The sequence below is a fragment of the Halomonas dongshanensis genome (genome assembly GCF_024790395.1).
Lineage (GTDB): Bacteria > Pseudomonadota > Gammaproteobacteria > Pseudomonadales > Halomonadaceae > Vreelandella > Vreelandella dongshanensis.
Genome location: NZ_JAJISC010000001.1, coordinates 1 through 56383 on the forward strand (window position 1 = coordinate 1; position 56383 = coordinate 56383).

Annotated in this window: 51 protein-coding genes, 1 rRNA gene, 1 other RNA gene and 1 riboswitch (1 of these 54 cut by a window edge); of the genes, 27 read left to right on the top strand and 26 right to left on the bottom strand. The window is 61.9% G+C overall.

The genetic code is table 11. The features are described from left to right. A 16S ribosomal RNA gene (locus LLY24_RS00005) occupies positions 1-227 on the bottom strand; the annotation flags it as partial. Positions 228-759: 532 nt separating this feature from the next. On the opposite strand from LLY24_RS00005, the gene pyrB reads away from it, so the two are divergent. Further along, a complete protein-coding gene (gene pyrB, locus LLY24_RS00010) occupies positions 760-1788 on the top strand; it encodes an aspartate carbamoyltransferase (RefSeq protein WP_259034218.1) in 1029 nt (342 codons plus the stop codon). A 71-nt stretch (positions 1789-1859) separates the two neighbouring features. Here the strand turns inward: pyrB and ruvX are convergent, their stop codons facing one another. Genes ruvX through LLY24_RS00030 form a run of 4 tightly spaced genes read right to left on the bottom strand, consistent with a single transcriptional unit; the run spans position 1860 to position 4669 of the window. After that, on the bottom strand, positions 1860-2330 hold the full coding sequence (ruvX, locus tag LLY24_RS00015) for a Holliday junction resolvase RuvX (protein WP_259034219.1): 471 nt from the start codon (positions 2328-2330) through the stop codon (positions 1860-1862). Continuing rightward, entirely contained in the window at positions 2323-2880 is a 558-nt protein-coding gene (locus LLY24_RS00020; RefSeq protein ID WP_259034220.1) for a YqgE/AlgH family protein, read from the bottom strand. Before LLY24_RS00020 ends, ruvX begins: the two co-directional genes overlap by 8 nt. 58 nt (positions 2881-2938) lie before the next feature. Further along, on the bottom strand, positions 2939-3898 hold the full coding sequence (gene gshB / locus LLY24_RS00025; RefSeq protein WP_259034221.1) for a glutathione synthase: 960 nt from the start codon (positions 3896-3898) through the stop codon (positions 2939-2941). A gap of 51 nt (positions 3899-3949) precedes the next feature. Beyond that, positions 3950-4669 carry a CvfB family protein gene (locus LLY24_RS00030; RefSeq protein WP_259034222.1) on the bottom strand — a complete coding sequence of 240 codons (720 nt, stop codon included), beginning with the start codon at positions 4667-4669 and terminating at the stop codon, positions 3950-3952. 131 nt (positions 4670-4800) lie between these two features. On the opposite strand from LLY24_RS00030, the gene LLY24_RS00035 reads away from it, so the two are divergent. Together LLY24_RS00035 and LLY24_RS00040 are read left to right on the top strand one after the other, a co-directional pair. Continuing rightward, entirely contained in the window at positions 4801-6429 is a 1629-nt protein-coding gene (locus LLY24_RS00035; protein WP_259034223.1) for a sodium:solute symporter family protein, read from the top strand. Continuing rightward, positions 6422-6991: a hypothetical protein gene (locus LLY24_RS00040; RefSeq protein WP_259034224.1), complete on the top strand. Its 570-nt coding sequence runs from the start codon at positions 6422-6424 to the stop codon at positions 6989-6991. The genes LLY24_RS00035 and LLY24_RS00040 overlap by 8 nt, the downstream gene beginning before the upstream one ends. Before the next feature lie 62 nt (positions 6992-7053). Here LLY24_RS00040 and LLY24_RS00045 read toward each other — a convergent pair whose 3' ends face one another. From LLY24_RS00045 to LLY24_RS00055, 3 genes are read right to left on the bottom strand one after another with little or no spacing between them, the layout of a single operon-like run. Beyond that, positions 7054-7809 (bottom strand): 16S rRNA (uracil(1498)-N(3))-methyltransferase, encoded by a 756-nt coding sequence (locus LLY24_RS00045; RefSeq protein ID WP_259034225.1) that lies wholly within the window; start codon positions 7807-7809, stop codon positions 7054-7056. A gap of 2 nt (positions 7810-7811) precedes the next feature. Next, on the bottom strand, positions 7812-8339 hold the full coding sequence (gene secB, locus LLY24_RS00050; protein WP_259034226.1) for a protein-export chaperone SecB: 528 nt from the start codon (positions 8337-8339) through the stop codon (positions 7812-7814). Positions 8340-8396: 57 nt separating this feature from the next. Further along, positions 8397-8819: a rhodanese-like domain-containing protein gene (locus LLY24_RS00055; protein WP_259034227.1), complete on the bottom strand. Its 423-nt coding sequence runs from the start codon at positions 8817-8819 to the stop codon at positions 8397-8399. A 204-nt stretch (positions 8820-9023) separates the two neighbouring features. Between LLY24_RS00055 and gpmI the strand changes: the two genes are divergently transcribed. The 3 genes from gpmI (at position 9024) to LLY24_RS00070 (ending at position 13136) form a co-directional block, all read left to right on the top strand. Further along, on the top strand, positions 9024-10589 hold the full coding sequence (gpmI, locus tag LLY24_RS00060; RefSeq protein ID WP_259034228.1) for a 2,3-bisphosphoglycerate-independent phosphoglycerate mutase: 1566 nt from the start codon (positions 9024-9026) through the stop codon (positions 10587-10589). A gap of 45 nt (positions 10590-10634) precedes the next feature. Further along, positions 10635-11771, top strand: coding sequence for a murein hydrolase activator EnvC family protein (locus tag LLY24_RS00065; RefSeq protein WP_259034229.1), 1137 nt, complete (start codon positions 10635-10637; stop codon positions 11769-11771). 72 nt (positions 11772-11843) lie between these two features. Continuing rightward, complete coding sequence (locus LLY24_RS00070) at positions 11844-13136, top strand: S41 family peptidase (protein WP_282563373.1); 1293 nt, start codon at positions 11844-11846, stop codon at positions 13134-13136. Here the strand turns inward: LLY24_RS00070 and LLY24_RS00075 are convergent. The 4 genes from LLY24_RS00075 to LLY24_RS00090 form a co-directional block, all read right to left on the bottom strand. After that, complete coding sequence (locus tag LLY24_RS00075) at positions 13133-14416, bottom strand: UbiH/UbiF/VisC/COQ6 family ubiquinone biosynthesis hydroxylase (RefSeq protein WP_259034230.1); 1284 nt, start codon at positions 14414-14416, stop codon at positions 13133-13135. The two genes, LLY24_RS00070 and LLY24_RS00075, sit on opposite strands and share 4 nt — an antisense overlap. A gap of 120 nt (positions 14417-14536) precedes the next feature. Then, on the bottom strand, positions 14537-15763 hold the full coding sequence (gene ubiH / locus LLY24_RS00080; protein ID WP_259034231.1) for a 2-octaprenyl-6-methoxyphenyl hydroxylase: 1227 nt from the start codon (positions 15761-15763) through the stop codon (positions 14537-14539). Between the two features lie 69 nt (positions 15764-15832). After that, positions 15833-17173: a Xaa-Pro aminopeptidase gene (pepP, locus tag LLY24_RS00085; protein ID WP_259034232.1), complete on the bottom strand. Its 1341-nt coding sequence runs from the start codon at positions 17171-17173 to the stop codon at positions 15833-15835. Positions 17174-17224: 51 nt separating this feature from the next. Next, positions 17225-17803 carry a UPF0149 family protein gene (locus LLY24_RS00090; RefSeq protein ID WP_259034233.1) on the bottom strand — a complete coding sequence of 193 codons (579 nt, stop codon included), beginning with the start codon at positions 17801-17803 and terminating at the stop codon, positions 17225-17227. A gap of 156 nt (positions 17804-17959) precedes the next feature. Between LLY24_RS00090 and LLY24_RS00095 the strand changes: the two genes are divergently transcribed. The 3 genes from LLY24_RS00095 to LLY24_RS00105 all read left to right on the top strand — a co-directional run bounded on the left by LLY24_RS00095 (position 17960) and on the right by LLY24_RS00105 (position 19120). After that, positions 17960-18259 carry a cell division protein ZapA gene (locus LLY24_RS00095; RefSeq protein WP_259034234.1) on the top strand — a complete coding sequence of 100 codons (300 nt, stop codon included), beginning with the start codon at positions 17960-17962 and terminating at the stop codon, positions 18257-18259. A 53-nt stretch (positions 18260-18312) separates the two neighbouring features. Continuing rightward, a non-coding RNA gene (ssrS, locus tag LLY24_RS00100) (6S RNA) lies at positions 18313-18495 on the top strand. 1 nt (position 18496) lies between these two features. Next, positions 18497-19120: a 5-formyltetrahydrofolate cyclo-ligase gene (locus LLY24_RS00105; RefSeq protein ID WP_259034235.1), complete on the top strand. Its 624-nt coding sequence runs from the start codon at positions 18497-18499 to the stop codon at positions 19118-19120. Between the two features lie 470 nt (positions 19121-19590). Here the strand turns inward: LLY24_RS00105 and ilvA are convergent, their stop codons facing one another. Then, positions 19591-21105 carry a threonine ammonia-lyase, biosynthetic gene (gene ilvA, locus LLY24_RS00110; protein WP_259034236.1) on the bottom strand — a complete coding sequence of 505 codons (1515 nt, stop codon included), beginning with the start codon at positions 21103-21105 and terminating at the stop codon, positions 19591-19593. Positions 21106-21316: 211 nt separating this feature from the next. Here ilvA and rpiA point away from each other — a divergent pair, with 211 nt between their 5' ends. After that, positions 21317-21988 carry a ribose-5-phosphate isomerase RpiA gene (rpiA, locus tag LLY24_RS00115; protein WP_259034237.1) on the top strand — a complete coding sequence of 224 codons (672 nt, stop codon included), beginning with the start codon at positions 21317-21319 and terminating at the stop codon, positions 21986-21988. 24 nt (positions 21989-22012) lie between these two features. Here the strand turns inward: rpiA and waaA are convergent, their stop codons facing one another. The 3 genes from waaA to LLY24_RS00130 are packed head-to-tail and all read right to left on the bottom strand — an operon-like array spanning position 22013 to position 25897. Continuing rightward, entirely contained in the window at positions 22013-23314 is a 1302-nt protein-coding gene (gene waaA, locus LLY24_RS00120) for a lipid IV(A) 3-deoxy-D-manno-octulosonic acid transferase (RefSeq protein WP_259034238.1), read from the bottom strand. Beyond that, entirely contained in the window at positions 23314-24744 is a 1431-nt protein-coding gene (gene hldE / locus LLY24_RS00125) for a bifunctional D-glycero-beta-D-manno-heptose-7-phosphate kinase/D-glycero-beta-D-manno-heptose 1-phosphate adenylyltransferase HldE (RefSeq protein WP_259034239.1), read from the bottom strand. Before hldE ends, waaA begins: the two co-directional genes overlap by 1 nt. Then, positions 24734-25897 carry a glycosyltransferase family 9 protein gene (locus tag LLY24_RS00130; RefSeq protein ID WP_259034240.1) on the bottom strand — a complete coding sequence of 388 codons (1164 nt, stop codon included), beginning with the start codon at positions 25895-25897 and terminating at the stop codon, positions 24734-24736. The genes hldE and LLY24_RS00130 overlap by 11 nt, the downstream gene beginning before the upstream one ends. Here LLY24_RS00130 and LLY24_RS00135 point away from each other — a divergent pair. Further along, the gene (locus tag LLY24_RS00135; protein WP_259034241.1) at positions 25896-26651 is read left to right on the top strand and encodes a 3-deoxy-D-manno-octulosonic acid kinase; all 756 of its coding nucleotides are present in this window, start codon (positions 25896-25898) and stop codon (positions 26649-26651) included. The two genes, LLY24_RS00130 and LLY24_RS00135, sit on opposite strands and share 2 nt — an antisense overlap. Here the strand turns inward: LLY24_RS00135 and LLY24_RS00140 are convergent. Then, positions 26636-27733 carry a glycosyltransferase family 4 protein gene (locus tag LLY24_RS00140; RefSeq protein WP_259034242.1) on the bottom strand — a complete coding sequence of 366 codons (1098 nt, stop codon included), beginning with the start codon at positions 27731-27733 and terminating at the stop codon, positions 26636-26638. The genes LLY24_RS00135 and LLY24_RS00140 overlap by 16 nt on opposite strands. Before the next feature lie 74 nt (positions 27734-27807). Between LLY24_RS00140 and LLY24_RS00145 the strand changes: the two genes are divergently transcribed. Continuing rightward, positions 27808-28884 (top strand): glycosyltransferase family 9 protein, encoded by a 1077-nt coding sequence (locus tag LLY24_RS00145; RefSeq protein ID WP_259034243.1) that lies wholly within the window; start codon positions 27808-27810, stop codon positions 28882-28884. Here LLY24_RS00145 and LLY24_RS00150 read toward each other — a convergent pair. Then, complete coding sequence (locus LLY24_RS00150) at positions 28864-29634, bottom strand: glycosyltransferase family 2 protein (protein WP_259034244.1); 771 nt, start codon at positions 29632-29634, stop codon at positions 28864-28866. The two genes, LLY24_RS00145 and LLY24_RS00150, sit on opposite strands and share 21 nt — an antisense overlap. A gap of 141 nt (positions 29635-29775) precedes the next feature. Here LLY24_RS00150 and LLY24_RS00155 point away from each other — a divergent pair, with 141 nt between their 5' ends. Next, entirely contained in the window at positions 29776-31422 is a 1647-nt protein-coding gene (locus tag LLY24_RS00155; protein WP_259034245.1) for a sulfatase-like hydrolase/transferase, read from the top strand. A gap of 18 nt (positions 31423-31440) precedes the next feature. Further along, complete coding sequence (locus tag LLY24_RS00160) at positions 31441-32886, top strand: sodium:solute symporter family transporter (protein ID WP_259034246.1); 1446 nt, start codon at positions 31441-31443, stop codon at positions 32884-32886. Between the two features lie 37 nt (positions 32887-32923). Here the strand turns inward: LLY24_RS00160 and LLY24_RS00165 are convergent, their stop codons facing one another. The 4 genes from LLY24_RS00165 to rfaD all read right to left on the bottom strand — a co-directional run bounded on the left by LLY24_RS00165 (position 32924) and on the right by rfaD (position 37184). After that, positions 32924-34216: an LLM class flavin-dependent oxidoreductase gene (locus tag LLY24_RS00165; protein ID WP_259034247.1), complete on the bottom strand. Its 1293-nt coding sequence runs from the start codon at positions 34214-34216 to the stop codon at positions 32924-32926. Then, positions 34216-35025: a 3-oxoacyl-ACP reductase gene (locus tag LLY24_RS00170; protein WP_259034248.1), complete on the bottom strand. Its 810-nt coding sequence runs from the start codon at positions 35023-35025 to the stop codon at positions 34216-34218. The genes LLY24_RS00165 and LLY24_RS00170 overlap by 1 nt, the downstream gene beginning before the upstream one ends. A 47-nt stretch (positions 35026-35072) precedes the next feature. Beyond that, a riboswitch (TPP riboswitch) is annotated at positions 35073-35172 on the bottom strand. Between the two features lie 40 nt (positions 35173-35212). Then, entirely contained in the window at positions 35213-36235 is a 1023-nt protein-coding gene (waaF, locus tag LLY24_RS00175; protein WP_259034249.1) for a lipopolysaccharide heptosyltransferase II, read from the bottom strand. Then, complete coding sequence (rfaD, locus tag LLY24_RS00180) at positions 36228-37184, bottom strand: ADP-glyceromanno-heptose 6-epimerase (protein ID WP_259034250.1); 957 nt, start codon at positions 37182-37184, stop codon at positions 36228-36230. The genes waaF and rfaD overlap by 8 nt, the downstream gene beginning before the upstream one ends. A 110-nt stretch (positions 37185-37294) precedes the next feature. Here rfaD and glyQ point away from each other — a divergent pair, with 110 nt between their 5' ends. The 4 genes from glyQ (at position 37295) to gmhB (ending at position 41981) form a co-directional block, all read left to right on the top strand. Next, complete coding sequence (gene glyQ / locus LLY24_RS00185; RefSeq protein WP_259034251.1) at positions 37295-38254, top strand: glycine--tRNA ligase subunit alpha; 960 nt, start codon at positions 37295-37297, stop codon at positions 38252-38254. Continuing rightward, positions 38254-40317 carry a glycine--tRNA ligase subunit beta gene (gene glyS / locus LLY24_RS00190; protein WP_259034252.1) on the top strand — a complete coding sequence of 688 codons (2064 nt, stop codon included), beginning with the start codon at positions 38254-38256 and terminating at the stop codon, positions 40315-40317. Before glyQ ends, glyS begins: the two co-directional genes overlap by 1 nt. Before the next feature lie 284 nt (positions 40318-40601). Next, a complete protein-coding gene (locus tag LLY24_RS00195) occupies positions 40602-41390 on the top strand; it encodes a BUD32 family EKC/KEOPS complex subunit (RefSeq protein ID WP_259034253.1) in 789 nt (262 codons plus the stop codon). Between the two features lie 9 nt (positions 41391-41399). Then, the gene (gene gmhB, locus LLY24_RS00200) at positions 41400-41981 is read left to right on the top strand and encodes a D-glycero-beta-D-manno-heptose 1,7-bisphosphate 7-phosphatase (protein ID WP_259034254.1); all 582 of its coding nucleotides are present in this window, start codon (positions 41400-41402) and stop codon (positions 41979-41981) included. A 107-nt stretch (positions 41982-42088) separates the two neighbouring features. Here gmhB and gyrB read toward each other — a convergent pair whose 3' ends face one another. From gyrB to dnaA, 4 genes are all read right to left on the bottom strand, one after another. Further along, positions 42089-44509, bottom strand: coding sequence for a DNA topoisomerase (ATP-hydrolyzing) subunit B (gyrB, locus tag LLY24_RS00205; RefSeq protein ID WP_259034255.1), 2421 nt, complete (start codon positions 44507-44509; stop codon positions 42089-42091). A gap of 38 nt (positions 44510-44547) precedes the next feature. Continuing rightward, the gene (gene recF / locus LLY24_RS00210) at positions 44548-45651 is read right to left on the bottom strand and encodes a DNA replication/repair protein RecF (RefSeq protein WP_259034256.1); all 1104 of its coding nucleotides are present in this window, start codon (positions 45649-45651) and stop codon (positions 44548-44550) included. A gap of 114 nt (positions 45652-45765) precedes the next feature. Beyond that, complete coding sequence (gene dnaN, locus LLY24_RS00215) at positions 45766-46869, bottom strand: DNA polymerase III subunit beta (RefSeq protein ID WP_259034257.1); 1104 nt, start codon at positions 46867-46869, stop codon at positions 45766-45768. A gap of 73 nt (positions 46870-46942) precedes the next feature. Further along, positions 46943-48394 carry a chromosomal replication initiator protein DnaA gene (gene dnaA, locus LLY24_RS00220; protein ID WP_259034258.1) on the bottom strand — a complete coding sequence of 484 codons (1452 nt, stop codon included), beginning with the start codon at positions 48392-48394 and terminating at the stop codon, positions 46943-46945. Between the two features lie 533 nt (positions 48395-48927). On the opposite strand from dnaA, the gene rpmH reads away from it, so the two are divergent. The 9 genes from rpmH to LLY24_RS00265 form a co-directional block, all read left to right on the top strand. Next, a complete protein-coding gene (gene rpmH / locus LLY24_RS00225; protein WP_023005112.1) occupies positions 48928-49062 on the top strand; it encodes a 50S ribosomal protein L34 in 135 nt (44 codons plus the stop codon). A gap of 13 nt (positions 49063-49075) precedes the next feature. Further along, positions 49076-49444, top strand: coding sequence for a ribonuclease P protein component (gene rnpA / locus LLY24_RS00230; protein WP_259034259.1), 369 nt, complete (start codon positions 49076-49078; stop codon positions 49442-49444). Positions 49445-49594: 150 nt separating this feature from the next. Further along, a complete protein-coding gene (gene yidC, locus LLY24_RS00235) occupies positions 49595-51277 on the top strand; it encodes a membrane protein insertase YidC (RefSeq protein ID WP_259034260.1) in 1683 nt (560 codons plus the stop codon). 122 nt (positions 51278-51399) lie between these two features. Next, the gene (gene mnmE / locus LLY24_RS00240) at positions 51400-52770 is read left to right on the top strand and encodes a tRNA uridine-5-carboxymethylaminomethyl(34) synthesis GTPase MnmE (protein WP_259034261.1); all 1371 of its coding nucleotides are present in this window, start codon (positions 51400-51402) and stop codon (positions 52768-52770) included. 403 nt (positions 52771-53173) lie between these two features. Further along, entirely contained in the window at positions 53174-54496 is a 1323-nt protein-coding gene (locus LLY24_RS00245; protein ID WP_259034262.1) for a tyrosine-type recombinase/integrase, read from the top strand. A 5-nt stretch (positions 54497-54501) separates the two neighbouring features. After that, entirely contained in the window at positions 54502-55131 is a 630-nt protein-coding gene (locus LLY24_RS00250) for a hypothetical protein (protein ID WP_259034263.1), read from the top strand. Between the two features lie 103 nt (positions 55132-55234). Beyond that, the gene (locus LLY24_RS00255) at positions 55235-55444 is read left to right on the top strand and encodes a helix-turn-helix transcriptional regulator (protein ID WP_259034264.1); all 210 of its coding nucleotides are present in this window, start codon (positions 55235-55237) and stop codon (positions 55442-55444) included. A 10-nt stretch (positions 55445-55454) separates the two neighbouring features. Continuing rightward, a complete protein-coding gene (locus LLY24_RS00260; protein WP_259034265.1) occupies positions 55455-55772 on the top strand; it encodes a helix-turn-helix domain-containing protein in 318 nt (105 codons plus the stop codon). Then, positions 55769-56383, top strand: the 5' portion of a protein-coding gene (locus LLY24_RS00265; RefSeq protein WP_259034266.1) for a DUF3987 domain-containing protein. It continues 1890 nt past the right edge of the window; only the first 615 of its 2505 coding nucleotides appear in the window; the start codon lies at positions 55769-55771; its stop codon lies beyond the right edge, outside the window. The genes LLY24_RS00260 and LLY24_RS00265 overlap by 4 nt, the downstream gene beginning before the upstream one ends.

Here is a 56383-nt window from a genome sequence, read left to right on the forward strand (position 1 = left end):
AGGCTCATCCGATAGCGGGAGCCGAAGCCCCCTTTCTCCCGTAGGACGTATGCGGTATTAGCCTGGGTTTCCCCAGGTTATCCCCCACTACCGGGCAGATTCCTATGCATTACTCACCCGTTCGCCGCTCGCCACCAGAAAGCAAGCTTTCCGTGCTGCCGCTCGACTTGCATGTGTTAGGCCTGCCGCCAGCGTTCAATCTGAGCCATGATCAAACTCTTCAGTTTAAGATCAATGCGATCCTTACTCACCGTCCGAAGACGACGAAAGCGGATCAAACTTGGCTCAAGGTTCAAACGAACTTTGAAAGAGACATCTCAAAAGATGCTACTCTTTCGGTCGCTTGCCTTGATAATGGGTGATGGATCACCCTCATCGGCAAGCGCCCACATGAATTACCTGATCAATTTTTAAAGAGCGTCGCACTCAGCATGTCTCGATGACCGGAGACGCTGCCTCAGCGAGGAAGGCGTATTTTACGCACTTCCGAGTGTTTGTCAAGCGGGCCTTCAACACCCTGGTAACTCCCTGACAAACCAAGACTTTTCAGTCTCATCACCGCCGGTGCGCTTGGCGTCCCCCGGCAGCGGATGCGTACTTTACGGATTACCCCCGGCCTTGGCAAGGGGTTTGTAAAATTATTTCACACCCGGGTGGACGGTGGCGTGAACGGAAATCATTCCGTAGGCGGAGTTAGCCTTCGCGGGTACACTAAGCACGTCTGCTTTACTTGTCACTCTTCACCGTCGAGGCCCCGCGATGCGCTCTCCCCACCTGTTGTCCGTCGACTCCTTGAACCGCGATAGCGTCGATCATCTCCTTCGCGTGGCTGCACGCATGGAGCCGATTGCCAGCCGCCGCCAGGTCACCCGCGTATTGGAGGGGGCGGTACTGGGTAACCTCTTCTTCGAAGCCAGTACGCGTACCCGCGTCAGCTTCAATGCCGCTTTCTGTCGTTTGGGCGGCAGCGTCTGCGATACCACGGGGTTCACCTTCTCCTCCATGGCCAAGGGCGAGTCGCTCTACGACACCAGCCGAGTGATGAGCGGCTACTGCGATGCCATCGTCATGCGCCACCCCGACCAAGGATCGGTGGCCGAGTTTGCCGCAGCAACCCATGTTCCGGTAATCAACGGGGGCGACGGCCCCGGTGAACACCCAAGCCAGGCCCTGCTCGATCTCTATACCATCGATAAAGAGTTCCAGCGGCTGGGCAAGTCGCTGAGCGGTGCCCACATTCTGCTCACCGGTGATTTGAAGTACGGGCGTACCGTGCACTCTCTGATCAAACTGCTCTCGCTGTATGATCCGCTGCGCATTACTCTGGTATCGCCGCCGGGACTCGAAATGCCCACCACGCTGATCGATCTGGTGACCTCACGCGGCCATCGAGTCGAGGTCCGTGACCATTTGGCTAGCGACTTCAGTGACCTCGATGTGGTCTACACCACGCGCATCCAGAAAGAGCGCTTCACCGAAGAGATGAACGAGAGCTTCAAGGGCGTTTCAGACGACTTCATCGTCAATAAGACGTTTTTGGATAGTTACTGCAGCGACAGCACCATCGTCATGCATCCGCTGCCCCGCGATAGCCGCCCCGGCGCCAACGATCTCGGCGTCGACCTCAACGGCGACCCGCGCTTGGCGATCTTCCGCCAAACCGATAACGGCATTCCCATGCGCATGGCGATTTTCGCCACGCTGTTACACGTCGATGAGTTGATCGAGAAGGATCTGCGCCCCGTCAGCTGGTTCGTACCGCCGCAGCGCGGCACGCTGGATCGCTAACATCTTAAAGGGGCGAGGCGATAGGGAGTAGAAAGGGAAGAGATAGGAAAGAAGCACCTACAGAACAACGATCAAGAAGAAGCCCGTCCGCCAGGCAATCCCGCCTGGTGGGCGAACCAGCCTTCGAGAATTAACACCGCAGCGATGCCGTCGACGCTCTCTTCACGGTAGTTGCCCCGGTGCCCCGCTTCACGCGCGATCTGCTTGGCCTCACGGGTCGAGCCGCGCTCATCGGCCATTACGCAGGGCTTGCCGTAGCGCCCGTGCAGGCGATTACCGAACTTGCGTGCCCGAGTGCTCATCGCCGACTCGCTGCCGTCCATGTTGAGCGGCAGCCCTACCACGAATAGATCGGGCTGCCACGTCTCGACGAGGCGCGTCACCAGCGTCCAGTCGGGAATGCCGTCTCGCGCGGGCAAGGCGTCGAGCTCGCGCGCGCTTTGCAGCAGCTCGTTGCCGACCGCCACGCCAATGCGGCGCGTACCGAAATCAAACGCCAGCACCAGGCGCTGCCCTAGCGCAGCCGCGGGCGACTCAGGCATGGCCGATATCGCGGGTCATGAGGTTAAGATCTACGCCAAGCAGCCCCGCCGCTGCACTCAGGCGCTCGGCCGGAGGCGTCTCGAAGATGACGTTAGCGTCACCCTCGACGGTAAGCCATGCGTTCTCTTTGAGCTCTTCTTCGAGCTGCCCCACTTCCCAGCCCGCGCAGCCGAGGCAGACGATGAAGCGCTCAGGGCCTTTACCCTCGGCCAGCGCCTGAAGAATATCGAGCGACGTGGTCAGCGCGATGTCGTCGGTCACCTGGATGCTCGAGTCCCACGCTTGGCTGTTGCCCACGTGCAGAATGAAGCCACGATCCTTGTGCGTTGGGCCGCCGAAGTAGACCGGCGCATTGCGGTGGATGCTCTGCTCGCCGCCCAGTTCCAACTGATCGAAGAGCGCGTCTAGGGTAATGTCCAAGGGCCGATTGGCGATGACGCCCATACAGCCGTTGTGATCGTGATCGCAGAGATAAACCAGGCTACCGGCGAAGTTGGCATCTTCGAGGTGAGGCATGGCCATCAAAAAGTGGTGTCTCAAGCTTTGCATGCAGTTCTCGCTGCCTGCAGCCAAACGCTGCAGGCGTCAGTTGAGCGTAAGGCGATGTTCAGCGGCCCAGCCGCCGCTCAACGGCATCGAACAAGAGTCCGGCGATGTGGGTACCGCGCTGGTCGTCGATCTCACGTACGCAGGTGGGGCTGGTGACGTTGATTTCGGTAATGTAGTCACCGATGACGTCCAAACCGACGAACATCAACCCCTTCTCGCGGATCATCGGCTGCACCTGCTCGATCAGCCAGTGATCGCGGGCGGTCAGCTCGCGGCTCACGCCCTTGCCGCCTGCCGCCAGATTGCCGCGTGTCTCACCGGCAGAGGGGATGCGCGCCAGACCGAAAGGCACCGGCTCACCATCGACGAGCAGGATGCGTGTATCGCCATCCTTGATCTCAGGCAGGTAGCGCTGAGCCATGATCTGACGCTGGCCGCGCAGCGTCAGCTGCTCGATGACCGCCCCCAGATTGCGCCCCTCGGGGCCGATATGAAAGATCCCGGTGCCGCCCATGCCATCCAGCGGCTTGAAGATCACGTTGCCATGTTCGGCATGGAAGGCGCGCAGCTCGTCGGCGCGGCTAGCCACCAGCGTGGGCGTACAGCACTGTGGAAACTGCTGGGCGAAGAGCTTCTCGTTGCACTGCAAAAGCGCCTGAGTAGGGTTGACGATCAATACGCCTTCGCGCTCGGCAAAGCCCAACAGATGGACGGCGTTGATGAAATCGGTATCCACCGGCGGGTCTTTGCGCATCAGCACTGCGTCGAGCTCGGCAAGCGGGCGCGCCTCGGCGTCGCCGAGATCGAACCAGTGCTCGGCATCGCGATGTACGGTCAAGGGGCGCATACGGGCGAAGGCCTTGCCCTCTTTCAGAAACAGGTCCTCCTGCTCCATGTAGTGCAGCGTATAGCCGCGATCCTGCGCCTCCCAGAGCATGGCCAGGGTGGTGTCCTTCTTGTAGGCGATCGCCTGGATAGGATCCATGACGACGCCCAGATGTAGCGTTGGCTGAGGCATCGAGCCGACTCCGCAATGACGTGTTGTAACGCAGTATGCCGTAGCGCCGGGCTAGCTCCAACCGTCCGCGGTCGAGTCCTCGGTGGAGAGGGCCCCCGGCGCCAGCTGAATGGCGTCGGGGCCAAGGGTGATCAGCTGCTGCTTGTAGAGCCGCCCAATGGCCTGCTTGTAGGCGCTCTTGCTCACGCCCAGGCGCGCCTTGATCGCCTCGGCCGAGCTCTTGTCGCCCAGCGGCAGGTAGCCGCCGCTTTCGCGCAGCGCCTGAATCACTTTGTCACCAACCACATCGAGACGCGCCGACCCAGGCGGCAGCAGCGAAATGTTCAGCCGACCGTCGTCGCGGCGCTGTTTCACGTACGCCTTTAGCGTCTGCCCACGGCGCAGCGGCTGGGCGATATCCTCCTGAAAGATCAGGCCCCAGTAGCGATGCTCAACGACGACCTTCATGCCGAGATCGGTGCGCTCGGCCACGACGATGGTCACCGGTGCGCCGGACTCCAGCGCCCAAGCCTCATCGACGATGAAACGGTCGAGCTTCATCGAGGCCACCGGACGCCCTTGATCGTCCTCGTAGAGCTTCACCAACACACGCTTGCCGACGTCAGGGCGAAAGTGCTGCTCGCTAAAGGGCAGCAGTACGTCCTTGGGCGCGCCCCAGCTCAAAAAAGCGCCGACGTTGTTGACTGCGGTTACGGACAAATACGCGACCTCGCCTACCTGGGCAGTGGAGGCGATGGCGGCGCGAGAAGAGCGCGATGCGTCACGGGCCATGAGGATCGTCCTTTATAAATGAATGCGCATTATGGCGCCTTGGCCGCCCTGGGCAAAGCCACCCCTCGGCACGTATCGAGTACAACCTGCTACGCTCAAGCTAACACTAAAAAAAGGGAACGAGGCTCGGCATGGAAGGTTTTACCCTCTTCGATACCATCGTTTTGATCGGCTATGTCGGGCTCATCGCCTGGATCGGCTCACGTTTTGGCAAGGGCCAACACAGCACCCAGGACTACTTCCTCGGCGGGCGGTCGATTCCCGGCTGGGCGATAGGCCTTTCGGTCATGGCCACCCAAGCGAGCGCCATCACCTTTATCGGCGCCCCGGGATGGGGCTTCGAGGGCGGGCTCGAACGCTTGGTCACCTTCATCAACGTGCCGCTGGCAATGATTCTGTTGATTTTGGTCTTCGTCCCCGTCTTCCACCGCGCCGGTATCTACAGCATCTATGAGCTGCTCGAGCGCCGCTTCGGTCCTGCCACGCGCACGCTCACGGCGCTGCTCTTTCTCATCGCTCGAGGGCTTGCCACCGGGGTCGTGCTCTACGCTCCAGCGCTGGTGTTGGCGGTGGTCACCGGCTGGAGCGTCAACCTCACCATCGTCATCATGGCCGTGCTGGCCATTAGCTATACCGTCATGGGCGGCATCAGCGCCGTCATCTGGACCGACGTGATTCAGATGTTCGTGCTCTGGGCCGGTGCGCTGCTAAGCGTCTTTCTACTGCTCTCGAGCCTGCCCGGCGGCATGGGCGACGTGCTCGATTTCGGCGTCGCCAGCGGCATGTTCAACACCTTCGATCTCTCTTTCGATCTCAGCGTGGAATACACGCTTTGGGCGGGGCTACTCGGCGGCTTCTTCCTTCACGTGGCCTACTTCGGCACCGATCAGAGCCAGATTCAGCGCGTACTTTCGAGCCCCTCGGTGCTCGACGCTCAGCGTTCGCTATTGATCGGCGGCTATCTGCTCATTCCGCAAATGCTGCTGTTTTTGCTCGTCGGGGTGATTTTGGCCACCTACTACCAACAGCACGGGCTTACCCCGCCGGAAGATCTCAACGAGCTGCTGCCTCGCTACGTGGTCGAGGCGTTTCCTTCGGGCATGGCGGGGCTGGTGATCGCGGGCGTGTTCGCGGCGGCCATGTCGAGCCTCGACTCGGCGCTCAACTCGCTCTCTGCCGTCAGCATTCGCGACTTCTACGGCCGCTACGTCAAGCCCGATGCCAGTGAAGCGCACTATCTCAAGGCGTCACGGGTCGCTACCGTGTTCTGGGGGCTCTACGCCACGCTGTTTGCCTTTTTCGCCGGTAATCTCGGCCCCGTGATCGAGGCGGTCAACCAGATCGGCTCCTGGTTCTACGGCGCCCTGCTGGGCACTTTCCTGCTCGCCATTTTTAGCCATCGCACCAACGCCCGAGGCGCCGTTGCGGGGCTCGTGGTCGGCATGCTGGCGGTATGGGCGGTGTCGTCGCTGGGCAATATTTCCTGGCTCTACAACAACACCATCGGCGTCGCGGTATCGGTCGCGGTGGGCTACGCCGTAAGCCTCAGCGCACCGGCACCCCGCGCCGAGCAGCTTGGAGACGTGGTTATCGACGAGACCGCACCCGACATGCAGGCCGTACTGGCCGCCCGCGCCGATAGCGCCCCAGAAATAGGCCGCGAAGCGCGCCTTACCCGCTGGCGCTGTATTGGCCTCTTTGCCTGGTTCGTGGTGACGATGGCTCTGCTCGCGCTGCTGCAGGGGTGGGCCAATGGCTGAGCGGCGCCTTAACGCCAGCGTAGAACAGCGCGCGACCAAGCGGCTCGAACGCCTGGGCATTCGACGCATCGAGCCCGCTTGGATCAAGCTCTGGGCCCTGGCGCTAGCGGCACCCGAGCAGTCGCCCGCCGCTTGGCTACTGGGCGCCGCGGAGCTACGCCGCCCCCTGTTGCTACCCGGCACAGCGCTTCCTGCCGCCAGTAAACCATCCGCCGATGAGTTATGGATAGAGGGGGGTTCTGCAGATGCGCTATACCTCGATACTGCCACCCCCCCTAGCCAAGCGGAATTGGCCCGTCACTGGCTATGGGAGCGCTTGGCCAAACCGCGCCTTTGGCGACTCGACGTCGCCAAGGCAGCGCCTACCCCGCTGTGGTTCCCATGCTTTTTAGGCTACGCCACGAGCAAAACTCGACGCGGTCCCCACCACTACCGCATTGTCGTTGCCAGCGGCCTCTCGGGCGAGCTACTACCGCAACTCAAGCCGCTGGTGTTAAAGAGACTTCTGGCCCTAAGCCGCGCCCAGCATCATCAGAGCGTCGCGATAGCAGAGCACGGCTAGCCAGCGCCTAGGCGCCATCATCGACATAAGAAAACGTGCACAGAAGAACGGCGGCTGGCGAATCAGATATCGCCGAAATAGTGCTGGAGAAGGGTCAACGCCACAACGGGAGCGGTTTCGGTGCGCAGCACCCGTGGGCCTAGCGTTAGTGGCGCGAAATGGGCCGCTTCGGCAGCCTGGATGTCGCTTGAACTCAGCCCCCCTTCGGGGCCGATCAGCAGCGCCGCACGCTCGGGGCGCTGGATATCGCTAAAGGCTTTGCCGGTGGCGAGATGCAGCATCAGTTTGAGCGACTCATCGCGCTCGGCAAGCCACGCCTCGAGAGCAAGCGGCGGATAGACAGGCGGCACCACGGCGCGGCCGCTCTGTTCGCAGGCACTGGCCGCCACCGCCTGCCAGTGCGCCAGCTTCTTGGCCTCGCGCTCGCTTTTGAGGCGTACATCGCCGCGCTCGGTGTATAGCGGCGTGATCGCCGCTACGCCCAACTCCACGGCTTTCTGGATGGCGTAATCCATCCGGTCACCCTTGGAGATGGCCTGACCAAGGTGGACGGCGAGCGGCGACTCGCCGCGCCCAGGCCACACCGCTTCGACGATGGCCGTAGTCGCCTTGCGACCGACCTCCTCAAGGCGCACGCCCGCCTCGACGCCCTGGCCATCGAACAGTACCAGGGGCGCGCCCTGGCCCAGGCGCAGCACGCGGGTAACGTGGTGCGCGGGCGCCTCGGGCAGCGTCACCCGCTCCCCGAGCGAAAGCGTCGTCGGGACGTAAAAGCGGGCGACGCGGCCCTGCTGGGCAAGCCAGTCGGCGGGCTGCATGCTTAGTGAGTGCTCGCTTCGGCCTGTTGAGCCTGCTGCGCCTCACGCTGCTTGCGCTGGGCGTACATGGCTTCGAAGTTGACCGGCGCCAGCATCAGCGGAGGGAAGCCGCCGCGGTTGACCAGGTTGTCCACGCACTCGCGGGCGTAGGGGAACAGCAGGTTGGGGCAGAATGCACCCAGCGTCTGATCCAGCTGCGCGCCTTCGATACCGGCGATACGGAACAGTCCCGCCTGCTCGACTTCGGCAAGAAAGGAGGTGGTACCGGTTTCGCTATCGTTGACCTGCGCGGTTACCTTGATCACCACTTCGTACTGATCGTCGGCGATCTTGCTGCTCTTGGTATTGAGGTCGAGGTTGACCTTGGGCTTGAAGGCTTGCTTGAACACGGCAGGCGAGTTCGGCGCTTCGAAGGAGATGTCCTTCACGTAAATACGCTGCAGCGAGAACTTGAGCTGCGGCTTGTTACCTTCGGAGCCGCCGCTGGGTTGCTGGGCGCCGGGCTGTTGGGCATTGTTGTCTTCCGCCATGGGTAAACTCCTGGTTGTGCGCTCGCTATTCCACGAGGCCGATAAGGGTGAAAGCGCTTACTTCTTGACCACCGGCAGGCTATCGGCCTGCCACTGCGCCATGCCGCCGCGCAGCTTGGTCGCGCGGGTGAAGCCCGCCTTGGCGAGCTTAGCCTGCGCCGTGCCAGAGCTCTGGCCGAGCTTGCAGACCACGATGATCGGCCGCTCTTTGAACTTCTCGAGCTCGTGCATGCGGCTGTCGAGGTTGCTCTGGGGAATGTTGCGCGCCCCGGCGATGTGGCCTGCCTTGAACTCCTTGCTATCGCGAACGTCCAGTATGACGGCGTCTTCGCGATTGATGAGCTGGGTCGCCTGGGAGGAGGTCACGGCGTTGCCGGCGGCGGTGCGTGTCTCGTAGAACACCCAGGCCGCAAAGGCCAGCAGGAAGGCGCCGACGAGCAGGGTGTGGTTCATTACGAATTCGAACAGCTGATCGATCATCGCGAACACGGTCTCTTGGTCAATGCAAAAAAGAAGCGGCGAGGCCGCCGTCAAACCCGCCCAGTATACACGTCGCGGGGGCTGGCGCGCAGGTCGTCCTCATGACGTCTGGCGACGGCCTGCGCTATGATGCCCCAAGCATGCGAGCGTCGCGACCCCGATGCACCCTACATCGGCTAGCGGCACGATGACAAAGAGGAGACTATGGACACAGCACGCACTCCGCGCCCCGTCGCGCTGATCATTCTCGATGGCTACGGCCATAACCCCGACAGCGAACACAACGCCGTTGCCGCCGCCCACACGCCGGTCATGGACAAGCTCTGGGCTTCGCGCCCGCACGCCTTCGTCCATACCGATGGCAACCACGTCGGTTTGCCCGAGGGCCAGATGGGCAACTCCGAAGTCGGCCACATGAACATCGGCGCCGGGCGTATCGTCTATCAGGACTTCACGCGCATCACCAAAGCCATCGACGAGGGCGAGCTTGCGCATAACGCCGCCTTGACCCAGCCCATCGACGACGCCGTAGCCAACGGCCGCGCGGTACATCTGCTCGGGCTACTCTCCCCCGGCGGCGTGCATAGCCACGAAGATCACTTCCTCGCCCTGGCCGAACTCGCCGCCAAGCGGGGGGCCAAGCACATCTATCTGCACGCCTTTCTCGACGGTCGCGACATGCCGCCCAAGAGCGCCAAGGCCTCGCTCGAGCGCGCCAATGCCCGCCTGGCCGAACTGGTTGGCGCCGAGAACGGCTTCGTCGCCTCGCTCATTGGCCGCTTCTATGCCATGGATCGCGACAACCGCTGGGAGCGCGTCGAGCAAGCCTACCGCCTGCTGACCGAAGGCCACGGTGAACATCAGGCCGAGAGCGCCGAAAGTGGGCTCGCTGCCGCTTACGAGCGCGGTGAAACCGACGAGTTCGTGACCGCTACCAGCGTGCGTCCCAACGGCGAGGCCATCGTTTTACAGACAGGCGACGCGGCGCTGTTCGTCAACTTCCGCTCCGACCGCGCGCGCGAGCTTGCCCGCGCCTTTGCCGAGCCAGATTTTACGGGTTTTGCTCGCCGCGCCACGCCCAAGCTTGCCCACGATGGCCTGGTGATGATGACCCAGTACGCCGCCGACATTCCCGCGCCCATCGCCTTCCCGCCGACCGATCTCACCGATACCCTGGGTGAGGTAGTAGCCAAGCGCGGGCTGACCCAGCTGCGCATTGCCGAAACCGAGAAGTACCCCCACGTCACCTTCTTCTTCTCCGGCGGCGAGGAGCAGGAGTTCGACGGCGAAACGCGTATTCTACTGCCCTCACCCAAGGACGTGCGAACCTACGACGAGAAACCCGAGATGAGCGCCTACGAGATTACCGAGAAGCTCGTCGAGGCGATCGACGCCGAGCGCTTCGATCTCATCGTATGTAACTACGCCAACGGCGACATGGTTGGCCACACCGGCGACTTCGACGCAGCGGTCAAGGCGATCGAAACCGTCGATATCTGCGTGGGCCGCGTGGTCGAGGCCATCGAGCGCGTTCACGGCGCCTGCCTGATCACCGCCGATCACGGCAACGCCGAACAGATGGTCAACCCTGAAACCGGCGAGCCCCAGACCGCGCACACCACTTTCGTGGTGCCGCTGGTCTACGTCGGCGAGCGCGACGGCGAACTGCGCGAAGGCCGTCTGTGCGATCTCGCCCCCACCCTGCTGACGCTAATGGACCAGCCAGTGCCCGAGGCGATGACCGGCGAATCGCTGATCACGCTGCGCTAGATGGCGCCGCATGCACGCACCCAGCCCGCTGCACGGCGGGCTAGGGTGACGCCCAGACGCCTTTTGATCGCCGCGCTGCTGCTCGGCCTGACGCTCGACGCCTCGGCACAGCAGGATGAATCCGCCGCGCGCCAGCGCCTGGATGCCCTGGGCCAGGAGATCGAATCGGCCACCTCACGCCTGGGCGCCACCGGGCGCGCGCGCGACGAAGCCGAACGCGAACTTCAGGCCGTGGAGAGCGATCTGGCCGCTACCCACGCGCGTCTGGATAGCCTGCAGGCCGAACGCCGCCTGCTCGATGACGAAGTTAACCAGCTGCGCCAGCACCGCGCCCGGCTCGAAGGCGAACGCGGTGACCAAGTGGCTGCGCTCGGCCAGCAGCTTGCCGCGCTCTACCGCATTGGCCCGACGCCGCAGCTCAAGCTCTTGCTCAACCAAGGCGACCCGGCTGAGCTCGATCGCATGCAGGCCTACCTCAACCGCTTGGTCGACGCGCGTAATCGGCGCCTTGCCGATATCGCCCGCCTGGACGACGCCCTGGCCGATACCGAAAGCGCCCTGGACGCCCGCCAAACGCGCCTGGCAAGCCTTAGCGACGAGCTCGAAACCCAAAGCCAGCACCTAGCCGAGCGCAGCGCCGAACGTCGCAGCGTCGTCGCCACTCTCGACGATCGCTATGGCAGCGAAGAGGAGCGGCTGGCCGACCTCAACCAGAGCCGCGAGGAGGCCGAACAGACCCTGCGCCGTATCCAAGCCGAGCTTGCGCGCATGGACACGCCAACCCCCTCGACCCAGATCGCCCAAACCCAGGGCGACCTCCCCTGGCCGGTGCAGGGGGCGATCACCGCCACCTTCCACCACCGCGAGGGCATTCACTACAACGGCATCGTGATCCAGGCCAGCGCCGGGACCGCCGTCACCGCCGTGCACCCGGGCCGGGTGGTCTTTGCCGACTGGATGCGCGGCTTCGGCAATCTGGTAATCGTCGATCATGGCGATCAGGTCATGACCCTCTATGCTCACCTGCAGCAGTTCAGCGCACGCACGGGCCAGCAGGTGGGGCGTGGCGACGAAGTCGGCCGGGTCGGTAACACCGGCGGGCTCACCAATGCCGCGCTCTACTTCGAAGTGCGCAGGCAGGGTGAGCCAATTAATCCCCAGCGTTGGATTGCGCGCCGATGACGGGATAAGCTGAAACCATGGAGTGACCGGCGCCATCGCGCCCCACCGACCCATTTCGCCTGCGGAGTCTGCATGACGCTAACCGTTACCGAGGTACCTGCCCCTGCCAAGCGCCTGTTGGCCGCTTTGATTCCGGCCGTAATGCTGGCCACTCCGCTGCCGCTTTTGGCCCAACCGGCGCCCAGCAGCGACGACCTGCCGCTAGCGGAAATCCAAACCTTCGCCGAGGTGTTCGAACGCGTCAAACGCGCCTACGTGGAGGACGTCGACGATACCACTCTCCTGCGTAACGCCATGCGTGGCATGCTCAGCGAGCTCGACCCGCACTCGGCTTACCTCGACGAAGAGGAGTTCCAGAGCCTGCGCGAATCGACCCAGGGCGAATTCGGCGGTATCGGCATCGAAGTGGGGCTGGAGAATGGTCAGCTCATGGTGATTACGCCGATCGACGATACCCCGGCCTCGCGGGCGGGGCTGATGTCGCGCGACATCATCCTGAGCATCGACGGCACCCCGACCGACAGCATGTCGCTTCAAGAGGCGGTCAATCTAATGCGCGGCGACCCCGGCTCGCCGATCGATATCACCGTCATGCGCTCGGGCGAAGACGCCCCGCGCGAGCTGACCCTCGAGCGCGAAATCATCCGCAGCGAAAGCGTCAAGCACGAGCTGTTGGAGCCGGGCTATGGCTATCTACGCATCAGCCAGTTCCAGTCGCGCACGGCCGAGCAGGCGCGCCAGGCGCTAACGCGCATGGGCCGCGACCAGCCGCTAGAGGGGTTGATTCTCGATCTGCGTAACAACCCTGGCGGCGTGCTTCAATCCGCCGTGGGCGTGGCCGATCTGTTCCTCGACGAGGGGCTGATCGTCTACACCGAAGGGCGCCTGCCGGATACCCAGATGTCGTTCTCGGCCAACCCCGCCACGCCCGCCGCCGAGGTTCCGCTGGTGGTGCTGATCAACGGTGGCAGTGCCTCGGCCGCCGAGATCGTCGCCGGTGCGCTGCAGGATCAGCGCCGTGGCGTCATCATGGGCACCGACAGCTTCGGCAAGGGCTCGGTGCAGCAAGTCATGCCGCTGGGGAACGGCGAAGGGCTCAAGCTCACCACCGCGCTCTACTTCACCCCCAACGGCCGCTCGATCCAGGCGCTCGGCATCGAGCCCGACGTTGAAGTAGTGCGCGGCCGCCTGGAGCTTGCCGAACGCCGCTGGGAGGTGCGCGAATCCGATCTGGAGAACCACTTACGCTCGCAAGGCCCCAGCCGCGAACGCGCCTCGGCTGCCGAGCGCTTGAGCGAGGACTACCAGCTCAGCGAAGCGCTCAACCTGCTCAAGGCGCTTCGCGTGGTCGACCGCCGCCGCTAACGGCAGCTAGGCGGCAGGCGCCCGCGCTCGCCTGCCGCCTGGCGCATGATCACGCGTTTGAGCGGAGCTAGCTGGTGCATGCCCCCCATGCCCAGATTACGCGCCAGAGTCAGTGCCGGGTTCGTGGTGGCAAAGAGGCGCTTGAAGCCTTTCATCATGGTCAACATCGCGGCGTTGTCGAAGCGCCGCCGCCGCTCGAAGCGGCTGAGCGTCGCAAGCGCCCCCCAGGGGGCGCCGCGACGCCACGCACTCACCACCTCTTCGGCCAGCACGGCAGCATCCATCAGCCCCAGATTGACGCCCTGCCCCGCGAGCGGATGAATGCTGTGCGCTGCGTCGCCCACCAGTACTAGATTCGCCAAGGCATAGCGTCGGGCGTGGCGCTGAACGAGGGGAAAGCGGTGCACCCCATCGCAAACGCTCACCTTACCCAGCCGCCCACCGATCCCCTCTTCGAGCATCTTGCCCAAGGCCTCGGGCGTGGCGCTGGCGAGCGCGTCGGCGTGTGCCTGGGTGGTCGACCAGACGATCGAACAGTAATGGTCGTCCTCCTCGACGGTCAGCGGTAAAAAGGCCAGCGGAGAGCCCCCGACGAACGCCTGGCGCGCCGTGTTGCCATGCGCATGAGTGCAGCGCACCGTGGTCACCACGGCCTCCTGCTCCATCGGCTCCTCGTGCACGTCGATACCAGCAAGCGATCGCAGCGTCGAGCGGGCGCCGTCGGCCGCGACCGTTAGCGACGCGTGCACCTGACGGCCATCCTCGAGTACCAGCCAGTAGCCCTTAGCCGAGGTTTGAAGTGCGGAAAGCCGCGCGCCAAGCAGCAGCGTTACGTTTGAGTGCGTCGCAAGCCGTGCATGCAGCGCCGCCTGGGTAACGTCGTTCTCGACAATATGACCCAGTACTGTAAGCCCCGCCTCGTCGGCCGAAAACGCAATCTCGCCGCTGCCCTGGGCATCCCAGACCTGCATGGCGCGATAGGGCGTGGCGCGCTCGCCGGGCCAGGCGCCGAGCCCGGCCAATAGGCGTTGGGAAACCGGAGTTAGGGCACTCACGCGCGGCAAGGGATGTGCACTTAAGGAGGCCTTATCCACAAGCGCCTTGCGCGACTCGAGCAAGGCCACGCGCATTCCCGCCTCGGCGAGTAGCAGCGCCAAGCTACTACCCACCAAGCCAGCGCCGACGATGGCAACCTCGGCCTCGACTAGCGTGGCCCCCGAAGAAGTCGCGTTAGCCTTGCAGCCTGACGGCGTGTGGGTTTCAGCGTTTGAAGCGCTCATCTACTCTCCTTAACTCCTTACATGACAATCGCGTGTGACGGAATCTACAGGGCTTATCAACAACAAGGCTTACCTATAACTCTGCTTACATCGTACTTGGCACAGCATTACTAAAAGCGCTTAGCGCTCGATCCCCATGGCGCGGCGCGCCAAGCTGCGACGCAGCGGCCCCACCAAATTGAGGCCGATCAATCCCGCTGCCCGGGCATGATCCACCAGCGGCCAGGAGAGTCCGAATAGACGCACCAAGCTATCGCTGAAGCGGATGACGTTAGCGCGATCCTGTGCGCGGCGGCGTTCGAAATCGGTGAGCGTGGCTATATCGCCCAGTGGCCGACTAGCCTCTTGCCCCGCCTCCAGCGCCGCGACTAGATCCATCACCCCGCGCAGCGCCAGATTGAACCCCTGCCCCGCCACCGGATGGAGCGCGTGGGCGGCATTGCCCAGCACCGCAAGTCCTGGGCGCACCGGCTCTTCGGCAGTGACCAGCGAAAGCGGGTAGGCAAAGCGCTGCCCTACCTTGGTAAAGCGCCCGGCGCGATCGCCAAAGGCGCGCTGCAGCTGATCGAGAAATTCTCTATCGGAGAGCGCCAAGCGCGCGGCTTCGTCTCCGCTTGGGTGCGTCCAGATCAGCTCCATCGCCTGCCCCGGCAGCGGCAGAAGTGCCATAGGGCCTTCGCGGGTAAAGCGCTCGTAGGCAATGCCGTGGTGCGGCGCGTGTACCCCGACGTGAGCGATCACCGCGCTCTGCTGGTAAGAGGCACGACGGCTGGAGATGCCTAGCTGCTCCTTGAGCCCCGAACGGCCACCGTCGGCAAGCAGGGTCAAGGGGGCGCGCAGCGTGCGGCCATCCTCGAGGCGAACAAGATGCCCTTTGGCCTGCGGTGTAAGGCTCGCAACGCGAGCAGGGCAAAACCACGTCAGCGGCAGCGTGGCCAAGTGCCGGTGCAGCACCTGCCCCATCCAGGCGTTAGGAATCACGTAGCCGAGTGCGGCGACGTTGAGCTCCTCTGCGCGCAGCCGAGTCGCGCCCAGGCGCCCACGCTCGCTGATGTGGATGGTGCGAATCGGCGTCGCCTCCTGGGCCATGGCCGACCAGATGCCCAACTGATCGAAACGCTGGGCCGTGCCCTCGGCAATGGCGCTGGCGCGGGCATCGAAGCTGGGCTGCCAGCGGGGCGACTCGGCGCTCGGCAGCGCCGCCGCTTCGATGATCGCGACGCGCCAGCCGAAGCGGGCGATGAGCGGCGCCAGCGCGCAGCCCAGGCTCGCCCCAACGAGGCCTCCCCCAATGATGATGATGTCGACGTCCTGCGTGTCGCCTGCGGCGTCTGGCGTTGCGCTCATGCGGCCATCCTTGACGTTTATTTCGTAACGTAATTTACATAAAGGTGATTGTCGACACATTGCGATCGATCAATTTTTCGCCATTAGCGCCTCGATATCGGCCACCTCTTTAGGCACGCCATGGGTCAATATGTCGTTGCCCTCGGCGGTGACCACCAGGTTGTCCTCGATGCGGATGCCAATACCTCGGTATGCCGCATCGACCTCGGCGTCTTCGGGAACGTAGAGCCCCGGTTCGACGGTGAGCACCATGCCGGGTGCGAATGGCCGCGGCGAGGCATCCGCCGTGCGGTAGCTGCCCACGTCGTGAACGTCGAGGCCCAGCCAGTGTGAGGTGGAGTGGAGGTAGAAGCGCCGATAGCTTTCATCCTCGATGCGGGCCTCGACCGGGCCTTCGAGCAGGCCGAGTTCTACCAAGCCTGCCGTCAAATCGGCGACCACGCCTTCGTGCACCTCAGTAAGGCTGACGCCAGGGCGTACTGCTGCCACCGCGCGCTTTTGCGCCTTGAGCACTACTTCGTAGAGGGCGCGTTGGGGTTCACTGAAGCGCCCCGATACGGGGAAAGTGCGGGTAATGTCGCCAGCGTAAAGGGCAAACTCGGCGCCCGCATCGATCAAGACCAATTCGCCTTCGGTGAGCGGCGCGCTGTTCTCAATATAGTGCAGTACACAAGCGTTGGCGCCACCGCCAACGATGGTGCCATAGGCCGGGCCACTGCCACCCTGCCAGACGAATTCGTGCTCGAGCTCGGCCTGCAGCTGATACTCGTGAAGCCCCGGCGACGCGCTCTGCATGGCGCGCACGTGGGCCTTGGCCGATACCTCGGCGGCGTAACGCAGCTGCGCGATTTCAGCCTCGCTTTTGATCAGGCGCATCTCGTGGATCAGCGGGGCGACGTCGAGCCAGCCCGCAACGCCCGGCGCGCCGCGCCGCTTGCCTGCCTGAGCGTCACGGTAGGCCTCTTCGGCAACCTCGAGGGCCATGGGGTTGTCCAGCGGCAGATAAAGCAGCTCGCGGCCGTGAAGCAGCGCGGGAAGACACTCGTCACGCTCGGCATTTTCGAAGGCCTCAGCGATACCGTGCTGGGCCACGATGCCTTCGGCGCCAAGCCGACGACCGGTCCAGGCTTCGAGCGTAGGGTCGCGATCCTGACAGAACACCACGCTCTCGCCCGCGTCACGTCCTGGGAGCAGCAGTAGCCAGGCGTCGGGCTCGAGGATGCCGGTCAGGTAGTAGAAGTCGCTGTGCTGGCGAAAGGGATAGTCGCTATCGTTGGAGCGTGTGACCAGTGCTGCCCCGGGTATCAGCGCAGCGGCATTGGCGGGCAGCTGAGCGATCAGCGCCTGGCGGCGGGCGCGGTATTCTTCGGGCGTAATGGCGGGCGGGGGAGTGAGACGTTGGGGCTGCATGCAGACCTCCTACAAAGGGCCAGGCAGGTCGAGCACCTGCCCAGCGAGGGGTTAATGTACCGGGGCGTCGACGTTTTCGACCTGAGGCTTGCCGGGATGCTGTTCGGTATAGAGCATCATCGCCGCCATGCGGGCGTGCTCGGTCAGGGCGAAAAGATCGTTCTCATTTTCGGCGCTGTCATCGATGTCGGTCTCCATCTGTACGAGCCCGCCAAGATCCTCGATCGCCTCGGCAAGCGTCGCCGACCAGCGCTTTTTGAGTTCTTCATCGGCGTAGGCCTCGACCACTTCCATGAAGCCTTGGGTCCACTCTTTGAGCCCTTGGGCCTGCTCGCCCAACGAAAAGAGTTCGTCCGGTAGCAGCGGCGCGTAGTTCATGTCGCTGGCCGAAAGCGCTTCGAGCGTCTGTTTACGCCAAGCCAAAAGGCGCGCCGCTGCGGCCTCATCGCGGGGCTGCTCGACGCCAAGCCCGGTGCAGACCTCGTCGAGCCAAGCCTCGGCGGTAACGTCGCGCAGTGCCAGCAGCGCGCACAAACGGCCATCGAGGAAGGCCGGGGACTGCATGCTGGCGTGAAGAAGGAAGACATCGGCGATATCGGAAAAGTCCTGACGCTCGTCGATCAGAGACATGGCGGCACTCCCTGGGCAGGTAACGGGTTGACAGGTGCCGCTCGGGCCGTGCGTTGACCCCGTGCAAGCGGCTCTCTTATAGTGAGCGGCAACGGCTGTGACTAGGCCGCCATGTTAACGCATTGGGTCGTCGAATGGCCCGCGCCGGAGCTTTTGATGAGTAACGCCAAGCGGCCTACCCAAGACATCACCCTGCTGGGCACGCGCTACACCATCGCCTGCAACAGCGGCGAAGAGCCCAAACTCGAACGCGCCGCGCGCTATCTGGATCGGGCGATGACCGGCATCCAAGCACAGAGCAGCACGCAGGGCAGCGAACGCGTCGCCATCATCGCCGCGCTCAACATTGCCCACGAGATGCTCGAACTGATGGATCAACATCGCGAAAGTGAGGCGAGCCTTGGCCGCCTCAACGATCGGCTCGAACGCGCACTGGCCAAGAATCACTCTAGCTAACGCCGCACGCATCCAAGCCTATGGCAATGGCGCGGGCTCTGGTAAAATGGCGGTGTTCTCTGGGGTGTGCGCCAGTCGTTATAGTCCCTCGAGCCTATGCGCAGTACCCAGGGGGCCAAATGCTAGCCAGGCCCGTGTGCATGTCCGTGCGTCGGAAAGCCTGACGGTCTGGCTGCGGCCACCCACCTGAACCAGTAGGTTCAGGGCCAGAACGACAGCGGCACTCTGGAGAACTCCATGTCATCGCCTGCGCCCGACGTACTGGACAAGCGCGCCCTGCGCCGCCAGCTACGACGTCAACGTCGAGCCCTTTCCCCTAGGCAACAAAAACGTGCCTCCCATCGCTTGGCAGCGCATCTTGCCGCTCTTCCCGAACTGCGTCGTGCGCGTCGACTGAGCCTCTACCTCTCCGTTCAAGGGGAAATCGATCCGTTGGCACTGCTGCCCTGGCTTCGTCGCCGCCGTGTTGCGGTCTATCTACCGGTGCTACGCCCTTTTACCGATAACCGCCTCTGGTTCGTGCGCTTCGACGCCGATACGCCGATGGTCAAGAACCGCTTCGGCATCCCCGAACCGCACCCGCGCTTTGGCGCCCGCGCGCGTAACCGCCTGCCCGCCTGGGCACTGGATACGCTGATCGTTCCGCTGGTGGGTTTCGATAAAAACGCCAACCGCATGGGCATGGGCGGTGGCTTCTATGATCGCACCTTGGCCTTCATGCGCCGCCCGTACGGCCCTAAACCCGCGCTCATCGGCGTGGCCCACGAGCTGCAAAAGGTCGATTGCCTGCCGCTTGAGCCCTGGGACGTCCCACTGAGCGCCGTGGCCACCGACGAAGCGATCTATCGCGCCCGTGCTTAAAAGCAAAAAGCGCCTTCTCACGTAAGAGAAGGCGCTTTTCGACGAAGATTGAATAACGCGTTGTAAGACTATCGCGGTGGCCTATCAGCTTCCCGATAGCGCCTGGGCGTAGCCGGTGGCCAGCACTCCAAGAATGAACACCAAGGACAACACCATTACCATATCGGGCTTCTTACGACGCATCCCACACTCCACCGCTCAACGTTGCGACGACACCTTCGGTGTGCCGCTACGAATCGACGTATGCAGAAAAAACACACCGCGTTTTATGGGTGACGACTATAGGGCCAGAGACCCTCTGCTGACAACTCCGAAAACGCTTATTTTTCGCATCCATTTAAACGCTTGAACGTCGGTCAAGGCGCCTGATGGCATAAACCACAACGTATGCAAGCGCTCACATACGCTGCGTCGCAGCAAGCTTCACTATCGCCTGTATGCCCGAGGATAGGCATACAGGCAATCCAGCGTTAGGCCATGAACAGCCGATAAGCAGGATTTTCGCTTTCGCACCAGTAGCGATAGCCAATGGCGTCGAGATGCTCGCTAACGTGGGTGCGGTCGTCGCCGGGTACCTGCATGCCCACCAGCACGCGCCCGTAGGCGGCGCCGTGGTTGCGGTAGTGGAACAGCGAAATGTTCCAGTCGTGGGGCAGGTGCGAAAGGAAATTCATCAGCGCCCCAGGGCGCTCGGGGAATTCGAAGCGGTAGAGCTCCTCGGCAAAGTGCTCGCTGGGGCGCCCGCCGCTCAAGTGGCGAATGTGCAGCTTGGCAAGCTCGTTGTCGGTCAGATCCTCCACCGGGTAGCTCGCTTCGCGCAGCTTGTCGATGACCGCCTGGCGATCCTCACCGCCGGGCTTGACCTGCACTCCGACGAAGATATGCGCCGAGCGCTCGTCAGCGTAGCGGTAGCTGAACTCGGTGACCATGCGCTTACCCAGCACGCGGCAGAATTTCTTGAAGCTGCCGGGCTTCTCTTCGATGGTGACGGCGAGAATCGCCTCGCGCTGCTCGCCAAGCTCGGTGCGCTCGGCAATGTGCTGCAGCCGGTCGAAATTGGTATTGGCGCCGGAGTTGATGCACAAAAGCGTCTGCCCTTCAGCGCCGGTTTGCTGTACGTACTTCTTGAGCCCCGCCAGCGACAGCGCACCGGAAGTTTCGGCCACCGCGCGGGTGTCGTCGAAGATGTCCTTCACCGCCGCGCACATCTCGTCGGTGTTGACGGTGACGACATCGTCCACCAGCTCGCGCGCCAGGGTGAAGGGCACCTCACCGATTTGCGCCACGGCGACGCCTTCGGCGAACACGCCCACCTGGTCGAGCACCACACGCTCGCCCGCTGCCAGCGCGGCCTTGAAGCAGGCGCTGTCTTCGGCTTCGACGCCAATGATCTTGATGTCGGGGCGCAGGTACTTGACGTAGGCTGCGACTCCCGCAATCAGACCGCCGCCGCCCACCGGCACGAAGATCGCATCCAAGCGTCCGGGATGCTGACGCAGAATCTCCACGCCAATGGTGCCCTGGCCCGCCACCACGTCGATATCATCGAAGGGTGGGATGTAGGTGTAGCCGTGCTCGGCGATCAGCTCCTGAGCGTGGGCCGCCGCTTCACTGAACGCATCGCCCTTGAGCACCACTTTGGCGCCGCGCGAGCGCACGCCCTGCACCTTGATCTCGGGAGTGATGCGCGGCATGACGATGACCGCCTTGACCCCCATGAGCTTCGCCGCCATGGCCAAGCCCTGGGCATGGTTACCCGCCGAGGCGGCGATCACGCCGCGCGCCTTCTGCTCCTCGGAGAGCTGCGCCATCTTGTTGTAGGCGCCGCGAATCTTGAACGAAAAGACCGGCTGCAGATCCTCGCGTTTGATCAAAATCTGGTTGTTGAAGCGACGCGACAAAAAGGGAGCGGGAGTAATCGGGGTCTCGCAAGCGGCTTCGTAAACACGGGCTTGGAGGATCTTTTTGACGGTAGCTTCGAGCATTGAGGGCATTCCAAGGACAGTAAGAAAAGAGGGCAGCAAGAAAAGAGAGCAACAGAAAAGAACGAACACAAAGACGGAGAAAACCCCTATTGGTAGCAGATTGCCCGCTGTCGCGTCCAGCGCCCCCCATCGGCAGCGCGGGCCAAGCTCGCTATAATGGCGCCTGCCGCATCCTTCGCTTTCGACCCAAAGGCCTCCCATGACGCTTTCCATGACCCAAGACGAACTCAAAGCCGCCGTTGCCGACGCCGCAATCAAAGAGATCGAACCGCTCCTGGCCAAGGACACCGTGCTCGGCATTGGTACCGGCTCTACGGCGAACCTCTTCATCGACCGCCTGGGCGCGTTGAGCGACCGCTTCAAGGGCGCAGTGGCCAGCTCTGAGGCCAGCGCCGAGCGCCTCAAACAGCAGGGCATCGAGGTATTCGAACTCAATAGCGTCGGCAGCGTCCCCGTTTATATCGACGGCGCAGACGAAGTGAATGATCACTTACATATGATCAAAGGCGGTGGCGCAGCGCTCACCCGGGAGAAGATCGTTGCGGCCTGCGCCGAGCGATTCATCTGCATTGCCGACGGCTCCAAGCGCGTCGATCGTCTGGGCGCTTTTCCCCTACCGGTAGAAGTGATTCCCATGGCGCGCTCTTACGTCGCGCGTGAGTTGGTCAAACTCGGTGCCGATCCGGTCTACCGCCAGGGCGTGGTGACCGACAACGGTAACCAGATCATCGACTGTTTCGACTTTATGATCGCTGACCCGGTGGCCATGGAAGCGCGTATCAACGCCATCGTGGGGGTGGTGACCAACGGCCTGTTCGCTGCGCGCGGGGCCGACGTACTGTTGCTCGGCACCGCCGAAGGGGTAAAGCGCCAAACGCGCTAAGGGGCCCTATCTAGGGGGTTATACCTAAAAGGTTCTATCGAGGTGCGCCTCGTCCGCCGGCAACAGGGCATCGAGCCCGGCCAGAGTGCGCCTAAGCGCCCCGCGCTGGGCCATGACCACATCGCGCCCCGCCGCGCCTTGCTCAAGGGCAAGCGATGGCACTTCCCACAGGCTTGCGACCGCGTTCGCCAGCGCGCTGGCATCCATAACGCGCATCAGCGCGCCGCTGTCTAAAAGCGGTGCGGCGACGTCGTCGAAATTCTCAAGCGACGGCCCGCATAGGACGGGAAGCCCGAGCAGCGCCGGTTCGACCACGTTATGCCCCCCTAGCGGCACGAGGCTTCCGCCAACGAATGCCACACTGCCTGCGGCGTAGAGCACGCCAAGCTCACCCAGGGTGTCGCCAAGGTAGACCTGCGTCTCGGCGGTGATGGCCTCCCCTCGGCTGCGCCGGGCAAGCCTAAAGCCCTGGCGCTCGATTAGCGCGGCAACGGCGTCGAAGCGCTGCGGATGGCGCGGCGCCAGCACCAGCAGCGCGTCGGGAAAGCGCTGACACAGCGTGCGGTGCGCCGCCAACACCTGCTCCTCTTCACCCTCGCGAGTCGAGCCCGCCACCCACACCGGGCGCGCCGCGAGCGTTGCGCGAAGTCTCTCGCCCTGCTCACGGGTGGTGGATGAGAGCGTCATATCGAACTTGAGCGAGCCCACCACGGCCATACGCGCGGGTGGCGCACCGAGTGCTTCGAGGCGTTCGGCGTCGGCTGGCGACTTGGCGGCGATCCAGTCGAGCTTATCCAGCGTCTCGCTCATCACCCCGGTAAAGGCGCGATAGCGCTTGAAGGCGCGCGGCGAGATGCGCCCGTTGACCAGCGCCGTCGGCACGCCTTGACGGGCGCAGGCATCGATTAAATTGGGCCACAGCTCGGTTTCGAAGAGCATGCCAAGCGCTGGCGCAAGGGCCGCCACGAAGCGCCGCGCCGCGCCCGGAAAGTCCAGCGCGACGAAACGATGCACTAGGCGCGGATTACCGAGTTCGTCGGCAAGCGCATGTACTTGGCGCGCGCCGGTGGCGGTCATGGTGGTCACGCAGAGGATGTGCTCAGGGTAGCGCGCAAGCAGCCCTTCGATGAGGCCGCGCGCCGCGCGCACCTCGCCCACCGAGGCGCAGTGCAGCCATATACGCGGCCCAGCGGGAAATGTGCCGAGCGCGAACCCCAGGCGCTGAGCGCGCCTATAGCCGGATAGCTGCTCGCGCCATATCCGCTGAACGATCAGCGGCGAAAGCGCGTAGAGCAGCGTCGAATAGCTAGCCCGGGCAAGGCCCATCAGCGTTCGCGGTCCATAATGGCGGCGATCATACCGGTGGTGGACACTCCATCCTCGAAGCCCAGCACCTTGACCTCACCGCCGTTGGCGATCACCGCCTCGCCGCCCGCGATCTCCTCAGGCGCGTAGTCGCCGCCCTTGACCAGGATATCCGGCAGCACGCGCTCGATCAGCGCCTGGGGAGTATCCTCGGCAAAGGGTACCACCCAATCCACGGCGCCGAGTGCGGCGAGCACCTGCATGCGCCGGGTGAGCGTATTGACGGGCCGCTTGGGCCCCTTGAGACGGGCCACCGAAGCGTCATCGTTGACCGCGACGATCAGCCGATCACCCAGCTGTTTTGCTTGCGCCAGATAGCTCACGTGCCCGGCGTGGAGGATATCGAAGCAGCCGTTGGTCATCACCACGCGCTCGCCGCGCGCCTGGCCTGCGCGTACCGCTTCGATCAGCGGTGCAGCCTCGAGGATGCCGAACTCGGCGGGACGGTCACCGTGCAGCGCGGTATGCAGCTCGGCGATGGAGAGCGTTGCCGTCCCCGGCTTGGCAACGACGAGCCCGGCGCCGAGGTTGGCCAGCATCATCGCCTCGGGAAGCGCGTAGCCCGCCGCCAGAGCGAGCCCCATCAGGCCGATGACCGTATCGCCCGCGCCGGTAACGTCGAACACTTCCTGGGCGCGCGTAGGCAGATGCAGCGGCGCCTGCCCCGCGCGAATCAGCGTCATGCCCTTTTCGCTACGGGTGACCAGTAGCGCTTCCAGATCGAGCTCGGCGCGCAGCGCTTCGCCGCGCTGGGCAAGCTCGGCGTCGTTTGCGCAGTGGCCAACCACCGCCTCGAATTCGGCGAGATTGGGGGTGATCAGGCTGGCCCCGGCGTATTTGGTGAAATCCTGCCCCTTGGGGTCGATCAGCACCCGCTTACCCTGCGCGCGCGCCAGGCCAATCAGCGTTTGCACCTGGCTCAGCGTGCCTTTGCCGTAATCGGAGAGAATCACTACGTCGCAGTCGGGCAGCACGCGTTCGACGTCGCCAATGAGCGTTGAGGTATCGACGCCGTCCAAGCGCTCTTCGAAATCCAGGCGCAAAAGCTGCTGGTTGCGGCTCATGATACGCAGCTTGGTGATCGTCGGAACGTCGGCGCTGCGCTGAAAGTGAGTGTTTACATTCGACGCATGCAAACAGGCTTCGAGCAGCGCGGCGTTGTCGTCGTCACCTACCAGTCCCGCCAAGCTTGCCTGGGCACCGAGGGCCGCGATGTTGAGAGCGACGTTGGCCGCGCCGCCAGGGCGGTCGTCGGCCTCCTCCACGCGTACTACCGGTACTGGCGCCTCGGGCGAAATGCGCGAGGTGCCGCCGTGCCAGTAGCGATCCAGCATGACGTCACCAACGACGAGCACACGAGCGCCTTCGAGCGCGGTCAAATCAACTTTCATCCATCGATCCTGATGCGGGTGGACGTGAAATGGGCGCGGCCTCGGCGCCTTCGGCATAGGTACTCGTACTTTCGGCGTCGGCGAAAGCCGCTGCGGTATGCGCCAAGAGCGCGTCCAAGTGAGCAATGACGTCATCGGCCTTGATCAGTTGCATGGCGTCGCGGTGGCGAACCCTCTGGCCCCAGCTCACCTCGTCAACGTCCTTATCGAGATAGGCGCGCACCGCGTCAGGGTAGGCGTTGACGGCAAAATCGCGCCACAGATAGGGCGCGGCGCGCTGGGGGTTGGTGGTGGCGTAGAGGCCAAGCGTCGGCACGCCCATGGCGTTGGCCATGTGGACGGGGCCGGTATCTGGCGCGATCACCGCGCGGGCGCCGCCAATCAGCGCTAGCACGCCCTTGAGCGACGTGGCACCAATGGCGCTGATCACGCTCTCCGGTTGGCAGAGAGAGACGATTCGCTCGCCCATTTCGCGCTCCTGGGGGCTACCGCCGCCGCTTAGCACGCTCTTTAGCCCGTACTGGGTGTAGGCGTGCTCGATGACGCTGGCATAGCCCTCCGGCGACCAGTTGCGGAAGTTACGTAGACGCGGGTTGGCACAGGGATTGATGACCACGTAAGGCGCGCTGATGCCAAGCCCGCGCACCTCTTCGATAGCGCTTTCGGGCACCGGCATATCCCACTCGAGGCGATCGTTCTCGACACCGAGCAGGCGGGCGAAATCCATGAATGATTCAAGTACGTGAGCGCGGGGATGCGGCGCCAGCTGACGCTGAGTGAACCAGTGCTGGGCATCCTTGGCGCGGGCCTTGTCGTAGCCAACGCGCACATCGGCCTTGAGCCCCAGCGATAGGACGCTGGCGCGAATTGCCTGTTGCATATGCAACAATACGTCGAAACGGGTATCGCCAAGTGTGCGCCACAGCGCACGCATGCCAGCAAAACCGGTCGCCTTGTCGTAGACCACGAACTCGACCCCAGAGAGCCCCGCCAGTAAACTGTGCTCCCCCTTGCCAATGATCCACGTGATACGCGCCTGGGGCCACTGGCGCTGCAGCGCGCGCACCGTCGGCACGAGGTTGCACACGTCGCCCAGCGCCGAAAGACGCAGGATGGCAATGTGTTTGGGTTGAGAAGGCAGAGAGGGCTTCATGCGCTTAGCGGCACTCCGACAGGGAAAAAGGCGGATTTTACATGATCCTGACAGTGTATGTGACGCGCTGGGATCCGACCATGTTCCCCCCGGGCTCTTCGACCCCGCCTATTGGGAGGCCGAAGGCCGCGTGGTGGGCCGCGCACCAGGGCGCGGGGAAAGCCTGTTCGTGCAGGCGGGTGCGTGTCAGTGGGTCATTCGCCCCTACCGCCGCGGCGGGCTGGCGGCGCGCCTAAGCCGTGAGCGCTATCTCTGGACCGGCATCGAAGCGACTCGCGCCTTTCGCGAGCTGCGCCTGACCGCAACGCTTTTCGACCAGGGGCTGCCCGTACCCCGCCCGGTAGCTGCCTGCGTTACCCGCCAGGGGCTTACCTACACCGCGACGCTTATCACCGAGCGTCTGCCCCAGGCCCAGCCGCTGGCGGCGCTGCTAGATCAGCATTCAGGTCAAGCTTCAGGTGAGAACCCAGGGCAAAACAGCGCGCCTGTCGCCCTGCTCGAAGCGGTTGGCGCGATGATCCGGCGCTTTCACGCCGCGGGCCTCGATCACGTCGACCTCAATGCGCGCAATATCCTCGTCACCCCCGACCAGACGCCCTGGCTGATCGACTTCGACCGCTGCCGGATACGCCCTCAGGGTAAGTGGCAGGAGGCCAATTTGGCGCGGCTGGCGCGCTCGGTGGCCAAGTTCACCGCGCAGCCAGACGTGCCCATACAGGCAATCGAGCAGGGCTACCGTCAGGCGAGGCGATAAGCATCGAGAAGATGCGCCACGTGCGTCTCTAACGATAGATTCGCCTCGACCCACTGCCGAGCATTAGCCCCCAAACGCCGACGCTCGGCAGCATCCTCGATGAGCGCTGCTAGCGCCGTTGCCCACGCAGCACAAGAGTCTGGATCAGCTAGCCGCCCTGTGTCCTCATGGATCACCTCTGGAATCGCGCCGCTATCGGCGCCGATGACCGCCGCCCCCGCCGCCATGGCTTCAATCACCGTGAGTCCGAAGGCCTCGTTACGCGAGGGAATACAGACGATGTCCAGAGCCCGAAGCAGTTGCGGCAGATCGCTGCGAAAACCGGTAAAGCTGACGCGCCCTTCGAGGCCAAGCTCCGCGACTCTTTTGTGCAACTGTGCCACGTAGGCCTCGTCACTTCCCTCCTCAGCTTTAAGCCCGCCAATGATGACCCCGTGCCACGACGGCTGCGGCGCCAGCTGGGCCAAAGCATCGAGCCAAACTTCGTGCCCTTTGCCCGGCGTCAGCCTGCCCGGCAGTGCAATCAGGCAACCCTCAGGCGGCAAGCCCAGATCGCTGCGTGTTAGCGGCGGAGCTTGAAAGGGCGCGGTATCGATACCTAGCCCCAGACAGAGAATACGCTCGGGGGGGAGCGGTAACGCCTTTAGGTTGCGCCGGTAGGTTGCTTGGCTGATAGCGAATACGCGCGTCACTTGCGCATAGGCAAAGCGATGATAGAGCCCCTTCTTGGGCCGGGTAACGCCCATGTGCTCGGTAAAGTAGAGCCGCAGCCGTGGCCGCAGCTGAGCCAACAGCGCGCCAATGCGCAAATCACTCGACTTGTGGCAGTGCAGCACTTCGATGGCATGCGAATCGATATAGGCAAGCAAGCGTCGAACAGCCAATAGCGCTCCCAGAGGGCTCTTTACCGTGAACACGTCGGCACCAGCGCGGCGAACACTCTCTGCCACGCGCGAGCCGGACAGCGCCAGTGCATGGTTGACCGCTCCCTGACGCTGCAATTCAGGCATAATGCGGGCCGGGTACATCTCGAGCCCACCCCATCCTCGCGAGAGGCAGATCTGCATAATATGCTGGGTCACGAGTATCCCCTTTTTCGCTGCATTCGATTCGGTCGACTCGATGTGGATAGAGACACCGCTATTAAGGAGTGCCTATGGGTCACCCGCCAAATGCCAAACGGCTGCTGGTCGTTCGCAACGACAAGCTCGGTGACTTCATGCTGGCGTGGCCAGCGCTGGCGACGTTGAAAAAAGCATCCGATGCCCTGCACGTGACCGTGCTGGTGCCCCGCTACACCGAGACCGTGGCGCGCGCCTGCCCCTGGGTCGACGAGGTGATCGTGGATCCAGGCAGCAGCGCCGACGCTCAAGCGCAAAAGGCTCTCTTGACACGCGTGAAAGCGGCGCGCTTCGATGCGCTACTGACGCTGTTTTCGACGCCGCGCATCGGCTGGCTCGGCTGGCGTGCGGGCATCATTCTGCGCGCTGCTCCGGCGACCAAGTGGGCGCAGGTTTTCTACAACTTGCGCGTGCGTCAGCGCCGCTCGCGCTCGGAAAAACCCGAATACCGCTACAACGTCGAACTCGCCGAAGCGCTATTAGTGCGCTTGGGCATCGCCTTACCGGCGACACCTGCGGCCCCGCCTTTTTGGCCGCTGGACGATACCACTCGGCACGCCTCGCGTACACGCTTGGCCGCCGCACTGGAGGCGCCCACCGACGCTAACGCGGATACGATGCGTCTCGTGGTCGTTCATCCGGGCAGCGGCGGTTCGGCGGTCAATCTCGATCTTGACCAGTACGCCGCGCTGATTGCTCAGATCAGCCAGCAGCAAGCGCCCTCCTCGGCGCCGCTTGGTTGGCTTGTCAGCGCCGGGCCCGGTGAGACCGAAAACGCCACGGCGCTTCTAGCGCAGCTACATGAGCGCGGTATTCAAGCGGCTCTCTTTCCGCCTAGCGCCAGCGTAGTCGAATTCGCCACGCTGCTGGCGGGGGCCGACCTGATGATCGCCGGTTCCACCGGCCCTCTTCACGTGGCCGGATGCTTGAACATCGCTACGGCGGGTTTCTACCCAGCGCGCCGCTCGGCCACGCCGCTGCGCTGGCAGACCTGCAACGCAGCGAGCCGTCGCCTGGCGTTCAGCCCACCCACCACCGCCGACGAGCGCGACATGCGAGCCATCGACCTCGACGCCGCAGCGCAGGCGATCTCAGCGCTGCTCGGGCGCTGAGGTGCGGGTGCGGGTGCGCACCCACAAATCGGCGTACTTGCAAAACGTCGAGTGCGCCGAGAGCAGCGCTAGCAAAAGCCCCTGACGGCCATCGAGAAACCCCGCTTTGAGCAGGTACATCTTGAGAAAGCAGGCAATGCCGTGGGTAATACCACGGCCGAGGGAGCCGCGCTTGCCTTGGGCCGCGCGCTGCTCGGCCCAGGCATCGGCGTAGTGCGCCGACTTCTCAAGGTAGTGGCGTAAGTCGCGGTAGGTGTAGTGTTCGAGATCACCGGCCAAGGGCGTTACGCTCAACCCTTCGGGTACGATGAGTTTTTCGTGTACCAATGCGGCGTTGTAGGAGGCCTGGCCGCGCGGATAAAGACGCAAGACGCGATCGGGATACCAGCCCGAATGGCGAATGAAACGCCCGAAGCACCAAGAGAGACGGCTAATACTGTAGACCGCAGGCGGCGCCTTGATCGCGGCCAGGATGCTCTCCTTAAGCGCAGGCGTAACGCGCTCGTCGGCATCGACCATCAAGATCCAATCGTTAGATGCCAGGGCTTCGGCCCGCTGGCGCTGCACGCCAAAGCCCTGCCAATCGGCGTTGACGCTAACCTTGGCGCCAAACTCGGCGGCGATCGCGCAGGTTGCATCTTGGCTGCCGCTATCCAGCACGACGATCTCGTCGGCCCAGGTCAGCGTCTCCAGGCACTGGCGCAGGTGCTGCGCTTCGTTCTTGACGATCAAAACGGCTGAAATCGGCACGGTGCTCCCTTTATCTCGCGAGGGCAGTGAAGTAGTAGAGTGAGCCTCATCCTAGCATGCAAATCCCCGGCACTTGTTCTTTCCGCGGTGCGGGGTTTGGTAAGCTAATGGATTCTCTCGGCCTGTCGGAAGGAACCCAGCATGTCCGCGCGTTTTTTTACCTCTCTTTTTCCCTGGCTTCCTCTGGGCGTGATGGGCTTAAGTCTTGGTTATGCCTTCACCGTGCTGACGCGCTTTCCCTGGTGGACGCTGTTCATCGTGGCGCTGGCGTGGATGGCACTCGGTGCCGCTTTGCGTTGGGGGCGGCCGCGTAACGCTCGCTATCGGCGGGTGTGGCCGTGGTCGCTGCTGCCGCTAAGCCTAATGGGCGTCTACGTCTATCTGGCCGACAGCTTCGGTATCGTCGACCTTGCCGCCATCTTCTTTCACCTTCAGGCGGGCATTGCCGAGCACGGTGGCGCCGAGAAAATGGTCACGGCCGTTCTCTATACCCTTACCATGCTCGGCATACTCGCTTCGGTGACCTGGATCGCGCGGCACGATCAGCGCTGGCGGCTGGGTGATCGCTTTTTCGCTATTGCCCTGCTTGCGGGTAACCCGCTGCTTTTTGGTCTCGGCCAGCGCAGCGCAGCGATCATCACCGATGACGGCGGCTGGCTCGACCGGCGCTACGTCGCTCCGCCGGATAGCGAGCTGCGTAACGCCCCCAACCTGGTACTGCTCTATCTCGAAAGCCTCGAGCGTACCTACGGCGACGAGCAGTTCGGCGGCGTCTACGACGATCTCGATGCCCTGGGCGAGCGTGGGATCGTCTTCGAAGGCGTGAAGCAGATCGACAATACCGGCTGGACCATGGCGGGAATGATCGCAAGCCAGTGTGGCGTGCCCTTGATGCCCGCAGGACTCATGCACGACACCCAGTTCGAACCGCTCTCCGAGGTGGTGCCAGGGGTCGACTGCCTGGGCGATCTGCTGGCGGCGCAAGGCTATCGCCTCTCCTACCTTGGCGGTGCCAGCACCCAGTTTGCCGGTAAAGGGATTTTTTACCGCGGTCACGGTTTCGATAGCGTGAAAGGCCGCGACGAGTTCGAACCGATGCTCGACGACCCCGAGTACGTCAACAGTTGGGGCATCAACGACGACACGCTCTACGATTTCACGCTCGATGAGATTCGGCGTTTGAACGACGAGGACGATGGCCCCTGGGTAGTGGCCAACATCAACCTGGCGGGCCACTCTCCCCACGGCTTTCCCTCACAGACCTGCATGGACGAGCAGGGCCTGTTCGACGGTCAGGACATTCTCTATTCGGTGCGCTGCTCGGCCTGGGAGGCACGTCGCTTCGTCGAGCGCCTCGACGACGAGGGCCTGCTCGACAACACCATCGTGGTGCTGCTCAGCGATCATTTGACCATGCGCGTACCGGTGTGGGACCAGTTGACCCAGCTCGAGCGCGAAAACACCTTCATCATGCTGGGCGACCGCTTTGCCCCTGGGCGTATTCAGCGCGAGGCCAGCATGGTCGATGTTTTCCCCACCCTGCTCGAGGCGCTCGGCTTTAAGCTCGACGAGCACCGCGCTGGGCTTGGTGCATCGCTGTTCGGTGAGCGTCAAACGCTGATCGAGGCGCATGGCCTGCCCATGGTCAACGAGCGCCTGCGCGAAGAGACGGCGCTCCAGCACCGCCTATGGGAGGGCGTGGCGCCGCGTCGGCGCAGCGAAGCCACGCCCCATGAGCAGGTCAACGAGATCATCGGTGATACCCAGGCCGATGCCGCTACGCCCTAATACGAGGCTTACCTTACGATGATGCTCGACCCCACCTGGACGGCGCTGTGGTTACTGCTCTGTGCCGCGCTTTTTGCGATTCCTGGCCTGGTCTACGCCCGGCGGCGCCAGGGCGGCCTGGATGACTATATCTCGGCGCGCAACAGCCAGAGCACCCAAGCAACGACCCTGACCCTGGTCGCCACCACGCTGGGCACCTGGATTCTCTTCGGCCCGGCTCAGGCCGCTACCTGGGGTGGCATTGGCGCAGTGCTAGGTTACGCGCTGGGCTCCATGGTACCGCGCTTGGTGATGATTCCCCTGGGGCGGCGCATGCGCGAGCTGATTCCCGAAGGGCACGGTCTCACCGAGTTCGTGATCCATCGCTACGGGCGAACCATGTACGCCTTTACGCTCACCATCATGCTGTTTTATCTGTTCATTTCCCTGGCGGCGGGGGTAACCGCAATCGCCCATATGGTGACGCTGCTGGCGCCGATTCCGCTCTGGCTCACCGCCAGCGTAGTGATGATCGCGACGTTGCTTTACACCTTCTACGGCGGCCTGCGCACCACCATCTTCACCGACAAGGTCCAGATGCTGGTGATTTTGCCGTTGCTGGTGCTGCTATTGGTGTTCGGCTGGCAGGCCGCTGGCGGCGCGGCGCCAACGCTTGAGGGCTTGAAAGCGCGCGCGCCAGAGCTGCTGGATATCACCGACCCAGTAGGTCTACGCGCGGGCCTGACCTTTTTCATCGCGGTGATGTTGACCGGCTTGTTCTACCAGGGCACTTGGCAGCGCATCTACGCGGCCCGAGACAACAAGGTGCTGCGGCGCAGCTTTTGGATCGCGGGCGTTTTCAACTTCCCGGTAATCGTGCTGATGGGGCTGTTCGGTCTGGCCTTCGTGGGCCTGGGGCTGGAGGGGGAGAGCTCAGTGGCACTATTTAGCGTGCTGCTCTCCAAGGTGCCGCTATGGTTCGCTCTGGCCTTGATTCCGCTTGGCTTGGCGCTGGTGATGAGCAGCGCCGACACCACCATCAACGCTACCTCCAGCATCATCGCGGTCGACATGCACCGCCTGCTGCCCCAGGCAAGCGAGGCCACCCTGATGCAGCTAGCGCGCTGGCTGATCGTCGTTGCAGCGGTTCCGGTGACCTGGGTAGCCGCCCAGGGTTACAGCGTGCTCTACCTGTTTCTGCTCGCCGATCTGCTGTGCTCGGCGGCGGCTTTCCCGGTCTTCTTCGGCCTATTTAACCGCCGCTACGATGGCCGTAACGCCGTCATCAGTACGGCGGCGGGGCTTATCGCGGGGCTTTTGCTATTCCCATCACCAAGCGGCAGCACCGCGACCCTGTTGGAATCCTTCCTGCTGGCCGCCTGTGTCCCGGTGGTGGTTTCGCTGGTGCTGATGAAGCTTCTGCCCTCGCGCCAAGCCTACGACTTCACTCGCCTTGAAAGCTTGGTTCGCCGCTTTGGTAGCTAACGCGGTCGCCACTCTTCTTAACGCCATCGGCTTGTCATCACGAGCATCTGGGGCGCGTTAGCCCCAGATGCTCGCGCAGGGTGCTGCCTGCGTACTCCCGGCGAAACAGCCCGCGCCGCTGTAGCTCGGGTACGAGCTGCTCGACCACGTCCTCGAAGCTGCCGGGAAGCGATGGCGGCATGAGGTTAAAGCCGTCTGCGCCGCCCTGCTCGACCCAGCGCTGCATCTCGTCGGCGATGCGCTCGGGCGTGCCCACCAGCGTACAATGGCCCCCGCCTGCGGCGAGCCTGCCCAGTAGCTGGCGAAGCGTTGGCCGTTCGCGTTCGATGATGCGCAAGATGTTAGCGTAGCGCCCCTTGGGGCCAGTAAAGGCATCCAGCGGGGGTAAATCGGGCACCGGCGCGTCGAGCGCCCAGTCGCTGACGTCCTGACCGATGAACTGACTGAGCTGGCGTCGCGAGCTCTCCACCGGTAAGAGTTCATCGAGCTCCCGCTGCTTGCGCCGAGCCTCCTCTTCGGTCGAGCCTACGTAGGTCACAAGCCCCGGCATGATCGCCACCTTGGGCCTACCCGCCGCCTTCACCCGCGCCTGTATATCGCCGTAATAGGCTTGGGCGGCAGGCAGATCATAGGCCACGGCGTAAATGGCTTCGGCGTAGCGCGCGGCCAGGTCGCGCCCCGGCTCCGAGGCACCGGCCTGAAACATCACCGGGTGGCCCTGGGGCGAGCGCGGCACCGTCAGCGGGCCCTCCACCCCAAAGTGCGCCCCGCGATGCTGGATGGGGCGAACGCCCTGGGCGCATGCGTAGTCGCCCTGACGGTCGCGTAGTAAGGCGTTATCGCTCCAGGAGTCCCACAGCGCCAGCACCGCGTTGGCGAACTCCTCCGCTCGGGCGTAGCGTTCGGCGTGGCTTGGCATGGCCTCTAGGCCGTGGTTGCGCGCCTCGGCATCGAACATCGAGGTCACCAGATTCCACCCCATACGCCCGCCAGAGATATGGTCTAGCGAGGCTAGCAGACGGGCGGCATGAAACGGCGTGTAGAACGTGCTGGAGACGGTCGCGATCAAGCCGATGTGCTCGGTGGCGCGCGCCATGGCGGCCAGCATCGTCAGCGGCTCCAGGGTCCACAGCGGGCCGTCGGCGACGTTACCCGCCGCGTGGCCATCGGCGAAGAACACCGCATCGAAGCAGCCCCGCTCGGCGAGCCTTGCCAGCTCCTCGTAGTAGCGGATATCGGCTAGGCGCTCGACGCTTGAGTGCGGATGCCGCCAGGCCGCCTTATGGTGGCCGCAGCCCAAGATGAACAGGTTGAGATGCATCGAGATCATCAGCCCTTCACCAAGCCGCCGTCGACCACCAAGTTTTGGCCGGTGATCGCCCGGGCCCAGGGCGAAGCGAACAGCAGCGCTGCGTCAGCGAACTCCTCCGGCGTGGTCACACGGCGCAGCGGCGTACTCGCGGCGATCAGCTCGAACACCGCCTCGGGCGTTGCGCGCGAGGCGTCGGTGGTGCGTAAAAGCCCTCCCGAGATCATGTTGACGGTGATGTTGTCGGGACCCAAGTCGTGCGCCAGCGTGCGCGTCAGCGAGAGCAGCGCGGCCTTGGCAGCGGTGTAGTCGTGGTACGGCACCACCGGATTCTGGAACAGGTTGGTGCCGACGTTGACGATGCGGCCAAAGCCAACCTCGCGCATACCCGCCAGCGCCGCCTGTACGGTATTCAGCGCACCGCGGGCCACGCCTTGCAGTTGATGGTCGAAGTGCGCCCAGGTCAGCTCATCGGGCCCGGGGCGGGCGTCGCCATCGAAGGCGAAATCCGGCAGCGCATTATTGATCAGCGTCGTGACCGGGCCACCGAAGTGCTCGCGGGCGCGCGCCATCATGGCGTCTACCGCCGCACGGTCACAAACGTCGGCAGCCACCGCCAAGGCACGCTCGGGGTAGTCAGCCACCAACGCCTTGGCGCCCTCTTCGCTGCGGCGATAGTTGACCACTACCCGCGCGCCCTGTTCGAGGAAGCTTCGCGCCAGATGCGTGCCGAGGCCGCGTCCGGCGCCGGTGACGAGAACCAGTTGGTGTGAAAGCGGCAGCGCTGACGTATGCGTGCACGCTGTGGAAGAAGCAGTAGAAAGGGCCATCGGCAATTCCTTGGTCGAGGCGAAGAACGCACGGCGCTCGCCTCGACCGACGACCGCACTGACATCCCTTCGCCGGTATGAACTGGATCAGGTTCGACGGGTATTTTCTCAGCCCCACTACGTAGCGGGACACCCCGTGTCATGCGCCCTCGACATTAGCCCATCGGCGCCAGGCGGACAAGCTACTTCAGGCGGGTGCGTCGGCAATAATCGAGCGCTGAATCCCCTCGACGCTCATCTGCTTCAAGCAGTTGGTGTGGCCCAGCGGGCACTGCCGCTTGAAGCAGGGCGAGCAGTCGAGGGCCAGATAGTGAACGCTTGCCTGCGCGGTGAGCGGCGGCGTATAGGCGGGCGACGAGGAGCCATAAATCGCTTGGATACGCACGCCAACGGCCGCCGCAACGTGCATGAGCCCCGAGTCGTTGGTCACCACCTGCTGGCAGTCGGCCAAGAGATCGACCGCATCGGCGAGCGCTGTTTCGCCGCACAGGTTGTGCGCATGGGCGAGCCCGTCGACGATGGCATCGCCCGCCGCGCGGTCCTTGGGCCCGCCCAGCACGCGTACGGCGTAGCCCGCCTCGATGAGCTGGCGCGCCAAGGCGTGGAAATGTGCAATCGGCCACTGTTTGGCCGGGCCGTACTCCGCCCCCGGCATCATGCCGATCGCCAAGCGCGAGGAGAGCCCAAATTTGAGCCGCAGTGCCAGCAGATTATCCAGATCGACCCGCAGGCGCGGCCTGGGAATGGCAAAATCGCCGCGCTCAGCCTCCACAAGCGGTAGGCCAAGCGAGACGAAGCGTTTTACCGTTTGATCCAGCACGCGCTTGTCGAGCTTGCGTCGCTCGGTCAAAAGCCCGTAGCGCTGCTCGCCCAGAAACCCCACCCGCTGCGGAATACGCGCCATGAAGGGTATCAGCGCCGATTTCCACGAACGCGGCAGCACGATGGCGCGCGAGAAACGCCCCTTGAGCCCACTCGCCAGCGCCCGCCGCGCGCGCAGGCCAAACTCACCGTGGCCGACGCCGAGCGAAACCACTTCGTCGACCTCGGGCATACGCTCGAGAATCGGCTTCGACCAACCGGGCGCGACCACGGCGATGGCTGCGTCCGGATGGCGCTGTTTGAGCGTCATGAACAGGCTCTGCGCCATCACCATGTCGCCCACCCAGGAGGGGCCGACAACCAGAAGCCGTTCGGCTTGATCAGCCATTCAGCCACTCCAGGTAGGCCTTCACCCCCTGCGCCACGGTCTTGAACTCGACGTCGCAGCCCGCTTCGCGCAGCTTGGCGATATCGGCGCGGGTGTAGCTCTGGTAGCGCCCTTTGAGCTCCTCGGGAAAGTCGACGTAGTCGATCTCGCCTTTGCCGTAGAAGTCGATCACTGCCTCGCCAATGGCCTTGAACGGCTCGGCGCGGCCGGTACCCAGGTTGAAGATGCCCCGCGCCTCAGGATGGTCGAGAAACCACAGATTGACGTCGACGACGTCGCCTACATAAACGAAGTCGCGGCTCTGCATGCCCGCCTCATAGCCGTCATGGGCGCCGAAGAGCTTGAGGTTAAGGCCTTCTCTCACCTGACAGTGGTTATGGTAAGCCACGCTGGCCATCTTGCCCTTGTGCTGCTCGCGCGGGCCATAGACGTTGAAGTAGCGAAAACCGACGACCTGGGTGGTCAACTCGTCCCAGCGCGAGCGAACGTGCTGGTCGAACAAGAGCTTCGAGTAGCCGTAGACGTTGAGCGGTTTCTCGTGCTCGGGGGACTCCTGAAATACCTCACTGCCGCCGTAGGTAGCCGCCGAGGAGGCGTAGAGCAAGGGAATGCCCTCTTGCTCGCAGTAATCGAGTAGCACCTTCGAGTACTCGAAGTTGTTCTCCATCATGAAGCGGCCGTCCCACTCGGTGGTATCCGAGCAGGCCCCTTCGTGGAAAATCGCCTCGATCTTGGGCAGGCGCGCAGGTTCACCGTCCAGGGCAGCCTGCACCCGGCTCAGAAAGTCGTCCTTGTCGAGGTAGTCGGCCAGGGTGCAGTCGGCCAGATTGACGAATTTGGTGCCGTCGCTCAGGTCATCGACCACCATGACGTCGTTGCGCCCACGCGCGTTGAGCGCCTTGACCAGGTTGGCTCCGATGAAGCCGGCACCGCCGGTTACTACGATCATGCTGTTCTCCTCGCCTTTACGGCTGGTGTTGGCGTTCGCGCCTATAACCCATCTGCCTGGGATTGTATACTTGACGCCTCATGAATTCATGGTCAACGGTGCTTTCCGCGATGAGTGACTCGACAAACCCGTCGACACCCGATGTGTCGACCTTTCAAGGCTTGATCCTTGCCCTGCAGCAGTACTGGGCGGAGCAGGGCTGCGTTGTACTCCAGCCGCTGGACATGGAGGTCGGCGCAGGGACCTTTCATCCCGCTACGTTTTTGCGCTCGATCGGCCCGGAAACCTGGAACGCCGCCTATGTACAACCATCACGGCGCCCGACCGATGGCCGCTACGGCGAGAACCCCAACCGCCTGCAGCACTACTACCAGTTTCAGGTAGTGATGAAGCCCTCCCCGAGCCATTTCCAGGAGCTGTATCTGGGCTCGCTCAAGCGCTTGGGCCTCGACCCGCTGGTGCACGACATCCGCTTCGTCGAAGACAACTGGGAATCGCCCACGCTCGGCGCCTGGGGGCTGGGGTGGGAAATCTGGCTCAACGGCATGGAGGTGACCCAGTTCACCTACTTCCAGCAGGCTGGCGGCATCGAGTGCTACCCGGTGACCGGCGAGCTGACCTACGGGCTCGAGCGTATCGCCATGTACCTGCAAAACGTCGATAGCGTCTACGACCTGGTATGGGCCGTAGCCCCCGATGGCAGCAAAGTGAGTTACGGCGACGTCTACCTGCAAAACGAACGCGAGCAGTCCGCCTACAACTTCGAGCACGCCGATGTCGAGCAGCTCTTCAAGGCTTTCGACCATCAGGAGCAGGAGTGCGCCAAGCTGCTTGCCGCTGAGCTTCCGCTGCCCGCCTACGAGCAGGTGCTCAAGGCGTCGCACACCTTCAACCTGCTCGATGCGCGCCACGCCATCTCGGTGACCGAGCGTCAGCGCTTCATCCTGCGCGTGCGCACCCTGGCCCGCGACGTGGCCCACGCCTACTACGCCTCGCGCAAGGCTGCCGGTTTCCCCCTGGCCCCCGAAGCGCTACGCCGTGAACTCTTAGCCGATCAGGGAGATGCATGATGGCCGTTGATACACTGCTGCTCGAACTGGGCGCCGAAGAGCTACCGCCCAAGGCGCTGGATAGCCTCGCCGATGCCTTCGCCGACGGTATCGAGAAAGGCCTGCGCGAGGCCGAGGTGCCCTTTGCCAGCGTCATCGCCTTCGCCACGCCACGCCGCTTGGCGGTACGCGTCACCGAACTCGCCGATAAGCAGCCTGACCGCGACCTCGAGCGCCGTGGTCCAGCCTTGGCAGCCGCCTTCAAGGATGGCGTAGCCACCAAAGCCGCCGAAGGCTTCGCCCGCTCCTGCGGCGTGACGGTGGATGAGCTGATTCATCTTGAAACCGACAAAGGCACTTGGCTTGGCTACCGCGAGCAGCAGCCCGGTGAAAGCGTTCAGGCACTGCTACCTGCGATAGTGAGTAAAACGCTTGCCAACCTGCCGGTACCCAAGAACATGCGCTGGGGCGCCTCACGCGTAGAGTTTTCGCGCCCGGTGCACTGGCTGGTCGCGCTCTATGGCAGCAATGTGGTCGCCATGCAGGCCCTGGGGCTCGAAGCGAGCCGTACTACCTTCGGCCACCGCTTCCATGCTCCTGAAGCGCTACAGCTCGACCATGCCGATAGTTACGTCGATGCGTTGGAGAACGCCTACGTCATCGTCGACCGCGAACGTCGTCGCGCGCGCATTCGCGAGCAGGTGCTCGCCGAAGCCGAGCTCGTCGACGCCGAAGCGGTCATCGATGAAGCGCTTTTGACCGAGGTTAACGGTCTGGTCGAGTGGCCCGTGGCGCTAACCGGCAGCTTCGACGAACGCTTCTTGGAGGTGCCTGCGGAGTGTTTGATCTCCTCCATGAAGGCCAACCAAAAGTACTTCCACCTGCTCGACGGCAAGGGCAAGCTCAAGCCGCTGTTCGTTACCGTCGCCAACATCGATAGCCTCGAGCCGCAGCAGGTCATCGAGGGCAACGAGAAGGTCATCCGCCCACGCTTGGCGGACGCAGCCTTCTTTTACGACACCGATCGTAAGCAGCCTCTTGCCGCACGTATTCCTCAGCTCGAAAGCGTGGTGTTTCAACAGCAGCTCGGCACCTTGTCGGATAAAGCCCGCCGCAGCACGGTGATCGCTACGCATATCGCTCAGCATATTGGCGGCGATGCGGCTCACGCCCAACGCGCTGTGGCGCTTGCCAAGTGCGACCTTGTCAGCGAGATGGTGCTCGAATTTCCCGAGCTGCAGGGCATCATGGGTCGCTACTACGCTATCCAAGACGGCGAGCCCGCCGACGTCGCCCAGGCGCTCGAAGAGCAGTATCTGCCGCGCTTTGCCACGGACGAGACACCGCAAACGCCGACCGGCCAAGCGCTCGCTCTGGCTGACCGCCTCGATACTCTGGTGGGTATTTTCGGTATCGGCCAGCGCCCCACGGGCGCCAAGGATCCCTTCGCCCTGCGCCGTGCCGCCATCGGCGTACTCAATATCCTGATTAAAGGCGAGCTGGCGCTTGATCTGCGGGAGCTACTCAGCGTGGCCGCCGAACAGCACCGCGATTTGCCCAAAGCCGATGGTTTGGTCGACGACGTGCTCACCTACATGCTCGACCGCTTCCGCGCTTGGGGCCAGGACGAGGGCATCAGTGCCGAGATGTATCTTGCCGTGCGTGCCCGCCCCGTCACTGCCCCGCTCGACTTCGCGCGCCGTCTACGCGCGGTGAAGGCCTTTGCCCAGCGTGACGAAGCCAGCGCCCTAGCGGCCGCCAATAAGCGGGTATCCAACCTGCTCGACAAGCAAGCTCACGACGGCTCTACCCAGGTCGATACTAGCCTTCTGGTCGAACCGGCTGAAAAGGCCCTCTTCGATGCCGTTAGTGCCCGTCGCGAGCAGGTGACGCCGCTGTTTGCCGCTGGCGATTACCAACGTGCACTGGATGTGCTTGCCGAGCTACGTAGCCCCGTCGATGACTTCTTTGATGATGTTATGGTCATGGCCGAAGACGATGCCACGCGCAATAACCGCTTGGCGCTATTGGCAAGCCTGCGCGCACTCTTTCTCGAAGTGGCAGACATCTCGTTGCTGCCCTGATCGGGCATAGGACTGGCTCACACATTCTTTGTGGCAGTGAGCCTTTCCTCAGAGCCGGTGGCCTTAGGTCACCGGCTTTTTGTTTCACGTGAAACATTGGCGCCGAAGTACTAAACTTTACACAGATGAAACAAAGCTAAGCATTAAGTTAAGCATAAACTCCGTGTATCAAATCCATCTATAAACCTATGCAACAAACCCAGGCGTTGCCGTGTCACACGCTCGCCGGGACGCTTTGGCGTGGGCAAACGCACTCTTGGGCAGTACGCTGCCAAGGATCTTCCATGTACGATCTCTTCTTACTCGACACCTACTCCAAGCAGCAGGACACCATGGCGCCGCACGTCGTCGAAGGACGTAAGGTGTGGCTCAAGCGCGCCGCCAAGCGCAACTCGCGCCTCTCCTATCTGCCGCTAAGCGTGCTGGCAAAATGGCTAAAAGTGGACGCCTTCAAACCGGTCCCCAACCTGGGTGGGGAGAAGAGCATCCTTACTGAAGCCAGTCGCATCCAAACACTGGCGCAGGCGGGTATCGCCGTACCCACCATTCTGGCGCAGCAGCCTCAGGCGCTGCTGCTTGCCGATGCCGGGGATAACGGGCAGCCTGCCGTCACTTTTTTAGAGAAGCTGGAACGCTCCCAAACGCCCGACGAAGTGGATGCCACCCTTGCCCAAGGCATTACCGCCCTCAACCGGGTTCATGCTCAGGGCTGCTATCTGAGCGAAGCCTTTGCGCGCAATATCCTTATGGCCGGTGAGCAGACCGTATTCATCGATTTCGAAACCGACCCAGGTACCGTACTAAGCCCGGTGGACTGTATGGTACGCGACTGGTACTGCCTCATTTTTTCGCTCTACGGCAAGTTCCATAAGCGTCCGCTCCAAGGCGAGCGCCTCGCTCCCGCGCTGCTCACCGGGTTACAGCAGGCGTCTCAACCGGTACGCGAGCGCTTTCGTGATACCCTTCCCCACCTCTTACGCTTGAAGCGCATCCCCTTTCGTCGTTTTGGCAGCGATGGGCGCAAAATTGCTTATACCCTTCAGGCGCTGGTCATACTTCAACACGGACTCTGACACACGGCCATGTCTTCCTCGACACCCACGCTTCCCCTTTCACCCAAGCGCTTGGTGATCCTCGATCGCGATGGCGTGATCAACCAAGACTCCGACGCCTATATCAAGTCGCTCGACGAATGGATCCCCTACCCCAGCGCAATCGATGCCATCGCTCGCCTGTGCCAAGCGGGCTATACCGTCGCCGTTGCCACCAACCAGTCGGGCATTGCGCGTGGCTACTTCGATGAAGCCGTGTTGGCTCAAATGCACGACCGCCTGCAGACACTGGTTGCGGCGCAAGGCGGCCAGATCAGCCACATTGCTTACTGCCCTCATGGCCCGAATGACGCCTGCAATTGCCGTAAACCTTTGCCGGGATTACTGATCCAGGTTCAACACGCCCTCGGGTTTGAGGCCCTGTCAGGCAGCTGGATGATTGGTGACAGCCTGCGTGACTTGCAGGCTGGCCAAGCGGTAGCGTGCCGTACGGCGTTGGTGAGAACCGGTAAGGGAGCTGCCACCGAGGCCAAAGGATACGGCCTCGATGATACGCTGATCTTCGATGACCTCGCCGCTTTTACTACGTGGCTTATTGAGCCCGTTGAATAAAACAGATCGGACTCTTGTAAGCCGGTTATTGATCTTTTCACAAGAAAAAGCGCCGTAGACCTGAGTCTGCGGCGCTTTTTTCGCTAACTACTGTTTCACGTGAAACACTAGACGTCGAGGTTGGCAACCAAAGCGTTGCTCTCGATGAAGTCACGACGCGGCTCGACTTCATCGCCCATCAGGGTGTTGAACATCATATCGGCGGCAACGGCATCTTCGATGGTTACGCGTAGCATGCGGCGACTATCCGGATCCATGGTGGTTTCCCACAGCTGATCGGGGTTCATTTCGCCCAGCCCTTTATAGCGCTGTACCGAAAGACCACGCTGGCCCTCCTGCATGAGCCAGTCGAGCACTTCGGAGAAATGCTGCACCGGCTTCTGGCGTTCGCCACGCGCGATGAAGGCGCCCTCTTCGAGCAGACCGCTGAGCTGCTCGCCCAGCGCAGTCATAGCGCGATAGTCGACGCTTTCGAAGAAATCGAGCCCCCAGGCGTAATCGGTGGTAACGCCGTGCGCGACTAAGGATACCGTCGGCAGAAAGAGAGCGCGCTCTTGATCCTCTTCCAAATGGAAGTGGTAACGCGGACCGCCTTCGTAGGCCACCATGTCGTCCATGGCCTTTTGTAGCTCGTCGATCCAGTTCTGCATGGTAACGCGATCTTTCAGGCTAGCCTCACCCTGTAGCGCGGAGGCGTGAACGATCTTGCGCAGCACTTCGAGCGGATAAACGCGGGCCAGGCGATCGATGCGTTTGAGCACCTGACGATACTGGTTGACCAGGGTTTCCAGCTGCGACTCGGTGATCCCCGGCGCATCGGCATTGACGTGCAGACGCGCGCCGTCCAGCGCGGTGGTGGTCAGGTAGTCGACCATCGCCTGCTCGTCTTTGAGGTAGAGTTCCTGCTTACCGCGCTTGATTTTGTAAAGCGGCGGCTGAGCAATGAAGACGTGGCCGCGCTCGATCAGCTCGGGCATCTGGCGGAAGAAGAACGTCAGCAGCAGCGTACGAATGTGCGAACCATCGACATCGGCGTCGGTCATGATGATGATCGAGTGGTAGCGAAGCTTATCAGGGTTGAACTCTTCGCGACCGATACCGCAGCCTAGCGCGGTGATCAGCGTGCCTACTTCCGCCGAGGAGAGCATTTTGTCAAAGCGCGCTTTTTCGACGTTGAGGATTTTACCCTTGAGCGGCAGGATCGCCTGAGTGCGACGATCACGCCCCTGCTTAGCGCTACCGCCAGCGGAGTCGCCCTCCACCAGATAGAGCTCGGACTGGCTGGGATCTTTTTCCTGGCAGTCGGCAAGCTTGCCGGGGAGCCCGGCGATATCCAGCGCGCCTTTACGCCGCGTCATGTCGCGTGCCTTACGCGCGGCCTCGCGCGCACGGGCGGCGTCGAGCATCTTGTTGACGATCGCCTTCGCCTCGTTGGGCTTCTCGATCAGATACTCAGAGAACAGGCGCCCCATCTCCTGCTCCACCGCCGTTTTGACTTCGCTGGAAACCAGCTTGTCTTTGGTTTGCGAGGAGAATTTGGGATCCGGTACCTTGACCGAAATGATCGCCGTCAAGCCTTCACGCGCATCGTCGCCCGAGGTATTCACCTTGGCTTTTTTCAGCAGCCCTTCGGCTTCGATGTAGTGGTTGAGCGTGCGCGTGAGCGCGGCGCGAAAACCGGCCAAGTGAGTGCCGCCGTCGCGCTGGGGAATGTTATTGGTGTAGCAGAAGATATTCTCGTTGAACGCTTCGCTCCACTGCATCGCCACCTCTACTTCGACGCCATCTTCGCGCGTGGCGTTGAAGTGAAAGACCGGGTTGAGCACGGTCTTGTTGGTATTGAGGTGGTCGACGAAGGCTTTAAGACCACCTTCGTAGTGGAAGAGCTCTTCTTTGCCGCTGCGCTCGTCCATCAGGCGAATGGCCACGCCCGAGTTCAAGAAAGAGAGTTCGCGCAGGCGCTTGGCGAGAATATCGTAGTGAAATTCGATATTGGCGAACGTGTCGGGCGACGGACGAAAGTGCACCTTGGTGCCGCTTTTTTCGGTCTTGCCCACGACGCCCAGCGGCGCCTCGGGAACGCCGTGGCGGTAAAGCTGTTCGAACACCTCGCCTTGGCGCCAGATCGTCAAGCGCAGCTCTTCAGAGAGAGCGTTGACTACCGATACGCCAACGCCGTGCAGACCGCCTGATACCTTGTAGGAGTTGTCGTCGAACTTACCCCCCGCGTGAAGCACCGTCATGATGACTTCGGCAGCGGAGACGCCTTCCTCCTCGTGCAGCTCGGTAGGAATGCCACGGCCGTTATCGCTGACCGTAATCGACTCGTCGGGGTGGATGACAACGCGAATCTCACTGCAGTGGCCAGCCAGCGCTTCGTCGATGGAGTTATCCACCAGCTCGAAGACCATGTGATGCAGGCCGGTACCGTCGTCGGTATCGCCGATGTACATGCCCGGACGCTTGCGTACCGCGTCCAGCCCTTTGAGCACCTTGATGCTTGATGAATCGTAAGCCTGCTCGCTCATTGACCACTCCGTCGTGAAGTCTGTCGTTCCATGTCGTGTTACCCGTCTGGCAGCAACCGCCCTATCCCGTATTCGTCCTGTTTCACGTGAAACATCTCGACGGGGGTGGTCGACTGCCAGTGACCTTTCAAGGCACTGGGTTCGACGCTGGTAATAAATGCTTGGCACTGCATCTCTTCGAGAAGCTGGCAGAAACGCTGGCGATGACGCCCATCGAGCTCTGCCGGTAAATCATCGACCAAATAGACACAGTGGCGCTGAGTACTTCTTTCCAGAAACCGGCCTTGGGCAAGCTTCAATGCGCTTACCACCAGTTTCTGCTGGCCTCTGGAAAGAACTTCGATGGCCGGTAGTTTGTTGAATCGAATACGCAGATCGGCCCGCTGCGGCCCTTGCTGGGTAAACCCCATCTGCTTGTCACTCACGCGCGCCTCCTCGAGCACCTCATCAAGCGCACGTTTTTTATCCCAGCCCCGAGCATAGTGCACCGTCAAGCCAGGAAGCGGAAGCAGCCCCTTCAACGTCTCGTCGAATACGGGCAAAAACGCGTCGAACCACTCGCGTCGCAACGCATCCATTTGCGTGCCCCATTTGGCCAGCTCCTGTTCCCAGGGCGCTAAGTCCTGGCCGCTTATTCTACCATGCCTGAGCAGGGCATTCCGATGTTTCAGCGCCCGCTTGGCGCGCTTCCAGGCGTCCAGAAAGGAGTGTTTCACGTGAAACACTCCCCAGTCGAGAAACTCGCGACGTCCTGCGGGTGAGCCCTCCAACAAGCGAAAGGCATCGGGATTGATCAACTGTAGCGGAAGCGTTTCGACTAACGACGCTAAGCGAACGTCTTTATCCCCTTGGAGACGCAGCTCCAGCTCGCGCTGGGCGCGAAATCGCCGTACCCCTAGGGTTACCCCCGGCTCACCAGACAAGCGGCCGTAGAGGGTCATATGAGGCAGTTCGGACTGGATCACATTCTTGAGCTGACGGGTACGAAACGAACGCCCCATGCCGAGCACGTGAATGCCCTCCAAGGCGCTAGTTTTGCCGCTACCGTTGGCCCCATGTAGGAGATTGATTCGCGCCCCAGGCGACCAGGAGAGCGGCGCCAAGTTGCGTAAGCCGTCGAAGTTGAGCTGCTGTAGGCTCATCGCGCCTGCCTTTTCACGTTGATCCACCGGTTAAACTGCCCACGACCCCAAAACGAAGACGGCGCTTCTGAAGGCTCAGAAACGCCGTCGCGCCAAGCGCCGAGACTTGCGGACTTAGAGTCGCATCGGCATGACGACATAGAGCGCGTCACCGCCACCCGGCACCTCGAGCAATGCACTACTGTTGGCGTCCGCCAAAGTGATCTGCACGCGGTCCTGGTTGAGTACCGAGAGCACATCGATGAGATAACCGACGTTGAAGCCGATCTCGAGCGACGCGCCACCATACTCGATGCCGACGTTCTCTTCGGCCTCTTCCTGCTCGGGGTTATTGGCCATGACCTTGAGGTTGTCCGACTCCAAGTAAAGCCGTACGCCACGGTACTTCTCATTGGAGAGGATGGCGGTGCGCGACAGGACTTGGCGAAGCTCGGCACGCTCGGCGATCAGCACTTTATCGCCGTTACGCGGCACGACGCGCTCATAGTCGGGGAACTTGCCGTCGATCAGCTTAGAGGTGAAGGTGAAGTCGCCGGTATGGGCCCGCACGTGGGTAGCGCCCAAGGTCAGGCTGACCGGCTCGTCGCTATCGTCAAGCAGGCGTGAGAGCTCGAGAATACCCTTGCGCGGCACGATCAGCTTCTGACCTTGGGTCACCGCCACCTCGACCGGACGCGAGCACATCGCCAAGCGGTGGCCGTCGGTCGCCACGGTGCGCAGCAGGTTACTCTGGATTTCCAGCAGCATGCCGTTCAGGTAATAGCGTACGTCCTGCTGCGCCATGGCGAAGGACGTCGTCTCGATGAGCTGCTTGAGTGTCCCGCGAGGAACGCTAAGCTCTTGACTTCCATCACCTTCTTCAATATTAGGAAACTCTGCTGCAGGCAGCGTCGAGAGAGTGAAGCGCGAACGGCCGCTGCGCAGTACGGCCCGCCCCTCTTCGACGGAGAGCTGAATATCCGACTGCTCGGGCAGCGATTTGCAGATATCCATCAGCTTGCGCGCCGGTACCGTTGCCGCGCCCGGAACCTCGACCACGCTCGCTACGGTGCGCCCTACCAACTCGACTTCGAGATCGGTGCCGGTCAGCGCGACCTGATCGCCCTCCACCTGGATCAATACGTTGGAGAGAACGGGCAGCGTTTGGCGACGCTCGACGACACCGGCCACCAGGGTCAATGGGCGCAGCAGTGCCTCGCGGGAAATGGAAAATTTCATTCAGACTCCGGCTTTCTTGGTCCTGGAAGATAGAGAAGAAGGTTAGCGCGAAAAGCGCAGCGGCGACACCGACTTAGCTGGTCAATAGCCGCATCAGGTTCTTATAGTCCTCACGAATGTCCGCGCTCTCTTCCTGAAGGGCTTTCACTTTGCGACAGGCATGGAGCACCGTCGTGTGATCGCGCCCACCAAAGGCATCGCCAATCTCAGGCAGGCTGTGGTTGGTCAACTCCTTGGCCAGCGCCATGGCTACCTGGCGCGGCCGCGCCACCGAACGCGAGCGGCGTTTGGAGAGCAGATCCGCCACCTTGATCTTATAGTACTCGGCTACCGTGCGCTGAATATTGTCGACGCCCACCTGCTTGTCCTGCAGGGCCAAAAGATCCTTGAGCGACTCACGAATGAAGTCCTGGGTAATTGGCTTGCCCATGAAGTGCGAATCGGCGATCACCTTCTTGAGCGCGCCTTCGAGCTCGCGCACGTTGGAGCGAATCTTCTGGGCAATGAAGAAGGCTGCATCGTGGGGCAGATGCACCTTCGACTGATCGGCTTTCTTCATCAAAATGGCAACGCGGGTTTCGAGCTCGGGTGGCTCGATGGCTACGGTCAGCCCCCAACCAAAGCGCGACTTGAGCCGCTCCTCGACGCCGCTGATCTCCTTCGGGTAGCGGTCCGAGGTCAAAATCATCTGCTGGCCGCCTTCCAAGAGCGCATTGAAGGTATGGAAGAACTCCTCTTGCGAGCGCTCCTTGCCAGCAAAGAACTGGATGTCATCGATGAGTAGCGCATCGACGCTGCGGTAAAAGCGCTTGAAGTCGTTGATGGCATTGAGCTGCAGCGCCTTGACCATATCGGCAACGAAGCGCTCGGAGTGCAGATAAACCACGCGCGCATTCTCCCGCCGCCCGGCCAGGGCGTTTCCCACGGCGTGCATAAGGTGGGTCTTACCCAAGCCAACGCCGCCGTAAAGAAACAGCGGGTTATAGGCGCCGCCGGGGTTTTCCGACACCTGTCGCGATGCCGCACGGGCCAGCTGGTTCGATTTACCTTCGACGAAGGTTTCGAAGGTAAAGCTCGGGTTGAGGCCGCTCGAGTGCTTGAGGCTACCCTCGACCTGAACCTGACGCTCGTTACCACGACGCGGACTCTCTTCACGTAGGCGGTCGATCTCCTGCTCGTCGGCGATATCACCTCGCGGTGGCGTATGCACGGCAGGGGCATCGTTGGCCGATACCGGGGCGCCCAAATCGCGCGGCTGAGGCGGCGGTGTCGCCAGGCGGCGACTGCCTACGGTCAAGCTTACCTTGGGCGGCTTGGCAGGTGATAGCTCACGCATCAACTCGCTGATTCGCTTGGCATATTTATCGCTCACCCAGTCGCGTACGAAGCGATTGGGCGCCAATAGACGCAGCTCGTTCGCATCGCCATCCTCTGCCTGCAAGGGGCGTATCCAGGTATTGAACTGCTGAGAACTCAATTCGTCCTGCAGATAGTCCAGACACTGCTGCCATAGCGCGAGTGACACGTAGCTTCACCATCGATCGAAAACGGCCGGATAGTGTAACGCCCTTGAAGTCGGTTATCCACACGGGTTTGGCCACCAAAATGGCTTGTGGACAAGTTTCTTGATGGCACCGGTACTTAACGTTAATAGTGCGGTGATAAAAGCGAAAACGCGCAAGTTATCCACACTGATACACAAGGTATCCACAGCTTGACGGCCGTTTATTCGCCCCTTTTCCACTTGGTTATGCGTTGAGCAACAAATTGAATTAAAAGCATTGCCTTGAGTTATCCACACCCAGATGGCGAGCCAATAACTACATCAATCTTAAGAAATACATTAGTAATTACTGCCGTCGGTGAGCTGGGTAAAAATCGGCGGAAAACCGCATGCCCTCTGCCTTGGCACGCTTTTTTATGCAAGGAAAAATTGCACCGGCGAAAGGAAGTCTCTACAATTTCCGCTCTTGAATTGACACTCCCCGGCCAGTTCCTCACTCGGTCGGGTCTCTGGAATCGACATTCCGTCCTAAAACCACGTGGGAATAACGAGTTATGAAACGCACTTTTCAACCCAGCGTTCTTAAGCGCAAGCGCACACATGGCTTCCGTGCTCGTATGGCAACCAAGAACGGCCGCGCCGTACTGGCTCGCCGTCGCGCCAAGGGCCGCAAGCGTCTGAGCGCCTGATTTCGGATTGCGTGTGCCGAATCAAGGTTTTCCCCGGTGTCTACGTCTGTTGAATGCCGGGGACTATCGCTACGTATTTGAGCAGGCTGATCTCAAGGTGCACGGCAAGGGTATGATGGCGCTCGCGCGCTGGAATACGCAGGGGCAACCCCGCCTTGGTCTAGTGGTCAGCAAAAAGAACGTGAAGCTTGCCGTACAGCGCAATCGGTTCAAGCGCCTCGTCAGAGAGTCCGTTCGCCTTCGTCAAGAGCAGTTGCCCGGTGTCGACATCGTGGTGATGGCACGGCGTGGTGTACATGAGCTCGACAACGAAACGCTACACCGGCAGTTGCATGGCCTGTGGAAACGGCTCATTCGTGAAGCTAGTGCCGCGACCACCTGATGTTCAACGTTCTCGCTCAATGGCGTATCACGCCTTGACGACATACCTACCGCTCGACCTCGGCCTGCCGCTTGGCAGGCTTTCGTGTGTCTTGGGTCGAGCAAATCATCGCGTCATCTGCATGTTCATCACCCAGCGGGCAGAACCCTTATGGACGTAAAACGACTTCTTTTCCTGATTCCACTCGCCATCCTTGCGTATATGTTGGTGGTTCAGTGGAATCAGGACTACGGTCAGGTAGTTACCACGCCTGACGTTACCCAGAACGGCAACGTTGCCTCGTCTGCCAGCGAAAGCGACGATGCGCTGGCCGTGCCCGAAGCGACCAGCAATCGCAACGCCATCGAAGATGGTATCCCGACGCCCAGCGAAAACGAGAGCACAAGCGGTAACACCATCGCGGTCACCACCGACGTGCTCGACGTACGCATCGACAGCCACGGTGGCGACATCGTCTATGCCGCCCTGCCACAGCACAAACAGTCGCTCGATAGCGAGCGCAACTACGTGCTGCTGTCGGACAATAACGTGCGCAGCTACGTGGCGCGCTCCGGTCTTCAGCTCAACGGTCAAGCCAATCGTATTGCCTTCACCCCCGAGCAGACCGAGTATCGTCTGGCCAACGACCAAGACACACTGAGCGTCGATTTGACTGCCAGCATCAACGGTGTCGACATCATCAAGCGCTTGTCCTTCGAGCGCGGCAGCTACGCCATCGACGTCGAGTACTTCCTGGCCAACAACACCGACGAGCCCGTCAGCGCTCGCTTCATCGGCCAACTCGCCCGCGACAACAGCCCTGATCCCTCCAGCGGCGTCTCCATGGGTATGAAGTCGTACATCGGTGCGGCCTACTCCTCGCCGGATACGCGCTACGAGAAGATTAGTTTCGAAGACATTCAAAACGGTGGCTTCGAAAACCGCGAAGCCCAAGGCGGTTGGATGGCGATCATCCAGCACTACTTCGTCTCCGCCTGGGCGCCGCGTCAGAATCAGCAAAACCTTTACTACGTCACCACCGATTCGCGTAACCGCAACGTGGCCGCCTTTGCTGGCCCGATCACCAGCGTGAACGCCGATAGCGAAGCGACCCTGGGTGCGACGCTCTACGTCGGCCCCAAGGTGCAGGACTATCTCGAACAGGTAGCCCCCAACCTGCGTCTGACCGTGGACTACGGCTGGCTGTGGTTCATCGCCAACCCGCTGTTCTGGCTACTCGACAAGATCCATAGCCTGATCGGCAACTGGGGCTGGTCGATCGTGCTGCTGACCGTACTGGTCAAGGCCGCGCTCTTCCCGCTCTCCGCCAAGGCCTACAAGTCGATGGCGCGCATGCGCAAGCTCGGCCCGGAGATGCAGCGTCTCAAGGAGCTCTATGGCGACGATCGTCAGAAGATGTCTCAGGAGATGATGAAGTTCTACCAGAAAGAGAAGATCAACCCGCTGGGCGGCTGTTTGCCGATCGTCGTTCAGATGCCGGTGTTCATCGCCCTTTACTGGATGCTGCTCGAATCGGTGGAGCTGCGCCACGCGCCGTTCATGTTCTGGATTCAGGATCTGTCGATGAAGGATCCCTACTTCATCCTGCCGATCCTCATGGGCGTGTCGATGTACGTGCAGCAGATGCTCAACCCGACCCCGCCGGACCCCATGCAGGCGAAGATCATGCGCTTCTTGCCGATCATCTTCACCTTCTTCTTCCTGTGGTTCCCGGCCGGTTTGGTCATCTACTGGGTGGTCAACAACATCATCTCGGTGGCGCAGCAGTACTTCATCACCAAGCGCATCGAGAACGACCCCAGCGTTGGCAAGGGCATGCGCACCAAGAAGTAAGTCTTCACTTACAAGATTGATGCGAGTTCCAAGCCTAACGTTCAGACCCCCGCCCCGTGCGGGGGTCTGGCGTTTTAGCCCTTAGCCACCCACAATATCGCCACCGTTTGACGAGACGACCCATGGCAGAACGACTCTATACCCAGGACACCATCGCCGCGTTGGCTACCCCACCCGGGCGCGGTGGTGTAGGCATCATTCGCGTCTCTGGCCCCGCCTGCGACGCCATTGCCACCGCCATCCTCGGCCACTGCCCCGCGCCGCGTGCAGCCCACTACGGTCCCTTCCATGGCGCAGCGAGTATTCTCGACGAAGGCATCGCGCTGCGCTTCGTTGCCCCTCACTCCTTCACCGGCGAAGACGTGCTGGAGCTTCAAGGTCACGGCGGCCCGGTGATCATGGACATGCTGCTCGAGCGCTGCGTACAGCTGGGTGCGCGCCTGGCGCGCCCTGGTGAGTTCTCCGAGCGCGCCTTCTTGAACGACAAGCTCGACCTTGCCCAGGCCGAGGCCATCGCCGATCTGATCGATGCCTCATCGCGCTCGGCCGCCGAGAACGCCGTGCGCTCACTACAAGGGGAGTTCTCGCGTCGCGTGGCAGAGCTCGTCACTCAGCTGATCGAGCTGCGTATCTACGTCGAAGCCGCCATCGACTTTCCCGAGGAGGAGATCGACTTTCTCGCCGACGGCAAAGTGGCCGCCATGCTCGACGCGGTGCGCCACGCACTGGTGGACGTGCGCGCCGCCGCCAACCAGGGCGCGCTGATGCGTGAAGGTATGAACGTGGTGATCGCCGGGCGCCCCAATGCGGGCAAGTCGAGCCTGCTCAACGCGCTTACCGAGCAAGAGACCGCCATCGTTACCGACATCGCCGGCACCACCCGCGACGTGCTGCGCGAATACATCCACATCGACGGCATGCCGCTGCATATTATCGATACCGCCGGCCTGCGCGATACCCCGGATGCGGTGGAGAAGATCGGCGTTGCCCGCGCCTGGGAAGAGATAGAAAAGGCCGACCGCGTTCTTCTGCTGGTCGATGCGGCCACCACCGAGGCGGTTGATCCCATGGCGATCTGGCCCGAATTCGTCGAGCGCCTACCCGAGCAAAGCCGCCTCACGCTGGTGCGCAACAAGATCGACACCAGCGAAGAGCCAGCGGGTCTTGATCTATCCACAGCCACACCGACACTGCGCCTCTCGGCCAAGACCGGCCAGGGTGTGGATAAGTTGAAAGCGCATCTCAAAGAGATCATGGGCTACAACGCCACCACCGAAGGCCGCTTCTCCGCCCGCCGCCGCCATCTGGACGCTCTCGACCGCGCCCTCACCGCTCTCGATGCCGGGCGCACTCAGCTCGACGGTTTCGGCGCCGGCGAACTTCTCGCCGAAGACCTACGCGACGCCCAGCAGGCGCTTGGCGAAATCACCGGCGAATTCAGCGCCGACGACCTGCTAGGGGAAATTTTTGGGAGTTTTTGTATTGGAAAATAAACACCCTTCCTGAGCGTTCCGCCATATTCCACCAAAACCCTTCAAGCCAGCGTCATTGCTGGCTTTTTTGTCTGCTGCTGTCTATCATGTTCCGCATGAAGCCGCTTCAATGTGTGCCCTGATGTGTGCCCTTCTCTAGAAAATGTGTGCCCTTTGTGGCTGATGTGTGCCCTTCAATATCGACTGATAAGAGCGTTTCCAGGGGGTAATCTGGGACTATTCAGGGCACACATGGGGGCAAAGCAAGGCAGCAAATAACGCGCAATCTACTGGAAATACAGGGTTAATACGGATGTGTGCCCTTCGCAAAAATGCCAAGGGTAGGGGTGCCCCAGATGCGGCCTTCCCCCACCCCATCCGGGCGGTTTGCTACAGCTACTTTTGCTACAGATGAGGGCATGACATGGCGCTAACAGATGCCAAATTGCGGAAGCTGAAGCCTGATGCTAAGGCGTATCAAGCATCGGACGAGGGCGGGTTGTTCCTGCTGGTGCAACCCAGCGGGCGAAAGTCATGGAAGCTGCGCTACCGGATGGGCGGACGTAACGCCAAGCAAGAGAAAGTGACCCTTGGTGACTACCCCACCTATTCCCTGGCTGATGCCCGATCCTGGCGCGATGACTGCAAAGCGCTAATAGGGCGTGGGCTGTCCCCCATGGCGCTGCGGCGTGGTGATCCGATACCGGATGAATCAACCCCAGCGGCAAAGGAGCTGGCAGAACTCTTTATCCGTCACTGGTGCGTGGCGACTGTCGAGAAGGCGCGGCAACAAGAGGTCGAAGCCAAGGCCAGTAACACGGTGGAAGCCTTCGCACGGGAATGGTTCCAGAAGGTTGCAGAGCCAGCGAACAGCAACCCCCGCAACATTAGGCGCGTTCTGGACAAGGACATCATCCCCGCCATCGGCGGTAAGGCGCTGGATGAAGTGACTGTCACGGATGTTCTGGCAATCACGGACAAGATAAAGAATCGTGGTTCCGACCAGATGGCACTTCAAACCCGCAACATCCTGAAGCGGCTGTTTTCCTACGCCATTGCGCGGGAGAAGATGACCAGCAACCCGGCGGCAGCCATCGAAGCAAAGTACATTGCCACAGCCAAAAGCCGCGATGTTGCGTTATCGTCGGATGAAGTCGGGAGGCTGTTGAGGGCAATCTATCAATCCAGCATGAACCGTTCCCACAAGCTGGCGCTGCACCTGTTAATCCTGTGCATGGTGCGCAAGTCGGAAATGATCGAAGCCCGGTGGGAAGAGATAGACCTTGCTAAGGCGGAATGGTTTATCCCCGGCGAGCGCATGAAGATGGATCATCCGCACTTTGTTCCGCTGTCACGGCAGGCCATTGCCATGCTGGAGGAATTGAAGGGGCTTTCAAGTGGTTCTGAATGGGTTTTCCCCAGCCGTAACACACTGAGCAAGCCCATATCTAAAACCACCCTGAACAGCGCTGTGCGTTCGCTGGAACATGATGTGCGGGATTTTGTTATCCACGACTTCCGGCGCACGGCATCAACCCATCTGCATGAAGCGGGCTTCAATTCCGACTGGATCGAGAAGGCGCTTGCCCACGAAACCAAGGGCATTCGAGGCGTTTACAACCGAGCGCAATATGCTGACCAGCGCCGGGAAATGCTGCAATGGTGGGCTGACTTTGTGGATAGCCAGATTGACGAAGGGCGCAAGGTAATTATCGGGCGCTTTGGCAAAGCGTATCAGGCGGGGTGATAGCAATGGAAAAGAAAATTATTGGCTTGCTGAAAGAAACAGCAGAACCGGGCGCTGTCACTGAGGAAACGATTTCAAATATCGCCGTGAGCTTGGTTCAGAAAATAGGTCAATTGGAAAGCGCGATGCGCAATGGTGACATAACCGTCAAGACGTATGAAAAGGAACTTCACAAAAACAATCTGAAAGAAGTGGATGATGCCTTCAAACATGCACACGCATTGCGGGAAAGCCGTTATAGCAATGAGAGCATGAAAGCTGAACTGAATAATCTTCTGTGGGAAATGAACGCACTAAAAAAGTACATGCAAGCAACACGCTCAACATCACAAGGAGGGCTTCCGAAACCCGCAAGGATGTACTTTTGTGCTTCCATCATCGTGGCGTGGAAACTGATAAAAAATACTGACGTAATCCCCGGTCGACAAAAAAACGCAGGGCAAGAGCCGGGGGGTGAGTTTCATGTTTTCATTAAGGTACTGCTTACAGCGGCAGGCGGACACGTGGCAAACATCAATGCCGACGAGCTGCACCGAGATATTCAAGAGGTTGCCAAAGAGCTTGAAAGAATAAGAACGCCTGAGCCAGAACTAATAGACCTTAGCGACCACCCTGCGGGGCTATGGGGGAAATAATAGGCCACCCCACCAAAAAAAGCCCACGTCACACAAAGAATCTAAATCCCTATCGTGCCAAGTCATGCCGGTATGTTCCGGCGAATGCTAAGGAGTAACGAGCATGACTGCACAAGCCCAAACAGCGCCCACCATCCTGCGGCGCAAGCAAGTGGAAGCCCGTACCGGGCTGGCACGATCCACCATCTATCAGCACGTTCGAGCAGGTACTTTTCCTGCGCCCATTAGCCTTGGTGCCAAGTCTGTTGGTTGGATCGAGGCGGAAGTTAATGCGTGGCTTGAAGCCCGTATTGATGATAGCCGCAAGGCTTGAGGGGGCAGCCATGAGAAAAGAAAAAGCCCCTGTGACGGGGCGGGAAGATTGTTCGGCTGGCACCGATAATTCTACCGCAACCCGCAAACACCAATCCAGAGCCGTGCAGCGAGCAGCCTTGTTGAAGTGGCTGCAAGCGCACCAGCAAATCACCACCCTTCAAGCCCGCAATGAGCTGGGCATCATGCACCCGGCAGGGCGCGTTCAGGAACTGCGGGACGCTGGCAACGATATTGCCACCCATTGGCATTGGGAAGCCGATGCGACCGGCAAGGAACACAAGCAAGCGCTGTATGTGCTGCTGTCCTGCAAAGGGGGTGCGGCATGAATGGTTTTGACCGTATCGGCGCTGCCCTTAACTTTGTTCCAGCGGATGACCGGGAAACCTGGCTGCGCATGGGCATGGCGATCAAGTCAGAGCTGGGTGATTCAGGCTTTGACCTGTGGGACGACTGGAGCCAGCAAGCGGAGTCCTATAAGAACGGCGATGCACGGGACGTATGGCGAAGCATCAAGCCTGACGGCGGCGTGACTATTGGCACCCTGTTCCATGAAGCGAAGGCCAGCGGCTGGCAGGACGATAACACCTATCAGCGTCCATCCCCGGAAGGGATCGCAGAGCGCCAGCGAAAGGCATCGGAGCGGGCAGCCCGTGAGCAGGAAACCATCCAGCACGAACGCCAAGAGGCGGCCAGCAAGGCGGCGGCGATCCTGAAGGCAGCGGCACACGCACAAGCGGATCATCCCTATCTGGTACGCAAGCAGATAGCGCCAGCGGACACCCTGCGGGAAATTGACGCCAGCGCAGCGGCTTCGCTTCTGGGCTATCAACCGAAGTCCGGCGGCGAGCTGCTGTCTGGGCGCTTGCTGGTGGTGCCCGTCAAACAGGGTGACAGCCTTTCAACCCTGGAGCTGATCGACGGTGACGGACGCAAGACG

Coding starts and splice junctions, on each gene's coding strand:
- waaF (WP_259034249.1), bottom strand. CDS start 36,235: ATGGCTGATCAAGCCGAACGGCTTCTGGTTGTCGGCCCCTCCTGGGTG.
- LLY24_RS00250 (WP_259034263.1), top strand. CDS start 54,502: ATGGAAAAGAAAATTATTGGCTTGCTGAAAGAAACAGCAGAACCGGGC.
- LLY24_RS00035 (WP_259034223.1), top strand. CDS start 4,801: ATGGAAGGTTTTACCCTCTTCGATACCATCGTTTTGATCGGCTATGTC.
- yidC (WP_259034260.1), top strand. CDS start 49,595: ATGGACGTAAAACGACTTCTTTTCCTGATTCCACTCGCCATCCTTGCG.
- LLY24_RS00055 (WP_259034227.1), bottom strand. CDS start 8,819: ATGATCGATCAGCTGTTCGAATTCGTAATGAACCACACCCTGCTCGTC.
- LLY24_RS00020 (WP_259034220.1), bottom strand. CDS start 2,880: ATGCAAAGCTTGAGACACCACTTTTTGATGGCCATGCCTCACCTCGAA.
- LLY24_RS00245 (WP_259034262.1), top strand. CDS start 53,174: ATGGCGCTAACAGATGCCAAATTGCGGAAGCTGAAGCCTGATGCTAAG.
- ilvA (WP_259034236.1), bottom strand. CDS start 21,105: ATGCTCGAAGCTACCGTCAAAAAGATCCTCCAAGCCCGTGTTTACGAA.
- glyQ (WP_259034251.1), top strand. CDS start 37,295: ATGAGTGACTCGACAAACCCGTCGACACCCGATGTGTCGACCTTTCAA.
- LLY24_RS00260 (WP_259034265.1), top strand. CDS start 55,455: ATGAGAAAAGAAAAAGCCCCTGTGACGGGGCGGGAAGATTGTTCGGCT.
- gyrB (WP_259034255.1), bottom strand. CDS start 44,509: ATGAGCGAGCAGGCTTACGATTCATCAAGCATCAAGGTGCTCAAAGGG.
- gpmI (WP_259034228.1), top strand. CDS start 9,024: ATGGACACAGCACGCACTCCGCGCCCCGTCGCGCTGATCATTCTCGAT.
- mnmE (WP_259034261.1), top strand. CDS start 51,400: ATGGCAGAACGACTCTATACCCAGGACACCATCGCCGCGTTGGCTACC.
- LLY24_RS00070 (WP_282563373.1), top strand. CDS start 11,844: ATGACGCTAACCGTTACCGAGGTACCTGCCCCTGCCAAGCGCCTGTTG.
- LLY24_RS00130 (WP_259034240.1), bottom strand. CDS start 25,897: ATGAAGCCCTCTCTGCCTTCTCAACCCAAACACATTGCCATCCTGCGT.
- gmhB (WP_259034254.1), top strand. CDS start 41,400: ATGTCTTCCTCGACACCCACGCTTCCCCTTTCACCCAAGCGCTTGGTG.
- LLY24_RS00195 (WP_259034253.1), top strand. CDS start 40,602: ATGTACGATCTCTTCTTACTCGACACCTACTCCAAGCAGCAGGACACC.
- LLY24_RS00155 (WP_259034245.1), top strand. CDS start 29,776: ATGTCCGCGCGTTTTTTTACCTCTCTTTTTCCCTGGCTTCCTCTGGGC.
- LLY24_RS00135 (WP_259034241.1), top strand. CDS start 25,896: ATGCGCTTAGCGGCACTCCGACAGGGAAAAAGGCGGATTTTACATGAT.
- LLY24_RS00145 (WP_259034243.1), top strand. CDS start 27,808: ATGGGTCACCCGCCAAATGCCAAACGGCTGCTGGTCGTTCGCAACGAC.
- LLY24_RS00030 (WP_259034222.1), bottom strand. CDS start 4,669: ATGGCCCGTGACGCATCGCGCTCTTCTCGCGCCGCCATCGCCTCCACT.
- recF (WP_259034256.1), bottom strand. CDS start 45,651: ATGAGCCTACAGCAGCTCAACTTCGACGGCTTACGCAACTTGGCGCCG.
- rpiA (WP_259034237.1), top strand. CDS start 21,317: ATGACCCAAGACGAACTCAAAGCCGCCGTTGCCGACGCCGCAATCAAA.
- LLY24_RS00040 (WP_259034224.1), top strand. CDS start 6,422: ATGGCTGAGCGGCGCCTTAACGCCAGCGTAGAACAGCGCGCGACCAAG.
- rfaD (WP_259034250.1), bottom strand. CDS start 37,184: ATGATCGTAGTAACCGGCGGTGCCGGCTTCATCGGAGCCAACCTGGTC.
- rpmH (WP_023005112.1), top strand. CDS start 48,928: ATGAAACGCACTTTTCAACCCAGCGTTCTTAAGCGCAAGCGCACACAT.
- LLY24_RS00095 (WP_259034234.1), top strand. CDS start 17,960: ATGAGTAACGCCAAGCGGCCTACCCAAGACATCACCCTGCTGGGCACG.
- LLY24_RS00160 (WP_259034246.1), top strand. CDS start 31,441: ATGATGCTCGACCCCACCTGGACGGCGCTGTGGTTACTGCTCTGTGCC.
- hldE (WP_259034239.1), bottom strand. CDS start 24,744: ATGAAAGTTGATTTGACCGCGCTCGAAGGCGCTCGTGTGCTCGTCGTT.
- LLY24_RS00105 (WP_259034235.1), top strand. CDS start 18,497: ATGTCATCGCCTGCGCCCGACGTACTGGACAAGCGCGCCCTGCGCCGC.
- LLY24_RS00075 (WP_259034230.1), bottom strand. CDS start 14,416: ATGAGCGCTTCAAACGCTGAAACCCACACGCCGTCAGGCTGCAAGGCT.
- LLY24_RS00045 (WP_259034225.1), bottom strand. CDS start 7,809: ATGCAGCCCGCCGACTGGCTTGCCCAGCAGGGCCGCGTCGCCCGCTTT.
- pyrB (WP_259034218.1), top strand. CDS start 760: ATGCGCTCTCCCCACCTGTTGTCCGTCGACTCCTTGAACCGCGATAGC.
- dnaN (WP_259034257.1), bottom strand. CDS start 46,869: ATGAAATTTTCCATTTCCCGCGAGGCACTGCTGCGCCCATTGACCCTG.
- LLY24_RS00255 (WP_259034264.1), top strand. CDS start 55,235: ATGACTGCACAAGCCCAAACAGCGCCCACCATCCTGCGGCGCAAGCAA.
- LLY24_RS00170 (WP_259034248.1), bottom strand. CDS start 35,025: ATGGCCCTTTCTACTGCTTCTTCCACAGCGTGCACGCATACGTCAGCG.
- waaA (WP_259034238.1), bottom strand. CDS start 23,314: ATGGGCCTTGCCCGGGCTAGCTATTCGACGCTGCTCTACGCGCTTTCG.
- LLY24_RS00090 (WP_259034233.1), bottom strand. CDS start 17,803: ATGTCTCTGATCGACGAGCGTCAGGACTTTTCCGATATCGCCGATGTC.
- secB (WP_259034226.1), bottom strand. CDS start 8,339: ATGGCGGAAGACAACAATGCCCAACAGCCCGGCGCCCAGCAACCCAGC.
- ubiH (WP_259034231.1), bottom strand. CDS start 15,763: ATGAGCGCAACGCCAGACGCCGCAGGCGACACGCAGGACGTCGACATC.
- ruvX (WP_259034219.1), bottom strand. CDS start 2,330: ATGCCTGAGTCGCCCGCGGCTGCGCTAGGGCAGCGCCTGGTGCTGGCG.
- pepP (WP_259034232.1), bottom strand. CDS start 17,173: ATGCAGCCCCAACGTCTCACTCCCCCGCCCGCCATTACGCCCGAAGAA.
- gshB (WP_259034221.1), bottom strand. CDS start 3,898: ATGCCTCAGCCAACGCTACATCTGGGCGTCGTCATGGATCCTATCCAG.
- LLY24_RS00165 (WP_259034247.1), bottom strand. CDS start 34,216: ATGATCTCGATGCATCTCAACCTGTTCATCTTGGGCTGCGGCCACCAT.
- glyS (WP_259034252.1), top strand. CDS start 38,254: ATGGCCGTTGATACACTGCTGCTCGAACTGGGCGCCGAAGAGCTACCG.